The organism is Limnobacter litoralis (genome assembly GCF_030160455.1).
Taxonomy (GTDB): domain Bacteria; phylum Pseudomonadota; class Gammaproteobacteria; order Burkholderiales; family Burkholderiaceae_B; genus Limnobacter; species Limnobacter litoralis.
In genome coordinates, this window is record NZ_BSOJ01000009.1 from 114522 (window position 1) to 172192 (window position 57671).

The following is a 57671-nucleotide window of genomic DNA, read 5'->3' on the forward strand; positions in this document are numbered from 1 at the left end:
TGTTTGGCTCAGTGGGCGATTTTTCACTGGATACACTGCCCAGGCATTTGCGGCCCGAGCAGGCCATTCTTGGTATTCGCAAAGCGTTGAACCTGTTCGCAAACTTCCGCCCAGCTGTGGTTTATCCAGAGTTGGCCGATGCTTCTTCCATGCGACCAGAAGTGGTTGCCGGCATGGATATTCTGATTGTTCGCGAGCTTACCGGCGACATTTATTTTGGTCAGCCCAGGGGTGTGCGTGAATGTCCGGATGGCCCTTTTAAAGGTCAGCGCGAAGGCTTCGACACCATGCGCTATGCCGAGGGTGAAGTGCGTCGCATTGCCCATGTCGCTTTTCAGGCCGCTCAAAAACGGGGTAAAAAATTGTGCTCCGTGGACAAGGCCAACGTGCTCGAAACCACGCAGTTCTGGCGAGACGTGGTGACGGATGTGGCCAAAGAATATCCGGAGGTCGCATTAAGCCACATGTATGTGGACAACTGTGCCATGCAGCTTCTGAAAGATCCGAAGCAGTTTGACGTCATCGTGACGGGCAACCTGTTTGGCGATATTCTTTCGGATGAGGCATCCATGTTGACGGGTTCAATCGGAATGTTGCCTTCTGCGTCTTTGAACGAGAGCAACTTCGGCTTGTACGAGCCCATTCATGGCTCGGCGCCTGACATCGCCGGCAAAGATCTTGCGAACCCCATGGCCACGGTGCTGTCCGCAGCCATGATGCTGCGTTACACCTTTGGACTTGAAGAGTACGCGGCGCGCATTGAGCGTGCGGTGCAGGCGGTGTTGGCCAATGGCCCTAGAACAGGTGACATTTGGCGTGAAGGAAAAGAGCGGACCGGCACCTCTGGAATGGGTGGTGCCTTGTTGAAGGCGCTGGCGGCGCAGTAAGCGCAGGCGCTGGTAACGAATTTTTAAATCGGGAACAATGGAGTAAACATGTTGAAAGTTGGCTTGGTAGGCTGGCGTGGAATGGTTGGTTCCGTGCTGATGCAGAGAATGCGCGAGGAAGGTGATTTCGGGCACTTTGAGCCGATTTTCTTCTCCACGTCCAACGCCGGTGGCGCGGCGCCCTCGTTTGTTCCGGGGGCTGGGGCACTTCAGGATGCAAACAACATTGATGCCCTGCAAAAAATGGATGTGATCCTGACCTGTCAGGGCGGCGATTACACCAATGAGGTGTTTCCAAAGCTTCGTTCTGCTGGCTGGAATGGCTACTGGATCGATGCGGCTTCAAGTCTGCGCATGAAAGACGACGCCATCATTATTCTCGATCCGGTTAACCAAAACGTGATCGACAAAGGTTTGTCGAGCGGCGTCAAAAATTACATTGGTGGCAATTGCACGGTTTCTTTGATGCTGATGGGCTTGGGTGGTTTGTTCCAGAACAATCTGGTTGAGTGGGCCACTTCCATGACCTATCAGGCAGCTTCAGGCGCTGGCGCACAAAACATGCGTGAACTGATTGCTCAGATGGGGTCCATCCATGCAGAGGTCAAGGGCCTTCTGGCAGACCCAGCCTCTGCCATTCTGGAAATTGATCGCAAGGTGGCTGATCATTTGAATTCGGCCGAGTACCCCAAAGATCATTTTGGGGTACCACTGGGCGGCAGTCTGATCCCCTGGATCGACAAAGACCTGGGCAACGGTCAGTCCAAAGAAGAATGGAAGGGCGGCGCTGAGACCAACAAAATTTTGGGCAAGCCCGCCATGGGCGAGGCTGGCAGTGTGTTGATCGATGGTTTGTGTGTGCGGATCGGGGCCATGCGTTGTCATTCTCAGGCCTTGACCATCAAGCTGACCAAAGACATTCCACTGGATGAAATTTCCGACCTGCTCGCGAAGGCCAATCCTTGGGCCAGAGTGGTGCCCAACGAACGCGAGGCCTCAATGAGAGACCTGACCCCTGCTGCCGTGACTGGCCGCATGCACGTGCCTGTTGGTCGACTGCGCAAGATGGCCATGGGTGGGCAGTATTTGAGCGCATTCACGGTCGGTGACCAATTGCTATGGGGCGCGGCAGAGCCTCTGCGTCGTATGTTGAGAATCTTGATCGAACGTTGAATCAGACAACCTTGCCACCCAAAGAAAACCTGAAGGAATAATCGGGTATCTTTGAGTGGTGAATCCACTTTTCAGGAGCGAACGGGTGACTCGAATTCAAAAGAATTCCCTCAGTATTGCTGTAGCTTCCCTCTTTTTTTCCTGTTCGCTGAGCGCCCAAGCAGCCCAGCTTGGCAAATTGACGGTGTTGTCGTCTGAAAACCAGCCTTTCCGGGCTGAAATACAGATTGATGCCGTGCAAGCAGGTGAACGTGCCACTCTGAAAGCCGGGCTCGCCCCTGAAGACGCATTCAAGGCTGCGCGTCTGCAGCTGGATCCAAAACTCAAGGATTTGACTTTTGCGGTGGTGGACGGCCCAAAACCCAACACGGTCATCGTCAAGGTGTCGTCCGAGAAGCCTTTCCCCGCCGGGTTTACCGATGCGCTGGTTCAGCTGGTTTGGGCCGGGGGTAAGGTGTCTCGCGAGTACACGCTGGATGTCCCGACGGGCCAAAGCAAGCCGGGCCCAAGCCTGCCGGATATTCGTCCTCCGATGACCCTGCCTGCGCCAACTGGGCAGGCAAAACCTGCACCTGCACCTGCAGTTGCGCCTCCAGCTGAGGCTGCCGACAAGCCGCAAACCCCTGAAAAGCCCCAGGCAAAGGAGGAGAGTAAAGCCGCTTCCGAGCCTGCGCGTGCTGACGCCATGGCTTCGACCGAGCGAGTCAGAAAGGGGCAGACCTTGTGGGGAATTGCCAGCAAGCTGGCGGGCAATGGTGTAACAGTCAATCAGGCGATGGCTGCTGTGTATGAAGCCAATCAGGGTGCGTTTATTGGTGGCAGTGTGCACTTAATCCGAGAGGGTGTCCAAATTCGGATTCCTGAACGCAGTGCAATGGTGTCCAGAAGTGGCAATGAAGCGCTGTTGGTGCTTGCACAACACGATGATCGCAATGTGTATTCCAGCTACGCAAAACAGCTTGGATTGTTGAAGGTTAGTCCGCAAAAGGGTGGCAATGAATCGGGTCAGGTGACTCAGGGCAAACTGGAAAGCAATTCGGACAGCGCCTCCGGTGCAACGGCTGAAGTCGATCGCTTGAAAATTTCTCCCGGGGCTGCCCAGGTGGGTGCCGGTGAGGCCAAGGCTGACGCCAGCGCCGAAGAACTGATCGCCAAGACGAAGGCTTTGCAAGAAGCGAACGAGCGAATTGCTCTGCTTGAAAAAAATGTAAATGATTTGCAGAAGCTGCTTGAACTGCAAAAGGACCAGGCTGCACCGGCCATTGCGCCTGGTTCCAAGGCCACCGAAGAAGCCGCTGCGCCGCAGTCTAGCCCTGCCGCAACTGCGCCGGCCGAGCAAGCCAAGGCCCCGGAGGTTGAAGCCAAGCCCGCCGAGAAGACGCCCCCAGTGGAGGCTGACAAGCTTGAAAAGGCTCAAAAGCTGGCTGAGACGAAGCCAGTGCCCTGGTACAGCTCACTCTGGTTCCTGGGTTCCATGGGCGGGTTCGGTGTGGTTTTGCTGGGCGCTTTGCTTCTATTGCTGAAAAAGAAGCGCGAAAGCGGATTGGCTCAAGACCTTGAAGAGGTCGACGAGCCCAGTTCCGAGCGATTTGATGAGGTGCTGGCTTGGGCCAGTGCGCCGGCGCAGCAAACTGAAGAACCCACCGAAGCCCCGGCGAAGTCAGTCAATGCGGTTGAGTCTGAAGAGTTTGATCTGGATGAAGTGCTGTCTGAACCAACTCCTGCACCGACTCCAGCGCCCACTCCTGCACCCACTCCTGCACCCACTGAGCCCGCGCCGGTTGAAGAGAGTGCAACCATTCCTGATCTGGGCCAGGCTTCTGAGGACGCTGGCCAGCAATCCGGTTCTCTGAATAACGACGTTGAGCTGGATTTTCCCGAAGAGGAAAGCAAGGCCCCTGAGTCATCCATTCTGGATGATTTGGATTCTCTGGAGAAGGGGGCTGCGGCTGCGCAAAGCGAACTGGATGAATTGCGCAAGAATGCGCCGGTTGAAGCTGAGTCGTCTGCTGAAAATGATCCTGACATTGAGGAGGAATCGGAAGTGGTGTTGGCCTCTGATGCCGAAGTTTCAAGTGACGCATTTGACAAGGCGGTAGAGAACATTGATCTTGACATTGATGTCCCCAAGCCACCGGTTGACGAAGCAACCTGGCAAGAGGTGGAAACCAAGCTCGACTTGGCGGGTGCCTACGTTGAAATCGGCGATGCCGACGGCGCAAAAGAGTTGCTCAATGAGGTTATACAGCGTGGTGATGCAGAACAAGTACAGAAGGCAAAGAGCTTGCTGGCAGGCCTTTAAGTTGCATTTGAACTGAAAAGGGAAGTGATGCCACGATTCGCCATGGGCCTTCGGTACGATGGGTCTGCATTTGAAGGATGGCAGACCCAACCCCATCGCAACACTGTACAAGACACCGTGCAGGCGGCCATTGCAAAAATTGCTGGTCACAATGTGACGGTGTATTGCGCCGGCCGAACAGACACAGGCGTGCACGCCCGCCAACAGCTGGTGCATTTTGACACCGAGGCCGTCCGGCCCGTGTCGGCCTGGGTCCGGGGCGTCAACAATTTCTTGCCCAGCAGCGTGGCAGTCACCGGGGTGAAGCCGATTGATCCAGCGTTTCACGCCCGCTTTTCCGCGTTTGCCAGAACCTACCGGTACTATTTTTATTCATCGCCTGTCGAGGATCCGTTTCGTCCATTTATGACCTGGGTACATTACCCTTTGAATCTGGAAGCCATGCGGAAGGCGAGCCAATGCTTGATCGGCACCCACGATTTCAGTGCATTTCGGGCTTCTCAATGTCAGGCCAAATCCCCTGTTAAAACACTCGATCGTGTTGAGCTGGTTGATCTTGGGGAAAGCTGCTACCTTGAAGTCCATGGGAACGCGTTTCTCCATCACATGGTGCGAAACATGGTGGGTGCCCTGATGGAAGTGGGTCTTGGACGTGAGAGCGAGGATTGGGTGCAAGAAGTGCTGGCATCCCGAGACCGCTCAAAGGCCGCCAAAACCTGGCCTGCGCGTGGATTGACCCTCTGGGAAGTGCATTACCCGTCGCATTTTGAGGTGTCTGAATTATTTGATGTACGTTTTGTGGAAGCGTGAGGCCCATTCATGCAGAAAACCATGGCGAGAACCCGAATCAAGATCTGTGGCCTGAAAACGGCGCAGGCTGTGTCAGCTTGTGTGGCCGCTGGCGCAGATGCGGTCGGGTTTGTATTTTATCCACCTTCACCCAGAGCTGTGGTGCCAGACCTGGCGGCCGACCTGGCTTCGGGTTTGGGCGCTTGGCAAACCCCGGTGGCTTTGTTTGTGAATCCGGAACCCACTTTGGTCAACGAAGTCATTCGGAAAATACCGCAAGTGCTATTGCAGTTTCACGGCGATGAATCTCCGGATTTTTGTGAGTCGTTTGGACGGCCCTATCTGAAGGCTGTCCGTATGAAGGATGGCGTGGATGTCATCAAGGAAAGTCGTCGATATGGGCGTGCGCAGGCGCTGTTGCTGGATTCCTGGAGTGATCAATATGGTGGAAGTGGGCACGCTTTCGACTGGACTTTGTTACCTCGACAAAGCGAAATGTCTCAGCCTTTGGTATTATCCGGGGGGTTGAGCGCAAATAACGTGGAGATGGCAATTTCGCAGGTTGCACCCTATGGGGTCGATGTGTCCAGCGGGGTTGAAAGCGCACGGGGCGTTAAAAGTGAATCCTTGATTGAGTCTTTTTGTCGGGCTGTCCAGCTTGCGGATTTCAATCAGGTGGCCAATCGCATGTAAAGAGTAGTAGCAATGAACAAACCCTATGATTTTCCAGATGCATCTGGTCATTTCGGACCTTATGGCGGAACTTTTGTCTCAGAGACGCTGGTTCACGCCTTGGAAGATCTGAAAGAAAAATACGCGTTTTATCAACACGATGAAGCGTTTTTGGCCGAATTTCGTGACGAACTGAAGCATTTCGTGGGTCGTCCCAGCCCCGTTTACCATGCCAAACGCTGGTCCAGCATGCTGGGCGGTGCCCAGATTTATTTCAAGCGTGAAGACCTGAACCACACGGGTGCCCACAAGATCAACAATTGCATCGGGCAGGCCCTGTTGGCCAAGCGTCTCGGAAAGCCAAGGGTTATTGCCGAAACCGGTGCCGGGCAACACGGTGTAGCCACCGCCACCATTGCTGCGCGGTACGGTTTGAAATGCGTGGTGTACATGGGCCAGGAGGATGTGGCCAGGCAAGCGCAGAACGTGTTCAGGATGAAGCTGCTGGGTGCAGAGGTGGTTCCGGTGACTTCTGGATCCAAAACCCTGAAAGACGCCCTGAACGAGGCCATGCGCGATTGGGTCACCAACGTCGAGGACACGTTTTACATCATCGGCACTGTGGCCGGGCCACACCCTTACCCAATGATGGTTCGCGATTTCCAAAGCGTGATCGGGCATGAGTGCATTGAGCAGATGCAAGAACAGGTTGGTCGCCAGCCCGATTACGTGTTGGCATGTGTGGGCGGCGGCTCCAATGCCATGGGCATTTTTTACCCTTATTTGAATGTCGAGGGCGTTCGTTTGGTCGGCGTAGAGGCTGGTGGGGATGGCATTGAGACTGGGCGTCATGCGGCGTCCCTGTCTGCAGGTTCCCCCGGCGTGCTTCACGGCAACCGCACCTATTTGCTGCAAAGCGACGACGGCCAGATTATTGAGACGCACTCTGTGTCCGCGGGTCTTGATTATCCAGGTGTTGGCCCTGAGCACGCCTGGCTCAAAGACACCCACCAGGCAGAGTACGTCAGCATTACAGACAAAGAAGCCTTGCAGGCGTTTCACGATTGCTGCCGCATTGAGGGCATCATTCCTGCGCTGGAAAGCAGCCATGCGCTGGCCCAGGCTGCGAAAATGGCTGCCGGTCTCGACAAAGACCAGATCATTCTCGTCAATTTGTCGGGACGTGGTGACAAAGACATGCACACAGTCGCCCGCATGAGCGGAGCCGAGTTTTACTGTCATCCAGACTGCAAGACCGGTCAGGCACGGTCATGCGGCCAATAATTATTTCAGGCAATTGACATGTCAAGAATCAAGCAGACCTTTGAAAGGTTGGCCAAACAGGGGCGAAAGGGTTTGATCCCGTTTGTCACGGGTGGCGACCCGGAGCCAACACACACAGTGGAGGTGCTACTGGCACTGGCCAAAGCCGGTGCCGATGTCATCGAGTTGGGTGTTCCGTTCAGTGACCCCATGGCCGACGGCCCTGTGATTCAGCGATCCAGTGAGCGAGCGCTGTCCAAGGGCATTTCCACCAAAGCCATCCTCGACTATGTGCGCGAGTTTCGCAAGTCGAATCAAGACACACCGATCGTGCTGATGGGATATGCCAATCCCATTGAACGCATGGGTGAGGGCGCGTTTGTTGCCGCCGCACATGACGCTGGGGTAGATGGCGTTCTGGTGGTGGATTACCCGCCCGAGGAGTCCTTGAGCTTTGCAGACCTCCTGAGAAAATCCGGAATGGACCCGATTTTTCTGCTGGCCCCGACCTCGTCTGACGAGCGGATCAAGAAAGTGGCCCAAACAGCCAGCGGTTATGTGTATTACGTTTCCTTGAAAGGTGTAACTGGTGCACAGCACTTGAACACCACGGAAGTCAGTTCCAAACTGCCAGTGATCAGGCAGCACACCCAGGTACCAGTCGGGGTTGGCTTTGGCATTCGCGACGCAGAATCCGCTTGTCGGGTGGCTTCTTCAGCCGATGCTGTGGTCATTGGTTCAGCCCTGATTCAGGCGCTTGAAGCACGCGGTGAACAATCTCCTGCCGACACCGCATACGCATTTCTACACCCCATCAGATTGGCGCTGGACGACGCATACAGTGCCTGAGGGATACAAAAATCATAAGGATGTGACCCAATGAGTTGGTTAGACAAGATCATTCCGCCGCGCATTTCATCGCGCGCACCCGGTGAGGCCGCAAAAAAGAGCGTGCCCGAGGGGCTGTGGGTGAAATGCAAGAGTTGTGACGCAGTGCTTTATCACAACGAGCTTGCCGCAAATGCCATGGTGTGCCCAACCTGCAATTACCACATGCGGATTGGTGCCCGTGCGCGTCTTGACCTGCTGTTTGACGATGACAAGCGTGAAGAAATCGGCCAGGAAGTGGTGCCGATGGACAGCCTCAAGTTCAAGGACAGCAAACCTTACCCCAGTCGCCTGAATGAGGCCAAGCTGGCCACCGACGAGACCGATGCATTGGTTGTGCAGGCGGGCAACATGGGTGGCGAGAAGGTCGTGATTGCCTGTTTCGAATTTGAATTCATGGGCGGCTCGATGGGTTCTGTGGTGGGCGAACGTTTCTGCCGTGGAGTGCAGCGTGCCATTGAATTGAAAGTGCCGTTCATCAGTATCACGGCTTCGGGTGGCGCACGCATGCAGGAGGGCTTGGGGTCGTTGATGCAAATGGCCAAGACCTCCGCCATGCTGGCCAAGCTGGGTCAAGAGGCCTTGCCCTACATTTCCATATTGACCGACCCCACCATGGGGGGCGTGTCAGCAAGCTTTGCATTTTTGGGCGATGTCGTAATTGCCGAGCCCAAAGCCTTGATTGGCTTTGCCGGCCCACGCGTGATTGAGCAGACGGTTCGCCAAACCCTGCCGGAGGGTTTTCAGCGCGCCGAGTTTTTGCTGGAAAAGGGCGCTGTTGACAGCATTGTGGACCGTCGCAACATGAAGCAGACCCTGATTGACCTTTTGGCCATGTTGACCCGAAAGCCAGTCGATTCACCGCATTGATTCAAACAGGAAGGTAGTACCACGTGCATTCAATCCCGACCGAAAATTCATCTTTGGGTGAGTGGCTGTCCTATCTGGAGGCCATTCACAGCAAACCGATTGACATGGGCCTGGAGCGGGTTCACGAAGTTCGGCAGCGCTTGAATTTGAATCCGTCCTGTCTGGTGTTTACCGTGGCTGGAACCAATGGCAAGGGTTCAACCTGTGCCATGCTTGAGAGCATTTTGGTGCAGGCTGGTTACAAAGTGGGTTTGTACACCTCGCCGCATTTGCTGCGCTTTACCGAGCGTGCCCGCATCAATGGTCAGGAAATTGCCGAGGCAGACCTGGTGAAGGCCTTTGCGCGTGTTGAACAGGCCCGCAATGCAGCACCCTCTGTCATTTCACTGACCTATTTTGAGTTCACAACCCTGGCGATCGTGTTGCACTTTGCGGGGCTTGAGCTAGACGCCATGGTGCTTGAGATCGGTCTTGGTGGCCGATTGGATGCGGTTAACGTGTTTGATCCTGACTGTGCGATTTGCACCAGTGTAGACCTGGATCATCAGGCCTTTTTGGGCAACGACCGGGAAAGCATTGGTCGGGAAAAGGCCGGTGTATTCAGACCCGGAAAGCCCGCGGTTGTCAGCGACCCCAGCCCGCCTGCCAGCGTGATCAAACATGCCAACGACATTGGCGCGGATCTGTGGTTGTTCGGTCGTGATTTCAACTACAGCGGTGACAAGCAACAATGGGCCTACGGTGGCCGCGGAATGCGCAGGGCTGCGCTGGCTTATCCCGCCCTGCGGGGTGCGAACCAGTTGCTGAATGCATCAGCCGCCATTGCCGCGCTGGAAACCGTACGCGACCGCTTGCCTGTGCCAGCGCAAGCCATTCGGCAAGGCCTCTTGCTGGTTGAATGGCCGGGGCGCTTTCAGGTGTTGGCTGGTCAGCCAACCATCGTGCTGGATGTGGGCCACAATCCACACGCCGCAGCCCACCTTCGTGAAAGCCTAGACAACATGGGGTTTTTCCCCTTCACGCACTGCATTTTCGGCATGTTGGCCGACAAGGACGCCGTGGGCGTGGTACGGGCTTTGAAGGACCGCATTGACCACTGGCACTTGGTGCCGACCGAGGGAGATCGCGGTCGCAGTGCAGACCAGTTGAGGTCGGTGGTTGAGCAGGAAGTGGGCAGTGCGGAGGCATTCGACTGGGAAGCCAATGCCCAGGCGCTTAAAAAAGGCGGAATTGCTCGCCAAGCGCCAGAAAAATCTGTTCAGACATACGCCAGTGTGGATGAAGCTTACCGTACGGTCACTCAGGCCGCGGCGGCGAGTGATAGAATTCTGGTTTTCGGATCTTTTGTGATCGTCGGGCAGGCCTTGCTCGTGCGTGAAGCGCTGAAAAAATCAAACCATTGATTAATAACCTGAGGTGTCCGTGAGTTCCAATCCACGTACTGGCAGCAAAAACAAAGTCAATAACGATCCCGTTGATGAGTTGAAGCGCCGTTCGAGACGTCGATTGGTTGGGTCAATCGCGCTGTTTCTTTTTGCGATTATCGTGGTGCCTGCGCTGGTCGAGAAAGAACCCGCCAAAAAGGACGCTCCCGTTGAACTGGTGGTGCCCTCACGTCCGAATTCGGACCCCAAGGCTGATTTTGCAAACAACGAGGGTGTGGCAGACACAAAAGCGGCGAAGCCGACCCTTGATGAACCCGCTTCCAATTCTGTAGCGCCTGATTCGAAACCCACTGCTGCAAGCGAAAAGCCATCCGCCCCAGAGGCACCAAAAGTGGCGACAGCACCAAAAGCGGAGCCAGCGCCAAAAGCGGAGCCCGTACCCAAGCCCGCACCCGAAGTGAAGTTTGATGCCAAGCCGCTCGCCAAGACTGAGGCCCCCAAAGAAACAAAGCCAGTACCCAAGGCTGAACCCAAAGTGGAACCCAAGGTTGAACCTGCCAAGCCCACTGAGGACCCGATTGCCAAGTTTGCACAAGGTGAAGTGTTGTGGGTGCAGGTGACTGCCCTGAAAGACGGCGCTCATGCCGAACAGATTCGAAGTGAATTGGTCAGCAAAGGGTTTCCAGCGAAAGTGGAGTCCGTGAGTGCGGGCGCAAGCAAGGTGTACCGGGTCAGGGTCGGACCTCTGGCAGGTCAGGACAAAGCCAATCAGACCAAGGCGGCCTTGGCCAAGCAGGGTTACAACGGCAGGGTGGTTCAGTGACGGTCTTTGATTACATTGCCATTGCGATTGTCGGTTTGTCGGTGGTGTTGGGTCTGTTCCGTGGCATGGTCAAAGAGGTTTTGAGCCTGGCAAATTGGATTTTGGCCTTTTGGCTGGCGAATCATTATGGCGATCGTCTGGTTGTTTACCTGGATTGGGCAGAAGGTTTGAGCCCTGCCATGAAGGCGCTGGTGGGTTGTGCGGGCACTTTCTTTGCCGCGATGATCGTTGGTGCCATACTGATCGGGCTATTGGGAAGAATTGTGTCTGCGGCCGGACTGGGTTTCGCAGACAGGGGTTTGGGCGGCATGTTTGGTGCTGCCCGGGGTTGTTTTATTGTATTGGTGCTTGTGACAGCGGCGGGTTTCACTTCACTTCCGAAAATGCCATTCTGGACGCAGGCCAAGTTGTCTCCTGTGGCGGTGGATGTCATCAAGGAAGTCAAGCCGCATTTGCCGGAAACAGTGGCCAAGTGGGTTCGCTATTAGGAGAGTTCAATGTGCGGGATAGTCGGTGTATCCGGTTTTTCTCCAGTTAATCAAATGCTTTACGACAGCCTGTTGCTGTTGCAGCACCGCGGCCAGGATGCCGCTGGTATTGCAACGGGGCATGGCAATGCGTTCAGCATGTTCAAGGGCAACGGCCTGGTTCGGGATGTGTTTCGCACCCGCAATATGCGCTCTTTGTTGGGTAACTATGGCATCGGTCATGTTCGGTATCCAACCGCTGGTTCTGCGTCCAGTTCTGAAGAAGCGCAGCCTTTCTACGTCAATGCGCCCTATGGTTTGGTGTTGGCTCACAACGGTAACCTGACCAACAGTGAGCGCTTGAAAGCAGAATTGTTCAAAAATGATCGGCGCCACATCAACACCAACTCCGATTCCGAAGTGTTGTTGAACGTACTGGCGCACGAGCTTCAATCCAATGCGTCTGGTTATTCTCTGGACCCAGCCACCATTTTCAGGGCTGTTGCCGGCGTGCATGAACGTGCGCGCGGTGCTTACGCCTGTGTGGTTCAAATTGCGGGCTATGGCATTCTGGCGTTTCGGGATCCGCACGGCATCCGGCCTTTGGTGTACGGCAAGCTGGAAACGGAGCAGGGCACCGAGTACATGTTTGCGTCTGAGTCTGTGGCGCTTGCGGGCATGGGCTATGAATTCGTGAGAGATGTTTTGCCTGGAGAGGCCGTCTTTGTGGATGTTGAAGGCAACATTTTCGAGCAGCAATGCGCGAAGAAGTTTTCTTTGAACCCGTGTATTTTTGAGTATGTGTACCTGGCGCGCCCTGACTCCATTATGGATGGCGTCTCTGTGTACGAGGCCCGTGTGAAAATGGGTGAATATCTCGCCGAGCGTGTTCGTGCCGGTGTGCCATCGGGCGAAATTGACGTGGTCATGCCGATTCCTGATTCCAGCCGCCCGGCTGCGCTTGAACTGGCCAACCGCCTGGGTGTGCCTTATCGAGAGGGCTTCATCAAGAACCGTTACATCGGCCGTACCTTCATCATGCCGGGTCAGGCCATTCGCAAGAAGAGTGTGCGTCAGAAGCTGAGTGCCATTGAGTGTGAATTCAAGGGCAAGACGGTGTTGTTGGTGGACGATTCGATTGTGCGTGGAACAACCAGCCGTGAAATCGTGCAGATGGCGCGTGAATCTGGCGCCAAGCGGGTCATTTTTGCGTCGGCAGCGCCCCCCGTGCGCTTTCCGAACGTGTACGGCATTGACATGCCCACGCGCGATGAACTGATTGCATCGGGTCGCACTGACGACGAAATTTGCGCTGAAATTGGCGCAGATGCCCTGTTTTATCAGGACATTGAAGAGATGAAGAAGGCGGTTGCCGATCTGAACCCGACCCTGAAGGTTTTTGACGCGTCTTGCTTTGACGGCACCTACATCACCGGTGACGTGACAACCGAATACCTGGATCGTCTTGAGTACATGCGCAAGCATCCCGAAGTGGTTGAGTCGGGTGGTTTGCAGATGAATCTGGGGTATGCAGCCAACCCTTAACCCTGCCTGATTCCAACTGTTGGATTTGTACAAACCAGTGTGTTTGCTACCTCACATCAGTTAAACTAGGCAACCTGTTGAAATAAAAGCGCGAAATGGTTCGCGCTTTTTATTTGTAGAGAAAATTCATGTCGCTGATCGTACACAAGTACGGTGGAACCTCGATGGGCTCTACCGAACGCATTAAAAACGTGGCCAAGCGAGTGGCCAAATGGCACAGGGCCGGTCATCAAATGGTGGTGGTGCCTTCTGCCATGTCGGGTGAAACGAACCGTCTGATCGGTTTGGCCAAGGAAATTCAAAGCGAGCCAGATCCGCGTGAGCTGGACATGCTGTGCTGCACGGGTGAGCAGGCTTCTGTGGCCCTGCTGGCCATGGCTTTGAAAGCAGAGGGCTTGGATGCCATCAGCTTTTCTGGCTGGCAAGTGCCCATCAAAACCGACAGTGCCCACACCAAAGCCCGCATCGAATCGATTGATGACAAGCGTGTAAGAGAGCACCTGGCCCAGAAGAAAGTGGTCATCATTACCGGCTTTCAAGGCATTGACGAGCAGGGCAACCAGACCACACTGGGTCGGGGTGGCTCTGATACCTCTGCTGTGGCTGTTGCTGCCGCTATGAACGCGGCAGAATGCCTGATTTACACAGACGTAGACGGTGTGTACACCACAGACCCTCGGGTTGTGCCCGAAGCGCGCCGCATGCGTGTGGTGTCATTTGAAGAAATGCTGGAAATGGCCTCGTTGGGGTCCAAAGTGCTGCAAATTCGCTCGGTCGAGTTTGCAGGCAAATACCGCGTGCCCACACGCGTGTTGTCCAGCTTGACTGATCCGATGTGCGACCTGGCCGAAGAGAAGGTGTCTGGCACTTTGATTACTTTTGAGGAAGATGAAAACATGGAACAGGCCGTTGTTTCAGGAATTGCGTTTAACCGCGACGAAGCCAAGGTAACCATTCGTGGCGTGCCCGACAAACCCGGTGTGGCGTACCAGATTCTGGGTCAGGTGGCAGATGCCAACATTGACGTGGACATGATCATCCAGAACCAGGGCACGGACGGCACAACAGATTTCACGTTTACGGTGCATCGCAATGAGTTCAACAAGACCATGGATCTTTTGAAGAACAAGATTCAGGCCAGCGTGCAGGCCCGCGAAATTGCTGGCGACACGGACGTTTGCAAGGTGTCTATTGTGGGTATCGGTATGCGCTCGCATGTGGGTGTGGCCAGCTTGATGTTCAAAACCTTGTCCGAGGAAGGCATCAACATCCAGATGATTTCAACCTCTGAAATCAAGGTTTCTGTGCTGATCAGCGACAAATACATGGAATTGGCAGTGCGCGCATTGCACAAAGCGTTTGGTCTGGAAAAAGAGGCTGCATAAAAGCGCATTCGGTGCTACAAATGGATTGATTCGTTGGTATCCGCACCGAAAACCTGTATAATCCAGACCTTCTGGAGACGTGGCCGAGTGGTCGAAGGCACTCCCCTGCTAAGGGAGCATACCCCATAAGGGTATCGGAAGTTCGAATCTTCTCGTCTCCGCCAAACAAAAAAGCCCACCGCATGCGGTGGGCTTTTTTCATGGGACGTCGGTTCTATTGCAGCTACTTGGCGATGGCCGCAGCCAAATGTGCCAACGCTTCCTGAACCTGGTCAATCAGGATCAGGGTAAGCGAACCGTCCGTCACGTCTTTCAAGGCCAAATCGATGGCCTTGAATTCCCCGCGAATTTCACGAATGGTTTGACCACTGGGTCTGCTTGAAGACTGTGCAATGCCTTGTTGCAGCAGCGCCAGCGTTTCGCCGTCGGGCCGTCCCCGTTGGCAGGCGTCCTCATACAGAATGATGTCATCAAAAAATTCACCAATTCGTCGGCCCTGGTCGATGATGTCGATGTCGCGTCGGTCGCCAGCCGCACTGATGACGATTTGGCGTTTGCTGCTTTTCATGTGCTGCAAGGAGTCGATCAGTGCACCGATGGCATCGGGGTTGTGGCCATAGTCGGCGATGATGGTGCCGTTGTTGTGGTAGAACACGTTCAAGCGACCGGGCACCGTGTTGGGGTCTGAATTGAATGTGGCAAGTGCGCGTTTGACCGTGTCCATGGGCAATTTCAGGCCTGCAGCAGCGGCGATTGCACACATCACGTTCTGGATCTGAAACAGGAAAAGACCGTTGTGGGTTAACGGAATTTCAGACAGGGGAAACTCAGCTTCCTCACCGTCGTGAGACAGGCAAATGCGATCACCTTGCAGCATCAGCACAGATTGGCCTTGTGCCTTGTGCACATTCACGATGGGGTTGTCGGTGCGTGTGGTGAAGAACAGGACGCGCCCCGGGCTGCGCTTGGCCATTTCCACGGTGTGTCGGTCATCCGCGTTTAATACGGCAAGGCCGTTTGGAGATACGTTCTGGATCAGCACGCTTTTCAGCAAGGCCAGGTCTTCAACGCTGTCGATGAAGTTCAGCCCGAGGTGGTCGCCTTCGCCAATGTTGGTCGCGATGCCCACGTCACACATGTCGAATCCCAAACCTTCCCGAAGCATGCCGCCACGGGCGCATTCAAGCACTGCTGCGTCCGCTTCGGGGTGCATGAGTACGCGGTGGGCGCTGCGCGGACCACTGCAATCACCCGTGTCAACCAGGTGGCCGTTGACATAAACGCCTTCGGTCCCGGTGAAGCCAACGCGCATGCCATGGGTGCGTAAAATGTGCTCGATCAGTCGCACTGTGGTGGTTTTGCCATTGGTGCCGGTCACCGCCACCAGTGGAATTCGGGCAGTTTCGTGTGGGGCAAACATGGCAGAGATGACTGCACTGCCCACGTCTCGGGGTTTGCCGAACGAGGGGGCCAAGTGCATGCGCAAGCCGGGTGCAGCGTTGATTTCGATGATGGTGCCACCCTGTTCTTCAAGCGAGCAATTGACCCGTTCGCACACCACGTCTACACCGCAAATGTCGATACCGATCAACTGGGCGGCTTCAACCACGGTGTTGGCCAGTGCAGGGTGTACGTCGTCCGTGACGTCGGTGGCCACACCGCCCGTGCTGAGGTTGGCGTTGTTGCGCAATACCACCCGAACCCCTTTGGGAGGCACGGAATCGGCTTCGAACCCTTGTTTTTGAATGCGGGCAATGGCAATCGCATCGAGCTTGATTTTGCTGAGTGCGCTGCCATGGCCTTCACCGCGCAGCGGATTTTTATTTTCCGTGGCGACCAATTCTGCAATGGTGTGCACGCCATCACCAACCACGGAAGGTGGTTCACGTCGCGCAGCGGCGACCAATTGATTGCCAACCACCAGGAAGCGGTAGTCGTGGCCCGGCACAAAGCGCTCAACAATGGGCACGCCACTGCCAAATTCAACTGCGGTGTCGAAGGCCACCTTCAGGTGATTCTTGTCACGAATGTTGACAGTGACGCCTTTGCCTTGATTGCCGTCATAGGGTTTGATGACCACGGCGCAACCCAATTCATCGAACGCTTCACAGGCCTCTTCATAGGTGTGGACGATGCGGCCTTCAGGCACTGGCAAACCAGCCGCGTGCAGCAGGGTTTTGGTCAGGTCTTTGTCTTGCGCGATGGATTCGGCAATGGCGGAGGTGGCGTCAATTTCAGCAGCCTGAATGCGACGCTGTTTTGAACCCCAGCCCAGCTGGACCAGACTGCCCTTGGTCAATCGTCGAAAGGGGATGCCTTGTGCCACTGCGGCGCGCACAATTGAACCTGTGCTGGGCCCCATTTTGATGTCTTCGTACAGTTCTTTCAGTTCCGCCAATGCGGCTTCAGTGTCGTAGGGTGCGTTGTTCAGTGCGGCATTTAAAATGGCTTCTGCTTTCTTGAGTGCAAGGCGGGCCAGTTCTTCTTCTTCATACTGAACAACGACTCTGAAGGTGCCAGAATTGACGCTGTCGACCACGCGGGTGAACGCAACCGGTGAACCCGCTTCTATTTGCAGGCTCAGTGTCAGCTTGGCCAGAAAGTGAGCCAATGTGACATTGTGCTCAAGGCCTGTGGCCCGAATGGACCCGATGTTCGGCAGCAGGCTGCGGATTCGGGTTTCCAGGGCGTCGTGCCGGTCGTAAATCTGTTCGCTTTCTTCGCAAACCACCAACATTTCGAGGCTGGTGTTTTTGCTCCACAGGTTGGGCCCGCGCAGGGCTCTTGTCCGTTCAATGTGCATGGTGTTCTTCTTCAAGCCACTTGGGGTGTGTTGATCAATGCCATTTGCATGCTGCTTTCAATCAGGTCTTTGGGCAGGTTCAATGACCACGCGCTGGCGGTCAAGGCCATCCACAGCAAGGCCTCTTCTTCGGGGAAGCGCACTGGCACCTCAATCAAGGAGTTGTTGACGTTGCAGTTTTCGAGGCATTCAATCATGCCGCGGTGAATGACCACAGCGCGTCCGCCTTCTTTCAGGTGTGCCTGTATGACCGGGTTGTCTTTGTGACGTGAAATCCAGATGATTTGTCCGTCACACAGATCACGCAGGGGCAGCAGGCCTACTTCATCGGCATTCAGGATGGCATGGCCTTCGGTGAGCACGAGGTCAACGGCGGTGCGTGCTGAGTTAAACAACTGCTCAGATGTCTGAATGTCCCAGGGTTCAAGTCCGTCTGTGCTTCCCAGGCTGGTGACCACGGACACATGACAGCGGTCGTAGGGAATGCCGTGCTCAAGCAGGGTTTGCATGTTGAGTTTGGCAATGGCCGTGTTTACGCGCTTGCTGATCAACATGCGTCTGCCCGATTCAAAATCTGTGGCGTCCTCGGTTTTAAGATGCCGGTCTCCGATCCACAAGCCTTGATCACAGGCCAGCCCGACGACACGACCTTGGGTCGTCAAAATTTGATGAAGCAGGGTGCCGAAGTGCTTGAGTTCGTCGCCGCCCAGATAGTTGACGATTGGAATACGGCCATTTTCAGGTTCCGGAAACAGCGATTCGATGATTTTTTCGCCGATGTTGCGGCCTGGCCCATTGCTGGGTTTGATGTGCATCAACAAGCCAGGCCCGGCGTTGACCTCAATCACGGCAATGCTTTGCCCTTCAGGCGGCTGGTCAATGTGCTCACAGACCAGGTCGATGCCGGCGATGTCAAGGTGAACAACCTTGGCTGCCAAGGCCGCCAGGCGAGCGATGTCTGGGTGAATGCTGTCCGTGACGTCCAGGGTGGCGTTGCTGTTTCGTTCAATGATGACCTGCTGGCCTTCTGGCACCACGCTGTCAGGCTGATAGCCTTGACGCTGGATCTCCAGCAGGATGGCCAGGTTTTTGGTTAAATCCACCGGGGTGAGGGTGTATTCCTCCTCTTCACCGCGCCGGGGGTCTGTGTTGATCTGGCTTTCGATCAGCTCGGTTACCGTGGATTTTCCGTCGCCGGTGATCTGAAAAATTTCACCGCGCGCGACGGCGGCCACTTCGCCGTTGATGACCAGAACACGGTGCTCGTTACCGCGTATAAACTGTTCAACCAGCACGTCGCTGCCTTCTTTGGCGGCAATGTGCCAAGCTGCTTCGATGTCTTCCTGACGGCTCAGTTCCAGGCTGACTCCGCGTCCGTGATTGGCATCCGAAGGTTTGACCACCACGGGCAGACCAATGTCTTGCGCAATTTCCCAGGCTTTTTCAGGGGATTCGGCCATTTCACCTTCGGGGATGGGAACGCCACACAGAGAAATCAATTCTTTGCACAGGTGCTTGTCGCTGGCGATGCCCTCTGCGATGGCCGAGGTCTTGGTGGATTCGGCGGTCCAGATGCGTTGTTGCCGTTCTCCGTAGCCAAGCTGAACCAGATTGCCTTCGGTCAGACGAATGAAGGGAATTCGACGCTCGTAGGCTGCGTCCAGAATGTGTTGGGTGCTTGGGCCGAATGCGTATTTGTCGACCACCGCTTTCAGCGCCTTGATTTCTGAAGGCATGTCAAATGGCGCTTGGTCGATGGCGGCTTGCAGCAGGCGCATACCGGTGTGCAGGCAGGCCATGCCCACTCGTCGCTCGGTGGTGCGAAACACCATTTTGTAAATGCCGGTTTTCGACGTCATTCGGGCTTTGCCAAACCCCACAGGCTGACCGATCATTTCGTGCAGTTCGATCACAACATGTTCCAGAATGTGTGCCGCGTACGTGCCGTCGCGCAGGCGCTCCAGAAAACCGCCTTTTTCCCCGATACCGCAGCGGTGTTCAGCCAGGTTCGGTAGCCAGGTCGTCAAGGATTCGTAAAGGCCGGGGATCAGATTCGAAGGGGCCTGTTCAAGGTCATGAATGTTGATCAGGGCCTCAATGCAGGGGCGATACGTCCAGATGTTGGGACCGTTGAGCCAGGAGGTCTTGATTATCTCCAATTTGCGCTGCGTCATGTCTTTTTTTATTTCCTGCAATATGGGTACAGAGGATTTTGTGAAATAGTAACGTCTAATTTCCCGGAATAGTGGTGTAGCATTAGCCCGTTTATTAACACTGGGGTTTTTCGCTTGAAAACCGTTGGATTTGCGCTGAATCAGCAAGACAAAAATGCACTTGAAAAGCAGTTGCACAAGTTGGGGTGCGAGTTTGCTTTTTGCAGTGACATGTCGCCTGATTTGACGATGCAGCCATCCATCCTGTGCTTCAACGAGTCAACCGTGTTTGTGTTGACAGGGCCGGGGTTTACACCCGTTTTCCAGGCGCTTTGTGACGAAGTGGTTCATTTCGATCTCAGCGACCATGCTGGTCTTTGTACCTTGTTGATTCGACAGGAAAATGGCCTGTTCCGCTTTTTCAGCAGTTTCTCCCTGCACCGTGTACTTGAGGAGTTTGTCGGTCTGTTGCAATCGGACGAGCCAGCGCCCGAGGAAGTAGAAGCCGTAGCTGAGGAACTGGATCCAGACGACGAGCCGGTGTCCACCCGTGCGCTTTTTCGTTTGGTGCGTTTTGCAAAGCCCTATCGCTGGAAGCTGTTTCTTGGTTTCATGTTGACCTTGGGGTCCACGGCCGCAACGCTGGTGCCGCCTTATCTCACCATGCCGCTGTTTGACGATGTTTTGATTCCGTTTCAGGCTGGGCAACCGCTCAAGGGTGATCTGGCCCTGTTTTATCTTTTGGGTTTGTTTGGCTCTGCGATTCTGGCGGCGTTGTTGGCTTGGGCAAGAACCTATGTGTTGGCGCTGGTGTCGGAAAGGATTGGTTCAGACCTTCGCACCAGCACCTTTAAACACCTTTTGAACCTGTCGCTTGATTATTTCAGTGCCAAGCGCACAGGGGACCTGATTTCCCGGGTCAGCTCAGAGACGGATCGCATCAACCTGTTTTTATCCTTGCACGCGCTGGATTTTTTGACTGATGTGATCATGATTGTCATGACAGCGGCCATTTTGATGACGATCAACGTCAAGCTGGCTTTGCTGACCTTGCTGCCCTTGCCCGTGATTGCCTGGTTGATTCATCTGGTTCGCGAACGCTTGCGGGCCGGTTTTGAAAAGGGCGACCGTGTGTGGGGCGAGATCACCAACATTTTGACCGACACCATTCCGGGTATTCGGGTGGTCAAGGCCTTTACTCAGGAAGAGCGTGAAAGCGATCGCTTTTCCGACACCAATGCACACAACCTGCGAGTCAATGACAAGATCAACCGGACCTGGTCGTTGTTTGGCCCGGCGGTGTCTTTCCTGACGGAGCTGGGCATACTTGTAATCTGGGCGGCGGGCATCTGGATGATCACTGAAAGTGAAATCACCGTGGGTGTGTTGTCGGCTTTTTTGGGTTACATCAGCCGTTTTTATTCCCGACTGGATTCCATGAGCCGCATTGTGTCAGTGACTCAGCGTGCGGCGGCGGGCGCAAAGCGCATTTTCGACATTCTGGACTATCGGTCTTCAGTGCCTGAGGCTGAGAATCCGCTGCCAATGCCTTCCGTGCGTGGGCAGATCAGTTTGCGCAATGTGTCTTTCAGATACGGCAGTCGTCAAGTCTTGAAGGATGTCAATCTGGAGGTCAACGCCGGTGAGATGATCGGCCTGGTTGGCCACAGCGGCTCCGGCAAAAGCACCTTGGTCAATTTGTTGTGCCGGTTTTACGATGTGGGTGAGGGCGCTGTGTTGCTCGATGGCGTGGACATTCGTCAAATCTCGTTGCTGCGTTACCGCGAATGCATTGGCCTGGTGCTTCAGGAGCCATTTCTCTTTTTTGGCTCCATTGCGGAAAACATTGCCTACGGGAAACCCAATGCCACTCGGGAAGAAATCATTCGCGCTGCCAGGCTTGCACATGCCCACGAGTTTATTTTGCGTTTGCCGCACGGCTACGACTCGCTGGTGGGTGAACGTGGGCAGAGCTTGTCGGGCGGCGAGCGACAACGAATTTCCATTGCGCGTGCCTTGCTGATTGACCCACGGATCCTGATTCTGGATGAAGCCACCAGCTCTGTGGATTCTCAAACCGAAAAGGAAATTCAGAAGGCATTGGACAACCTCGTGAAAGGCCGAACAACGATTGCCATTGCACACCGCTTGTCGACACTGGACAAAGCCGATCGCATTGTGGTGATGGACCGCGGCAAAGTGGTCGAAGAAGGACCGCCAAAGGTTCTTTTGGCGGCCAAGTCCCATTACTGGCAATTGCACCAGGCCCAAGAGAAACTGATGCGGGAACAGGCTCATCATGAGTAAATTCACTTTGCAGGAAAATTCGCTCGGTCTGCTGATGATTGTTCGGCCGGATGGTCAGCAAACGGGGCCAGTGCATCCGGTTCTTGCCTTTCCCTTGACCGCCCCTGAATTGGGGTTGGGCTTGGTTGATGAACATGGGAAGGAGGTGATGTGGCTGCCCGATTTGACCAAATTGGACCCGGCGTCATCAACCCTACTAAAAGCGCACCTGGCGAGGCGTGAATACAGACCGCAGATCAAGGCAATACTGCGCGTGTCCACTTTTTCGACCCCCAGTGTGTGGCAGGTTAAAACCGAAACGGGCGTCTGCGAGTTTTTGTTGCAGTCCGAGGAAAGCATTCGCAACCTGGGCGCCGGTCGTCTGTTGTTGACCCACGGCAATGGGATGCAGTTTGTGATTGAGGATCAAGCTGCGCTGGACAACAGAAGCAAGCAGTTGTTGGCGCGTTTCATGGCTTGATGATCCTTTTGAATGAGGATCAGGTTTGCTCGGCGCCCAGAATGTCGACCACGTCGATGATCAGTTTGTTGCTGATCGCAACGCGGGCAATTTTGTCATCTATCCGAATAACCTCTGTGCCTTTGATGGCCCGCAGTTTTCGTCGAATTGAGTAGGGCAGGCGATTTCGGTGCTTCCACAGCGCGGTATCGATCACCTCGCCGCGCGTGAACTTTCTCTCCCAACCGGTTGGCAACTTGCCACCCCGCGCCAGCTTTCGGGCCAGGCCCGGCGGCAGGCTTTTTGGTCGGTCGTCGCCCACCTTCGGGCCATAGTACTTGTCGTAATCGCGACCCAGCATGCCTTTCAAAATGGTCTGCTTTTCAGCGTCAGTGAACAGCCCGTCACTGAATAATTTTGCAGATTGGTCGTCTTTGGTGATGCTCAGTGCCACACCGCGGGTGGCTTCGTAAAAATCGCGTACAGGGTCGCTGCCGTCGGCACGCGCAAGATTGCCCACGGCAAGCGCTGCACCGGCAGTCAGAAAGACTGCAATCGCGAAGCTGATCATTCGTTGAGTCATGGGCCAGGTCTTTTCAGGTAAGGTCTTGCAACACGCAATGCTCGTGTAGTCTAACGTGCCTGAAGGGACTCGGGTTGACTTTTGCCTCCAGATCAGGCCTCCAGCAAAGCCTCTTCATTGAAGAAGCGTGTAGCGCTGTCCTGCTTGGTTTTTCCTGCCCGTGAAGGCATGTTGCACAATCCGCATTCGTAGTGGTCGACGAGGTCGTAGGTGTGAACGACAAATCGACCTGCACAGGTGGTGCACTTGGCCAGGGTCAGCATGCCGGCGTCAAAAAACTTGACGAGACGCCATGCGCGGGTCATGGACAGCACTTCGGGCAGGCCCAAAGTCTGAATCTGTTCGCGATACAACTCGTAGGCTTTCACCAAGGCCAATGATTCATCGATGTCACTGGCTTTAATCAGGCTTTCATAGTAGTTGGCGAACAGCGAGGAATGAATGCTGGGCTGCCAGGTCATGAACCAGTCTGTAGAAAACGGCAGCATGCCTTTGGGTGGCGATTTGTGCTTGATCTCTTTGTACAGGCGAATCAAACGCTCACGTGACAGAGTGGTTTCACTTTCAAGAACCTGAAGGCGAGCATCCAGCCCGATCAATTGGATGGCGAGTTGAATCTGGTTGGCTTCAGAGAGAATGGATTTGATTTTGGCCATGACAGTGGACTCCGTGCGTTTGTGGGGTTTCAGGCTGCGACTTCGTTCAGGTTGCCTGCCATCAGGATGGCGGCGTGGATGCCCGTGATGGAGCGGTCTTTGCTGTGGTTGCTCAGCAAGCCCCACAATTTGTCGCCTTCGAAACGCATGTTGCACATGAGTACATTGCTGCCCGCGATACGGAGCACCTGTGAGGTGGTCAGTTGGTCCAGCAATTCTGCCGTGTTTTCATCAATGCCCAAGCGAACGAGTGCTTCGGCTTTGTCTTCCCGGATCAGTTGTTGAGCCAGCAGAATGTAAGATAGGTTTGTTTCGCGAATTTGCTCAAGAAGTTGAGTTGATTTCATTTTGAATTTCCTCCCAGTGAATTCAAATTGTTCTGGCATTGTTGTGTTGTGCTGCCATGAGTGAATTCTGCGCGCTGCTATCAAATAATTAAGTCGGGCAAAATCTGAAAAGAAGGTCGTTTGTTAGCCGAATGACTCGTCAGAAAATGCCCTACACACATGGAGAATGAGACGTGAACTGGTTTGAAAAAATATTGATGCGTGTCTATGGTTGGGTGACACGGCGCTTGATTTCTGCGCGTTACAAGCAGCTGGGCTTGAAAGAGTTGCGCTTGCAAAGACCCGAGGGCGGTTGGTCCTATGTCACGGGTGGACAAGGACCTGCTTTGATATTGGTACATGGTTTCGGTGCCAACAAGGAAAATTGGCTTGCTGTTGCGCCGAGGTTGATGAAAACCCACACGGTTTACATTCCTGACCTTATCGGGTTTGGTGAATCTGACAAGCCAACCCAGGTGTCATACACGGTGTCGGCTCAGTCTGAAAGGTTGATTGGCTTTGCCGATGCGCTGGGCATCTCCCAATTTCATGTGGGGGGCAACTCGATGGGCGGCTATATTTCGGGCGTTTTGGCGGGTCTGTACCCCGAGCGCGTGTTAAGCGCCTGGATGTTAAATCCAGCTGGCGTGCAGGGGGCCGAGCCCTCCGAGGTGGCCAAGGCGTTTCTTGAACAGGGGCGCCTTGTCTTGGTGCCTGAAAACTATGGGCAGTATCAAAACATCGTGCAGATGTGTTTTTCGGGCGAGCCCCCTGCAATGCCCGGGTTCATGCGCAAGTATTTTGGTTGGGTCAATGTCATGAATCGCGATCTGCTGAAGCAGGTTTTCTATGATTTCACAAACCCGGAGGCAAACCCCACTTTGAACGACATGGTGACCAAGGCGCGCGCCAGGATGCTGCTTGTTTGGGGGGATCAGGATCGCTTGGTGGATGTCTCCGGGCTTCAGGTCTTGAAGCAGGTGAACCCTGCCATTCAGACCCAACTGCTGGAAAACACGGGGCATTGCCCGATGGTGGACCGCCCCAAGCAAGTGCTTGAGGCGTACCTGGCCTTTCAGGCTGCAGCCTGACGAAGCACGGGTAGGGACTGGAACGGGTACGCCTGTTCCAGCTCAATGGCCAGTTCAATGAGCGTGGCTTCGTAACCCAACGGCCCTGAGAAATGCACGCCAATCGGTAGACCTTCTGCCGATTGATGCATTGGAAGGCTGATCCCCGGTGCGCCTGCCACATTCTGCGCGGCGGTGTAGGCCGCAAAACCAATCAGCTTTTCCCGCACTTCCTCGAATTCGATTCGGGGGTTCAATTCGCCCAACAGGGTCGGTGGCATTCCGAGAGTCGGGCTGAGCAAAACGTCGTAATCAGAGAAAACATTTTTGTAGTCGAGCGTGAAGCGTTTGAGTCGGTTCAACGCAAATGGAAAACGCAGCAGATTTTTTCGGAAGTGCCTGGCCAGGCCATAGGTCAACGGTTCAAGTCGGCTGCTGTCGAATTGACGGTCTACCGCCAGCTTTCCGAAATGGACAAGCGACGCCGCCAGCATGCCCCAATACAGCAGAAAATCATCTGCAAACTGCGATTGGATCGGAATGGCCATGGGTTCAACGTGGTGTCCAAGTGCCTCGCATTTCTTGGCGGTCAGTTCAACCGCATCTACGCAGTCGGGATGGGCCGAACCACCGGTGACCTTGCTTGTGAAATAGCCAATTTTCAAGCGCTTGGCGGGTGGGTTTTGCAACCAGCCCAAAGGTGGAAGACTTGGGTTTTTGTATTGCCTTTCCAAAAAGGCCATGGTGGCTGCCGTGTCACGCACTGTTCTCGTCACAACGCCATCAGACACGATGTTGATGGGCAGCTTTTGAGCCATTTCATTGAGGGCTGTACGGCCTCGTGAGGGCTTCAAGCCCACCAGTCCGCAGCAAGACGCCGGTATCCGAATGGACCCACCCCCATCGTTTGCGTGGGCGATGGGCACAACACCTGCTGCCACCATAGCTGCTGACCCGCCTGAAGAACCCCCGGTTGTGTGCTGTGTACTCCAGGGGTTGCGGGTGGGTTGATCGCGCGAGAATTCAGTGGTGGCGGTCAATCCAAACTCGGGCAGACGTGTTTTGCCAAGAAAGACCAAACCTGTGCCAGCGAGTTGTTCAGTAAAGGCACTGGATTGGTCTTTGATGATTTGAGAAGTGCCGCTGGAGCCATGGCGTGTCGGCAGACCTTGGAGGTCGAGATTGTCCTTCAAAAATGAGGGTATGCCAGCAAATTGCGTCAGTTCGGCCCGGCGTGCTTCCAACTGAAGGGCCTGGTCCAGTGCCCGCTCAAGCTGAAGGCATGCTGTGGCATTCAGTGTGGGGTTTGCGAGTTCAAGTCGTTCGATGGCTGCGAGTGTCAATTCACGTGCCGACACTTTGCCGCGTTGCAATTTGGTGCTAAGTTCCACCGCATCGTCATTTCCGAGTGCGTCGTCCCGAAAGGTACTGATCGTCGTCATTTCTCTGTCTCGATGTTATTTTGTTTGTTTTGAAGTGTATCTCATTGGCCACTGTTCAAGATGTCAAATTCTCGTAAAGCACAAAATTTAACAAATATGGTCTGTCCATGCGGTGCAGGCCTTTTCTCGGGCTGTTGCAAGCCTTTTTTGGAGGGTCAGGCGACACCGCCGCACGCTGAGCTACTTATGCGTTCGAGATACAGTGCTTACGTTCTTGGGCTTGAGCCCTATCTGTTGGCAAGCTGGCACAGCAGCACTCGGCCGGAATCGCTCGATCTCGATTTACAGGGGCCGACCACCTGGCTTGGTCTGGAAGTCAAGCGGAGCGTCACTCAGGGTAATCAGGCTGAAGTGGAGTTTGTGGCGCGATATCGGCACAAGGGTGGGCCTGCTCACCGCATGCACGAGCTTAGCCGGTTTGTGTTTGAAGAAGGTCGTTGGTTCTATGTGGATGGGGACTTGAAAAGTCAATGAGTGACCCTAACTTGGAAGTGTGAAGGGTGTCTCAAAGAGAGCCCTGAACCATTTAATGTCAACACAAATTGCTTCCAAGGAGAATGAGTATGGCTACTATCGACTTTACCCCACTGTACCGCAGCACTGTTGGTTTTGACCGCATGGCCACCTTGCTGGATGCCGCTTTGCGCACCGACAATTCTGCAGGCTACCCCCCCTACAACATTGAGGTGGTTGAGGACAACAAATATCAGATCAGCATCGCCGTGGCCGGATTTGAAGAAGACGAAATCGAAATCGAGGTTGAGCGTGGCGTGTTGTCCGTGCGTGGCAAAAAATCAGTGGAAGATGAGAAAGAATACCTGTACAAAGGCATCGCATTCCGGTCATTTGAGCGCAAGTTCAACCTGGCTGAGCATGTCGAGGTGAAGGGGGCAAGCCTGAAAAATGGTTTGTTGAATATCGACCTCTTGAAGGTCATTCCCGAGCAGATGAAAGCCCGAAGAATTCCAATCGGGGGTACCACATTGAAGGCGGTGGAGCAGGGCGACGCTTCTGCTTCAACCGATCAGGCAGCCTGATCTTTATCCACTGACAGGCTTGATCGCCAGAATCTCAAGAGGGGCCAAAGCCGGTGTACACTGGCGTTTTGGTCCTTCTGTCGTTGATCTTGCCCAACTTGCCTCAGTCGCCTCTGTTGATTCGACCACTCAGTGAAATCGCGATTCTGGTCACCCCCAGGCTCTCGGTTGATCCTTTTGTCTGGCCCTCCCTGTTGAATCGGCTTCGTCAGAGTCATGACTTGCTTGCCAGCCTTCTAGACGAATCCAGCTTTGAATGGGTTTTGGCCGATCAAAGCCTGACCCTGCTGTTTCCTCCACATCTTGCATTTCCTTTTGCTCAACTGAACGCACTTTCCGATTTTCTGAATGATCATTTTCAAGCGGTGCTTGCTGATGAAGCCACACCCAAGGCGGAAGGTGTCGTGCATCTGATCGAGGTCAGTTATGGGGGCGAGGCCGGCGAAGATTTGCCAGAGGTTGCCAAACAATTGGGTTTGTCCGAGCGTGAGGTGGTGCAAATACACACTGAGCCACTCTACAGGGTTGAGTTTATTGGATTCTTGCCAGGCTTTGCCTATTTGGGTGGTTTGCCACCTTCGCTTCATTTGCCGCGTCGTGCCGAGCCTCGTGATCGGGTACCTGCCGGTGCTTTGGCCGTGGCAAGTCGCTACACGGCCATTTACCCCATGGTCAGCCCGGGTGGTTGGCATTTGTTAGGGCAATCCGAGTTCAATTTGTTTTCCACAGACCAGTGGCCGCCCAACAGGCTGCAGGCTGGCGACAGCGTGCGGTTTGTGGAGGTGTAAATGCTAAAGGTCACTTCTGCAAAGGGTTTGGGACTGGTCAGCGACCTTGGCCGTTTTGGCATGGCTGGTAGTGGGGTCGCCTGGACAGGGGCGCTGGATTTGCACAGTCTTCAACTCGCCAACGTGTATCTCGGAAACCACGAACATGCGGCCTGTCTTGAGTTCATGGGTCGTTTTTCACTGCAATGCGTCAAGTCTTGTGTCTTGATGCTTTCTTCCGCTTTGGGTCTTGCAAAGTTGAACGATCTGACCGTTGAGCCAGGCCGAACTCTGCACCTCACAGCCGGAGACGAACTGGAAATTTTCCCACCCCAACGTGGTGTTTGGACGCAGCTGGCGGTGCAGGGCGGCGTGCAGGTGCCATCTGTTCTGGGTTCGCGTTCAACGCATTTGCAGGCGGGCTTCGGCGGGCTTGAGGGGCGAACGCTTCGGGTGGGAGACCATATTCCCACCTTGCATTTGTCGGCTGACCTGAATTGCCCCGGGGAACGCGTTCATCGACGCTTGGCTTTGCCGGTCGCTACCTGGAACACGGCTGAGCCTTTGGTGGTCCGTTTTGTAGAGGGCCCCGAGATGAGCTGTTTGCCCAAGAAAGAGCAAGCCCGGTTCTGCGAACAGTCGTGGAGTTTGGGGCTGAGTAGCTCAAGAATGGGGTTTCGATTTGAAGGCCGGGCCTTGAAAACCGACAAGTTGCCTGACATGCGATCGCACGCAGTTCATCCCGGTGTCATTCAGTTGCCTCCGGCAGGGCGCCCTTTGGTGCTGATGGCGGATGCACAGGTGACGGGGGGATATCCGCGCTTGGGCAGCGTGATCCAGGCAGACTTGTGGAAGTTAACCCAGCTTTCACCGGGGCAGTCAGTGATATTCAAGCCCGTTGAACTGAGTGACGCTGTGCGGGCTCAGAAAAGGCTGCGTGGCGAAGTCAACCGCTTGCGTATGGAGCTTTTTGGCGCATGACCAAGTTCGAAGAGTCATCGGTGTTGCTGAATGCGGATTTGGGTGAAGGAGCCACTTCCGATTCAGAACTGTTCAAATTGGTGGATTTGGCCAACATTGCCTGTGGAGGCCACGCCGGAGATGAGCACAGCATGCGGCTTTGCTGTGAGTTGGCCCTTGAACAGGGTGTGAGTGTAGGCCCACATCCCAGTTATCCGGATCGAGAAGGTTTTGGTCGCCGAAGGCCGGATGGCCCGGTGCACAATTTGTATGGTGAGCTGATGCGCCAGGTGGATTCATTTCTGGAAATTGCGGCTTTGTCCAATTGCCCGGTTACGCATTTGAAAGCCCACGGGCAGCTGTACAACGATGCCGCTTTTGATCCAGTTTTGGGCGAGCTTATGCTCAAGCTAAGCCTGCACTACGGAAACCTGAAACTGCTGGTGCTTGCGAACAGTCCACTGGAAATTCAAGCCTTGAATGCAGGTGTCAACATTCTGCGAGAAGGGTTTCCCGACCGAGCCTACTGGGGCGATGGCGCCCTGGTGGAACGCAGCATGCCCGGTGCGGTGCTGCATGACAGTTTTCAAGTGGCCTCTCAGGCCAAGGCAATGGCCCTTGGGGAACCCATTTCAAGTCTGGACGGTGAATGGCTTGCATTCACTGTCGATACGCTGTGCCTGCATGGTGACAATCCACAGGCGCTGGCCAATGCCCGCGCTGTGCGCGCGATGGTGCCAAGGGCGGGAAATCCTGAACGGTAACTTAAACTGCAGGCACGAAACGCACATCCAGCGGTGGCAGCCCGTGCTTGGCGCGGGCCTGGTTGCAACGCGGGTTCAAACTGCCATCGGGCATGAACACCTCGTACTCACGACAGGGGCTGGGCCGGTTTTCATAAATGCTGCAGCTGACAGATTCACCCAGTGTTCCCGTCAATGCGGAACATTTTGGGTTGGTCTGTGAGGTGCCTTTCATGCAGGCGCGATAGAGGTTCATTTGCTCGGTCATTTCAACCGGCACATACCCACCCTCTGCCGCAGTGGTTTCTGCCCAGTAGAAGCTGATTCTGAACGTGGAGCAGCACACGCCGCAGCTTTGGCACAGCGCTTCGACGCCAGCGGTGTCGATACAAATCGTGGTGGGTTTTGACTGCATTTTGACCTCAAAAAAACAGCCTGGGGGAGGGGATGCGCAAATATAGGATTGCGGCAGGCCGAAATCAAGCGGAATTTGAAGCCAGTCGCCAGAAACAGACACTTGTTTGAGCCTGTTATGATGAGGCCATTAACGCCACATAGAAAGTCCCGGAGAAGGCATTGAGCAAGAACCCCAAGCAAGCCGACAAAGGTCAGTTAAGTCCCTCTGGTCACATGCTGGATTACGTCAGGCAACGCCTGCAAAAACACGCGCCTTTTAGTGAAATTCCGGCTCACCAACTAAATGTGTTGCTTCAAGGATGTGCCGAAACCTATTTTTCACCCAATGAGCTGATCATTCAGCCAGAGGATGGTGCTCCGGAGTTTCTGTATTACGTGGAAAAAGGCGCAGTGGTTGGGCGCAAGGGGCTGGCCGATTTATCGACCACGGGCTTTCAGTACGAGGTCGGTGAAATGTTTCCCGTGAATGCGTTTTTGGCAGGGCGACCGGTAACGGCCACCTACAGCGCACGTGAGGACACGTTTTGTCTCATGTTCACACAGGAGGCCGTGCGTGCGCTGGCCGAGCAAAGCCCCGTCTTTTCTGATTATCTGACCCGTCGAACACTGCAGTTTCTTGACCTTTCCCGCAGGGCCATTCAAGTGGCGTATTCGTCACAGACCATGGCGGAGCAATCCCTTGAAAAGCCATTGCGCGATCTTCACCGCGGCATGGCCTTTTCGTGTTTGCCAGAGACCCCACTCAGGCAGGTGCTGGAGGTGATGCAGGAACAACGGGTGGGGTCTATGGTGGTGGTTAACGCTGACAAGCGGGTGCTGGGCATTCTGACTCGGCAAGATGTACTGGCCAAGGTGGCCTTGGGTCAAAAGCCGCTGGATACGCCTGTGTCTGAGGTCATGAATCAACCCGTTCACACGCTGGAGGAGCACAACACCGCCCAAGAGGCGGTTCTCCTGATGTCCAGGTTCGGCATTCGGCACATTCCGGTGACGCGATCGGGCGTGCTGCAGGGCATGGTGTCTGAAAGGGACATTTTTGCCATGCAGCGCCTTTCATTGAAACAGATCAGCTCAACCCTGAAAGCCGCGCCAGACATTGCCATGCTCAAGGCTGGCGCACAAGACATACGCAGTTTTGCGAAAAACCTGATGGCGCAGGGCATTGCGGCCAAGCAACTCACCGAACTGATCAGCCATCTGAACGATGTGCTGACTGAGCGCATTCTTGAACTGGTTGCCAATCGGCACGGCATCGACATGCGCAGTTTTTGCTGGTTAAGCTTTGGTTCCGAAGGCCGTTCAGAACAAACCATCGCGACAGATCAAGACAATGGACTGCTTTTCGTGAGTGATCAGCCTGATGCGGATCTGGCCAAGTGGACTGCATTTGGCAAGGAAGTAAACCAGATTCTGGATCAGTGTGGATACCCACTGTGCAAAGGCAATGTCATGGCGGGCAATCCAGAATGCTGTAAAACCCAGGATCAGTGGATTGAACGTTTTGACATGTGGTTGCGTGTGCCCACACCCGAAAACCTGCTGAGAGCCAATGTGTTTTTCGACATGAGGCCACTGGCCGGCAATCTTGAGCTGGCTGCGCCTCTGAGGCGCTTCATTACCCAGAATGCGTCAAAGTCTCAGCATTTCCTGCGAATGCTGGCAGAAAACATCATGCGGTTCCGACCACCGTTGAACTGGCACGGCAGTGTAGACACGCTGGAAATTGACGAGGTTCGTACGCTTGACCTGAAAAAGCATGGCACCGCTGTCTACGTGGATGCGGCCCGTTTTTTGGCACTGGTTTACGGGGTGGACGAGGTCAACACGCGCAGGCGTTTTGAGGCGGTTGCGGGCCATCTTCATGTAGAGGCACAACGCCGAGACGCATGGGTCAGTGGTTTTGAATTTCTGCAAATGATGAGGTTGCGTATTCAGGTTGAGGAAAGCATGACCGTGCCCGGGTTGCATGATCAACCCAACGTGATCAATTACGATCAGCTTGACCAAATTGACCGGCGCATTCTCAAGGAGTGTTTCAGGGTGGGGCGCCGTTTGCAGCAGCGCATAGAGTCGGAGTACCTGCGTTGAAGGGGCCAGCAAAAGCGCTGATGAGCCGCTTGTCCAATTGGTTGTTTGGGCTTGATTACGACCGATGGATTATCGTGGATGTGGAATCGTCCGGTTTGAACGCCCGAAAGGACCGGCTCATCTCGATTGCGGCCACCGCCATCGTGTTTGATGGCAGGGGGCACCCTCGAATTGCACTCTCCGATTCTTTTGAAGTCATTCTGAAACAGCCTCCACATGTGTTCGCCGCCTTGGACAAAAGCAATATCCTGATTCATGGCATCGGGCAGGGGGCGCAAGAAAAGGGGGTTGAAGCCCGCGTCGCACTGCATGCCTTTCTGGACTATGTCGGCGATTCTCCGTTGATTGCTTTCCACAGCTGGTTTGATGAAACCTTGATTAACCGGGCCCTGAAAAAGGTACTGGGCAAACGGACCCACCGCCGTTGGGTTGATCTCGAACATGTGGCTGCCGTGCTGCACCGGGAAGATCACCGGTTGGCACTGGATGTCTGGTTGCAACGCTATTCAATTGTGTGTGATCAGCGGCACCAGGCGGCGTCAGATGTGATGGCCACTGCCGAGTTGTTCATGCGGCTTTGGCCCATGATTGAAAAACGGAAAGCAGGCACTTGGCCAGGCATTCAGAAAATTGCCGGTGGCTTGAAAACCCTGCCGGGAAGAGGCGCTTTTTAGGCAGGCAGCAATTTCTCAAGTGCCACCCGCAAATGCGCAGGTATGGCCACTGGCCGCCCCGTGGCCTTGTTCACAAACACATGCACAAAATAGCCATTGGCGCACAAATCACCTTTTGCATTGAACAGGGCGATTTCATAGCGCACCGAGCTGTTGCCGATTTTGCCCGCACGCAGGCCAGCCGTGATCTGTTCCGGAAAACCGATTGGTGCCAGGTATTTGCACTGGCTTTCAACCACAAAACCGACCACTTCGCCCTGGTGAATATCCAGCGAGCCGTGTTCAATCAGATAGCGGTTGACCACCGTGTCGAAATAGCTGTAGTACACCACGTTGTTCACATGGCCGTAGATGTCGTTGTCGTGCCAGCGGGTGCTTACAGTTTGGTGAATCGGGTATTGCTGCAGTGTTTCCATGGAGGTTTGCGTTTAAAAGCTGGCCTGATAAATGGCCCGTGCGTCTTCAAGATTGATTTCACGCGGGTTGTTTGACAAAAGCCGGGTTTGCAGCATGGCCGATTCAGCCAACCTGTCAAGGTCGGTTTCGGCAATGCCGACCTCACGAAGCCGGCTGGGCAGGCCCGTGCTGACGGCCTGGGTGGCGCACCAGTCGATAAAGGCGTGCGCGCGTTCCTCTTCGAGCACGTGCCCTGGCGCCAGTGACAGTACATCACAGAGTTCCGCATACAAGGCCAATGCAGCGGGTGCATTGAATTTCAGCACTTCTGGCAACACCAGGGAATTGCTCAAGCCGTGCGACACATGAAAAATGCCACCAATGGGATAAGCCAAAGCATGCACGCCGCCCACCGGGGCGTTGGCAAATGCCTGCCCGGCCAGGCAAGCGCCAAACATCATGGCTTGACGCGCTTCGCGGTTGTGGGGGTCAAAACACACCGTTTTCAGGTTGTTTGCCAGCAGTTTCAAGGCCTGACAGGCCAACATGTCGGAATAGGGGTTTTTCAGGCGTTTGGATGTAAACGCTTCAATGGCGTGCACCATGGCGTCAATGCCGGTGGCCGCCGTAATGTGCTGGGGCAGGCTGAGTGTCCAATCGGCATCCAACACCGCAATGTCGGCATACAGCTGGGGTGAAACAACGCCCATTTTGACGTCTTTGCCGGTGGTCACAATTGAAATGGGAGTCACTTCACTGCCTGTGCCTGCCGTGGTGGGCACCAGCACCATCGGCAAACGCGCACTGCGCACGTTGCTTACGCCGTACATGCTTTTGAGGTCTTGCTGACCCTTGGCAAGCACTGCGACCAGCTTGGCGATGTCCAGGGTGGAGCCGCCACCAATGGCCAGCACCAGGTCGGCATGGCTGTCAACCGCCTGTGCTGTTACCCGCAGCACCTGCGCCTCGGGAGGATCAGGCTCCACATCCGTACACACCGTCAGCTTGAAGTCTGCCTGAAGCAGCGCCGTGCGCACCTCCGTAAAGTGGGGCGTGGTTTCAATGTAAGGGTCAACCAGCGCAAACACCTTGCAGTCGGGCTGTAAACCATGTTGCTCTAGCAAGGGGGACATCCATTCCGGCAAGCGCTGCGTGGCGCCTGCCTGGCTGACCAAGCGATTCACTGATCTGAATTCAAATGGACTCATGCTTACATCCCCCTTTCATCTTTCAACTTCTTTTCGGTGTCCAGGCCCACACAGCCCTGACAAATATCGGCTCTTTGTTTTCAGCGTCGGTGATGGTCACCGCCACATCCACTTCGCCGCGCTCTTCGGTCTGCATCATTGTAATCTGCTCTGGGGTCAACATCGCCTCAGCGCGCATGTCTCCGCTGGCGCGCTTGCGGTAATCCACTTCCATGCGTTTAATGACTGGCACCGCATTTCCGGGCACATTCAAGCCCACCAATGCGCCCGTGGCGGATTCGGCAATCATGATCATCGCGACGGCGTGCACTGTGCCAATGTGGTTTTGAACGTATTTGCGGTTTTTGATGACCACGATGGAGTGGTTCGGCTCTATCCATTCAAATCGAAGACCAGAAGTCCGAAAGTATTTCACTGCGCGACCAAAAATCACCGTGAATGCTTTGGCCTTCAGCGCAGCTGGCAGTTTGTCAACCTGCGCGTAAACCTTTTGCAGCATGGATTTGTTGTTTGACATGGTGTCTTTTCCTTAGAGAGTCACGGCCAGACGAGTGGCCTGATTAATGGCGCGCTTGGCGTCCAGTTCTGCTGCAACAAAGGCGCCCCCTACCACATGCACGGTCATGCCCTTGGCTTGAATGGGTTCAGCCAATTCGCGCAGGGGCTCTTGGCCAGCGCACAAAATGACATTGTCCACTTTCAGGATTTCAGGCCCATGAGGGGTCAACAAATGCAGGCCCAGGTCATCAATTTTTAGGTAATCCACGCCTTGCATGAAATGAACCCTGCGGCTCTTCAGGCTGGCTTTGTGCACCCAACCGGAGGTTTTGCCAAGCCGCTTGCCAAGAGGTTCGTCTTTGCGCTGGCACAGCCAGATCTCGCGGGCAGGCGCAGGGGGTTGCGGTTCAACGCGATCGATGCCGCCTGCGTTATTCGGATCAAAAGTAATGCCCCATTCCTTTTTCCACGCCTCCAGGTCCAGCGTGGGTGACTTGTGGGCGGGGTCATGCGCAAGAAACTCTGACACATCAAATCCGATGCCCCCTGCGCCAATGACCGCCACTTTTTTACCCACCTCGGCCTTGTGTAAAAGGACGTCAATGTAGGAAAGCACCTTGGGGTGGGTCACGCCTTCGATGGCCGGGGTGCGCGGTTTGATTCCTGTCGCGAGAATAACCTCTTCAAAGCCTTCACTGGCCAAAAGGTCGGCATCCACGCGTTGCCCAAGTCGTTGTTTGACCCCTTGAATTTCAAGCTGCTTGCCGAAATAACGAAGGGTCTCGTAGAACTCCTCCTTGCCGGGTATCAGCTTGGCCATGTTGAACTGGCCGCCAATTTGGCTGGCCTGATCAAACAGCGTGACATCGTGGCCCCGTCGTGCCAGCTCTGTTGCGCTGGCCAGTCCTGCAGGGCCCGCTCCAACCACTGCCATTTTTTTACGTCGAGTAACTGGCTTGTCGACAATTTCGGTTTCGTGACAGGCCCTTGGGTTGACCAGGCAGGATGCCTTTTTCAAGGTGAAAGTGTGATCCAGACAGGCCTGGTTACAGGCGATGCAAGTGTTGATTTCATCGGCTCGACCTTCTCGTGCCTTGTTGGCAAATTCGGGGTCTGCAAGCAGAGGCCGCGCCATGGAAACCATGTCGCAGGCGCCTGAAGCAATCAGGTCTTCTGCAACTTCTGGCGTGTTGATGCGGTTGGATGCAATGACCGGAATCGACAGTACCTTTTTCAGGCGGGCGGTCTGCTCGGCAAATGCAGCGCGCGGCACCGAGGTTACGATGGTAGGCACGCGTGCCTCATGCCAACCAATGCCCGTGTTCAGCAGGGTTGCACCCGCCTCTTCGATCATTTTCGCAATGGTTTCTACTTCATCCCAGGTGTTGCCGCCTTCCACCAGATCAAGCAGGGAATGGCGATAAATGATGATGAAATTCGGGCCCACGGTCTCGCGAATTCGGCGGACGATTTCGGTGGACAGGCGTGCCCTGTTTTCGACTGGGCCACCCCAACGATCCGTGCGTTGGTTGGTGCGCTTGCAAATGAACTGATTCAGAAAGTAGCCTTCAGAACCCATGACTTCAACACCGTCGTAGCCAGCCTCTTGCGCCAGTTTGGCGGCTTTGGCAAAGCTGGCAATCGTTCTCCGAATGCCAAAATCGCCCAGCTCACGGGGTTTGAATGGATTAATCGGTGATTTGATGTTGGACGCAGATACACTCAGCGGATGGTAAGCATACCGCCCCGCATGCAACAACTGCATCACGATCTTGCCGTCGTGCTTGTGAACCGCCTCTGTAATTTTCAGGTGGTGCTTGACGGCACTTCGACTGGACATCTTGGAGGCAAATGGATACAGCCAGCCTTCCAGATTGGGGGAAAAACCACCCGTGACAATCAGCGCAGTGCCACCCTTGGCTCGTGCTTCAAAGTAGGCCGCGAACTGATCATATTCTTTGTATTTGTCTTCCAGCCCCGTGTGCATGGAACCCATCATGATCCGGTTTTTGAGTGTGGTGAAACCCAGATCCAGCGGCGCATTCAGGTGAGGGTAGGGTGTCGACATGTAACTGTCTCCTGAAAATAATGTATTAATTTGTAATGTTACTAGACGGTAAATCACTGTAGGCTCAAAAATAGCACGACCGGTCAATTTATTCCCAGGGCTTTTTTGGAAAATCCACTCGAGCTGTTCAGCAGACCCGTAAAACCCCATGGTTTGTCATACACTTGGGTTTGATTTTTGTAGTGACTCTCATTGCTTATGCACGCCTTGAAATACTGGGTTCAACAAAGCCGTCGGCCTGCTTTTCGGTTGCTGTTGTTGGCTTTGGTTTTAGCCATCGCTGCCATTTCATCAGTGGGTGTTTTTTCCGCACGCTTGCAAGCCGCCTTGCAACGCGACGCCACGCACATGCTGGGTGGTGGTCTGGTCATCGAGTCCAAAATGGATCCCGCTCGCCTGGCCTGGTTTTCCAGTCTGGGTCAGGCTGCACTGCAAGGCCTGCGCACAGCGCAAAGTGTTGTGTTCCCCAGTGTCGTGGTGTCTCGCAATGCCGATTTACTGGTTTCGCTGAAGGCGGTGTCCAATGAATACCCCTTAAGCGGGCAGTTGACCATTCGTTCTGCGCAGGGCGAGGCCGAGAAGGTTTCTCACGGTCCGCCCAGTGGCGAGGTTTGGGTGGATGAAGGCGTCCCAGGTTCACTCGGCATTCAAATCGGTGACCAGATCAAGCTTGGTGAGGTGTCTTTTCGGGTCAGTCGGCTGATTCTGGTTGAACCCGATCGTGGTGCCGGCTTTGCGAGCTTTGCCCCCAGGGTCATGATGAACAAATCAGATTTGGCCGCCACTGGTTTGCTTGGCCCGGGTTCGAGGGCAACTTGGCGGGTGTATCTGGCAGGGTCATCCAAGGCCGTTCAGGCCTATCAGCAATTGATCGAACCCAAACTGACCGCCAGTGATCACCTTGAAACAGTCGAGGGTGGGCGGCCAGAAATCAGTGGCACGCTTAACCGGGCCAATGACTTTCTGTCCATGGCGGCGCTCATTGGTGCATTGGTGGCCTGTGTGGGCATGTCGCTGGTTGCCCATCAGTTCGGCCGCGAGCAGGCGCGTGAAATGGCCATTCTCAAGAGTCTTGGATACACACCCCGACATTTGCTCAAACTCAATTTGACGGGTCTGATGCTGCTCACCGTGCTGGCAGGCGCGCTTGGCGTACTGCTTGGATGGGCCGCCCACTGGGTGCTGCTGCAACTCCTGCAGTCTTTGGTTGGCGCCACCCTACCGATGGCCGGTCTTTCCTATCTGCCTTTCGGCGTTGTACTGGCTGGCGTATTGCTGCTTGGATTTGCCGCTGCACCTGTGGCTTATGCCTTGCGAGCCCCTACCGTTGCGGTATTGCGCCAACAAGCAACTGGCTCGAAGTGGGTCAGGGGCCTCTACACGGTGGTCATGGGCGTTGCTGCCGCGGCTGCCGTGTCTGCGCTTGTGGTGTCGAATGTCAAACTGGCCATGTTGTTACTGGCTGCTTTTGTGACCACTTGCGGTGTCTTTGCAGCGGTCTTTTACGGTTTGATTCGCTGGATGAGGGCTTGGTCAGCTCGCAAGAGCTCTGGCGGGGGGCAGATTGAGGTTTTGCAAAGCATGAGTCGCCGAATGCCCCTACTGGTGGTGCAGGGCGTAAGCCTCGCCCTGGGGCTTTCAGCATTGCTGATTCTTGCTGTGGTGCAGGGCGACTTGATTTCAAGATGGCAGGCGGTCATCCCGCCCGACGCCCCCAACCGGTTTGCATTCAATATACAACCCGATCAGGCCAAAGACTTTCAGAAGCAACTGCAGACCGAGCTGCACGGTCAGGTTCGAATGTACCCTATGGTGCGTGGCCGCCTGATCCAAATTAACAAGCAGTTGATCAGGGCTGACTCTTTCAGCGATGCCCGGGCACAAGCCATGGTCGATCGTGAGTTCAATTTGAGTTATCAGGACACACTTCCGCCCAAGAACAAAGTCATTGCAGGCCAGTGGTTTGATCAAAATCCCTTTGAACCCGAAGTCTCGATTGAGCAAAGTGTAGCCAAGCGCTTGAATTTGAAGCTGGGCGATGAGTTGACTTTCGAAGTGGCAGGAGTGCCTGTCAAAGCGAAGGTCAGCAACATACGAAGTCTTCGCTGGGACTCAATGGAAGTGAACTTTTATGTCATTTTCCCGAGTGCGGTTCTGAAAGACTTTCCACAAACCTGGATTACTGCGTTCTACAGTGGTCAAGCGCAGGCTGATCAGTTAACCCGCAAGTTGGTTGGCGCATTTCCAAACGTGACCATCATCAACACAGCACTCATCATCAATCAGATTCAAAACATACTGGCCCAGGTTAGCCGGGCCGTGCAGTTTGTGTTTCTGTTCACTGTGGCGGCAGGGGGCTTGGTGGTGGCAGCCTGTATTTTGTCGGGCGCGCGAAGCCGCACCCGTGAGGCGGCGATCTACAGGGCCATGGGGGCATCGACAGCACAGCTTCAGCGAGCCGCTCTGTTTGAGCTGGTGTTGCTTGGCGCAGTGGCCGGTTTTGTGGCAGCCCTTGCCGCTGAAGTGACGGGATGGGCTGTTGCCCGTTTCGTCTTTGAGTTTGATTACAACGGCTCATGGCTGGTCTTGCTAATTGGCATCTTGGTGGGTGTTGTGGCGTCTTTGGTGTTTGGTGGCTGGTCGGTCCGCAAGGTTTGTCAGGCCCCCGTCATGGCAACACTCAGAGAGGTTGGCAACTAGGCTTACAATTGTGTTTTTGCCTTACGCCTTACTCAGTATGACCGAACAAAACGGCAGTCAGCCCATCTCACCATTCCAGTTTTTCGGCGATGACGACTTGGAGCGTCAACACGGTGTTCAGCGCCTGGTGGATCTTTTCTACGATGAGATGGACTCCAATCCTGCGTATGCACGCATTCGTCACTTGCATCCTGCCGACCTGTCGCATTCACGTGAAAAGCTCACTTTGTTTTTGTCCGGTTGGTTGGGTGGGCCCGACATTTACAGTCCGCAATTCGGCCACCCCAGGTTGCGTGCCCGCCATCTGCCTTTTCCGATTGCCAGTGAAGACCGAGATCAGTGGCTTTCTTGCATGTTGCATGCCCTTGAGGCCATGAAATTTGACCAGCGATTGATTGAAACGCTGATGGTGTCTTTCTACAGAACTGCTGACTGGATGAGAAACCAGCCAGACCCAGCCGGTTCCGCAAAATCCATCCACGTGGGTATTCGAGGTGTTCAAGGTGATGAATGACATGGGTATGTGGCCGCTGCTGCTGACTGTTTTGAACCTGATTGTGCTGTTGGTGCTGTTCGTCTGGCTTGGCCGCAAGTTGACTGCACCACAAGACACGCTCTGGAAACTGTCACTGGAGCAAACCTTGGAGGGCCTGTCCAAAACAGTGGCCCAGCAATCCTTCGCGCTGGACGAAACCCAAAAGCAAATTCGTTTGTTGGGCAACGACATCGAGCAACGCCAGGCGGGTCAGGTCCAAAGCATTCAAACCCAATTTGCACAGGCCAGAGCCGAGGGCCAGCAAACCCAGGCGCATTTTCAGCAGCAGGTGTTGGGGCAGTTGACCCAGTTCTCAGACACACTGCATCGCACCAACACCTTGATTCAAGAACAGCTTCGCGAGATTCGCACTTCCGTGGAAAAGAAGCTGACGGAACTACAGGCTGACAACGCAGGCAAGCTTGAAGAGATGCGAAAAACCGTGGATGAAAAGCTGCACGCCACGCTGGAGCAGCGTTTGGGCGAATCATTCAAGCAGGTCAGTGACCGCCTTGAAGCGGTTTACAAGGGGCTTGGTGAAATGCAAACACTGGCCGCCGGCGTGGGCGATTTAAAGCGGGTGTTGACCAATGTCAAAACACGTGGCACTTGGGGCGAAGTGCAGCTTCAGGCCTTGTTGGAACAGATGTTGACCCCCTCGCAGTACGGTCAAAACGTGAAAACCGTACCCGGTAGCAATGCCATTGTTGAATTTGCAGTGCGCCTGCCAGGGCGAACCGACGGAGATGCGCCAGTCTGGTTGCCAATCGATTCAAAATTTCCCAAAGAACAATATGAACGCTTGATGGAGGCGTTTGATCGCGCCGACCCTGAGGCGGTCACAGTGGAGTCCAAGGCGCTGGAGATGGCGGTGCGAAACGAAGCCAAAACCATTTCAGACAAATACCTGGCACCGCCCCACACCACCGACTTCGGAATCATGTTTCTACCGACCGAGGGCCTGTATGCCGAGGTCGTCAAGCGACCTGGCCTGGTCGATGATCTGCAACGATTGCACAGAGTGACCGTTGCGGGCCCCAGTACCTTGACGACCTTGCTCAATGCCTTGCAACTTGGATTCAAGACACTTGCCCTTGAAAAGCGGTCGAGTGAGGTGTGGACGATTTTGAGCGCGGTAAAGACCGAGTTTGGAAAGTTTGGCGATGTCCTCGCAAAAACAAAAGAGACGCTTGAACGCGCGGCCAAAAACATTGAATCCGCAGAGACTCGTTCCCGTGTAATGCAGCGAAAGCTCAAGGGGATGGATGAGTTGCCCGCCGCGCAGGCGCTGGATTTATTGGGGCTGCAGTCAGATGAAGGTTCCGGAGGGGATCTTGACGAGTAGTGCCGACAACAACGTACCCACAGTGTGCCTTGTCAACACTGGCGGCACCATTGCCGGATTGTCTAGCGGCCTGTCTGCAGCGTCAGGTCAGGTCACTTACCGATCTGCCCAACTTGAAGCCACTGATTTGATTCAGGATTTGCCAGATCTGAAAGCCACATTCAACTGGCGATTTGAAAGCCCTTATCAAATTGGGAGTCAAAATCTCGAATGGCGGCACATGCTGATGATGCATCAGTTGTTGATTCGTCTGCTTGAGGACACCTCGGTCGATGCCATTGTGGTGACCCATGGCACAGATTGCCTTGAAGACATGCTGTTTTTTCTGCATTTGTGTCTGCCAGCCAAGCTTCAACAATCGAAACCTCTTCTCTTTGTGGCTGCCATGCTGCCTGCTGATCATCCCCAAGCGGATGGCCCAGTCAACTTGTCGAATGCCTTGAATTTGGCCGACGATTTGATTGGCCAGAAAAAATCATTTTTCGGAGCCGTTTTGCATGGCTTGCGCACACCAGCCGAGCATGTTCGAAAAATGCACACCACCGACATTTCAGCTTTTGACAGTCAATGGGGTGTTTCTGTTAAAGCGCCACTGACCCAAGCCCAGCCCTTCAAGCACAACAGCCCCACAGCCGGCCTTTTTTCGGCCGTTCTGGCTGCGCAATTGCACAGCCTGGGGCTTGAGAAAACAGAGCTGCGCTTGTTGTCGGCCGATGTGTGTGTTGCGTACTGCGCACCGGGTCTTCCCACACCGCTGCTGCGTGCAGGTCAGGGTGACGATGCAGGTCATTTGCCAATGGCTTTTGTGATTGCTGCGCCTGGCCATGGAAGTATTCCAGATGCCTGGTCAGATTTTATCAACGAGGCCTTGCAGCAGGGCAACTTGCTGATCAGGTCAAGTCGAGTGGGCGAAGGCGGGGTGTCAGAAGGGGGCGAGTATCAAATTCCCGCACAATTTGAACGTCATTTTGACGAACGGGTTGTGGCAGGTCGAGAAGGTCTAGTTGACCGGTTTGCCGTTGCAAACAAATGGACAGGCATGTGGAATGCACACTTTATGTCGATTCCACAATGCCTGGTGTTTGCAAGGCTGGCTCTATTTGAAATGACCGTCCTTCAATAGTTTAAAGATCGGCCGAGGCCAAGTGCCTTTTTTCCTTCTCAACGTGAGCTGTCACTGGCAAATTCTGCTCTCGAATGATTTGCCAGCTGTTGTTGACTTTTTTCCAGGTCAACACTTTTCTTGATTTTTCCTTGTAATTGGCGGATTTGTAGTCCTGAAGAAAGCTGATGTCATACACATCCGGATCGTCAAAGCTTGGAATGACCTGAAAATCGCTGACATGAATCTGTATGTCCTTGCTTGTTTTAAGTCGAGAGGTTCGATTGGCGACCCAGCTTGAGTGCGTGCCTTCTTCGGGTTTGAATGCGGACGCATAGAAATCAAGGTACTGTGTGACATCACCGGCCTGCCATGCAGCCACCCAGGCATTTGTTTTTTCGATGAGTTTGCTGGATACAAAAGTAGGGTCAGAAAGAGAGGCTTGCTGACCACCTGTGTCTGCCGCTGCAACCAACACAGGCTGATCAGAAAGGCCGTTGTTCACTGTTTTGAGTGCGTCGTCGAAGCCCAGGTTTGGCAGTTTAAAGTCATCCAGATTGATCAAACTGGCGGGGCAGGGTTCGTCAGCCGATTGATCCGTTTGTTCTTTGTAAAAAAGCACGTTTTTACGGGTGGGCTCATTGATTTGAAGGTAATTTTCAACACCAAACAACTGAATCAGCTGCCCAGTTGTGGCCAAAAGTTTCAGCTTGCTGACACTAAGGTCCGCTTCAATGTTGATCAATGCACGCTGGGCCTGATGGAACTCATCCTCTGCGCTTAACAAGTCCAGCAGGCTGCGACGTCCAATCGAAAATTGTTGTTCATAGGCGGTTCGGGCGTTGGTAATTGATTCAGCCTGTGCCTTGAAATAATTCATTTTGCGCTGAGAGCTGACCACATCATAAAGTGACGTTTGCGCAATTTGACGAATTAGCCTGCAAGTGGCCAGTTTGTCGTCCTGAGAGCGCATTTTGCGGTTGACTGCAGCGGATCTTGCCGCTTTGTCTGCCCCTCCTCTGAACAAGTTCATGCTGGCCAGTACATCCACTGAGGAGATTTGCCGTTCGTCGAAAGTGGACAGGTAATTGCTGTACACATCTGTTTTGGCGCGTACATCGATTCGGGGATAAAAGCCCTCAGAAGCCGCTGTGACCGCATAGTTCGCTGCGCGAATATTGGCATTGGCCGCTTTAATCAGCGGATGGTGATTTAGTGCAAAAACCAGCCGCTCAGGATTGTCCACTTCAAAGTTGGCCTTGACGATGTATTCACCCATGTCGTTGATTGGCCAGACAGCGTCGACTTCACGTTGATAAGTCGCCATGGCTGAAAATGTATTTGCCTTTTCGGTGGCAAGGTTGCTAAGTGCCAGTGTGTATCTGCTTTTGGCCTGTTCAAGATCGGATTGTCGGGCTACACCGCTTTTTACTTTGTCTTCGATTTTGTCTTTGAGGTCTTTGAGGTAATTCAGGTTTTCCTCAGCCAGCTTGGTGAGTGCCTGATAACGCGACACATTGACGTGTGCTGTGGCTGAATCAAAGGCAATCTGGTTGGCCTGATCGAGCACCTGAAAATATTTCTGCATGGCTGCCGAATAGGCACCCAAATAGCGTGCCTGAGATGCAAAGCCGTTGAAGACATTTTCACGCGCTTCGATGCCGTAGGAGTGATTGTTGTAGGTGTTGGTGTCACCGTTGTTGACGTTGCTTCTCTCTCGACCTGTTTGCCCGCGCAAATCGACAGTTGGAAGCATGGCGCCAAAGTTGCCGTTGGCCTCGTCCATGATTGCCTCGAGTCCATGGGTTGAGGCAGCCAGTTTTGGACTTTTTTCCAATCCCAAGATCACTGAATGTTGCAGTGGGTTGGCCTTGGCTGGTTCAGTGGTTGAAGCTTGGGTGCCCCGTGCTTCAGCCGCATTGGGTGTTTCAGGTGCAGCGCTTTCCTGAGCCTGGACATTTGCAACGCCAAAAGTACACAGCGCTGAAATGACTGCGCACCAAATTGTGTTGCGAATAAAAATCGGATTGTTTGTTGTCATGGTGTTTGGATCTGTAGTGGTCACGCGGCGTGCATTTCTTCAACTTGAGGGGTACCGATATCGATATGTCCCATTGAAGCGTGAAAACTCGAGCTGCTCTGGCTGGCAGCTGCATGAGCCTGCGTTGCGCCAGATTGCTCGAAGATCACCCCTGAGTTCGAGGCGTGTGGGAATAAAATTTCACTGGAACCATTGAACGCCTCGGAATCCCATTGTTGGGTGTGCATGGTGGATGAGTCACCCGCGTGTGAGGATTCGTTGGTCGACGAGGGATTCAACTGATTTCGGACTTCATCAGCAATGCTGTCTCCCAGGGGGTTGCTGTTACTCTGAGCGCCGTTGTAATTTGAAGCCGAAACAATATTCACCAGTACCCCCGCGGAATCCGTTTGACCCGTGGAATTCGAGATGGTGTAGATAATGTGGTCTGTGCCTGTGTAGTCGCTGTGCGGCGTGTATTGTAGTTTTCCATCTGAAATGACTACGCTTCCATGGTCTGCAAACGCATTGGTGATTGTAAATGGCCCACCGTGATCATTGTTTAATACATCAATCGTGATGCTCTGATTCTCATGTGTGGCCGCGCAGTCGTCGTTGGCCTGAACGGGGTCATGATGCTGGGAGTCGCTGGGTATATGTGTAGGTTCTGACGTGTGCGTAGGTTCAGGCGTGTGCGTCGGTTCAGGCGTGTGCGTCGGTTCAGGCGTGTGCGTCGGTTCAGGCGTGTGCGTCGGTTCAGGCGTGTGCGTAGGATCAGGCGTATGCGTAGGATCAGGCGTTGGCGTGGGTGTGGGCTCCGAAGGCGTAATTGTGGGGTTATCGCTGGGGTTTACCGGCGTCTTCGGCATGTCCTGGCAAGTCACTGTCTGGTAGTAGTTTTCTACATAAGTGATTTGTTGCTGACCGTTTTCATGAACGCCCGGATCGTAAACAGGCAATTCATTGGAAATGTGGTGCTCAACCACATAGCCTGTGTGTGTCAGCGGAAGGTCGCGAGGCGCGTTGTTGTCTTGCGCTTCAACGTTAATGTATTTGCGAATGACGTTCTTGGCGGCAGGTTCATCATTGAAAGGCACAATTTCGCCGGTGTTGGGGCGCACCAACCAGCCAGTCGGACCATCAAGGGGATGGACATCGTTGGGTTCCGTGATTTGCCCGTGCGTAAACGGGCCAAGCTGAACGACAACTTCTGTTTCAGGTTTACGTTTCAGGCCCTTTCGAGGGCGCCTGGGCACCGCTAGGTTTTCGCCTGGGCCGCACTGAGTGGATGGAGTCGCTGGTGTTTGGCTCATTTTGATCCTTGTCGCTAATGGTCATAGCCTGAGTGATCAAATGTTCAGCCTGGTTCCTTTTTTTGGGTTTGCTATCCCGTTCTGGTGGTTTTATCGGTTGGTCTAACGTTCGGTAAATATTTTTGGTGACGCTCTGAGAATAGGCTTGGTCAGATATGACAACACAGACCGTTCCTGAGTCTCGATGCTGACATTGGCCACCATGCCCGGAATCAGCTTGATCTGAGGATTCGTGCCCACACGTGGAGCCGTTACTTTGACGGCGTAATAGGGTTTGCCATAATCATCTGTAAGGCTGTCAGCCGAAATATTGGACACTTCACCATGGATTGCACCAAAAATTGAGGAATCGTAGGCGCTCACCCTAATGGTTGCTTTCTGGCCTGGCCGAATAAACGCGATGTCTTTGGGGCTTATGCGCGTTTCAAAGACCAGTTGCTCATCAATAGGCACAATTTCAACAACCTCTTTCCCGGCAGGCACCACTGCACCTTTGGTGTTGTACAGGATTCTCTGGATCAGGCCATCGACGGGGGCTTTCAGAGTAGCGTGCTTGACCCTGTCGCTCAATTCGATCTGGTTTTGTGCAAGGCTTTCTAGCTTGCCCTTGGTGTCCGCCAATTCTGACCGAGCCTGATTTTCCAGTTTCAATCGCGTTTCCTTGATTTTTTCACGTGCCTCAGAAATTGCGGACTTCAATCTGGCGCTTTGTGCACTGGCCGCTTGATAATCGCCCTTGGCACTCGCAACGTCTTTCTCAATCCTGAGTACTTCCACTGGCGAAACGGCACCGCTCTTCAGAAGTGGTCGCATGCTTGCCAGTTCCTGTTCTGCAAGGCTTTGCGCGCTTGCAGCAGCTCGGGCTCTACTTTCAGCCTCAGCCAGTTCCTGTTGCTTTTGTGTAAGCAGTTGTTCGTTGATTTCGGTCATTGAATTCCATTCTTGCAACTTGGAATTCAGGAGTTTGGTTTCTTGTGCGTAGAGATCAGGGTACTTGGACTTCATGTCCTCTGGCACTTTCATTTCAGAGTGATTCAGCAGGGCCATCAGTTGCGCTTCACGCATTGTGAGGCTCGCCTCAATGGCTTCTTTTTCATGAACGTTTGAGCTGAAACGCGTTGTGTCGATCTGTATCAGGGTTTGGCTCGCCTTGACCAGTTGTCCTTCATGCACCTCAATGTCAGTAATGACACCGCCATCCACAGCCTGAACAATTTGAAGCTTCTGTGAAGGAATGACCTTTGATTCTCCAATGGCCGATTGAGGCACCTGGGCCAAGGCAGCCCAAACCAGCAAAACCAGAAAGGCCAATAAAGTCAGCTTAACAAGTCGATCGGCTCTTCCTTGTGAGGAGTGCAATTCCCTGATCTGTGAAATGGACAAATGGCTGGAACCAGCGATCAGCACTGGCTCGGGATACAAAAATTGGTGAAGTTTTCGGGACAACACTCGGTGAATCTTCAAGACGCGTTCAAGCATGAACTCGCTCCTGTAATGCCTGAGCTTCTTTTAACACAGTCGCTTTTTCTCCCTGGGCGATTGCAGTGCCATTGTTCATGAGTACCAGCCTGGATGCACAGGCAAGCAAATTGAGTTTGTGTGTGGTGAAAAGCAAAGTGGTGGACGAAGGAAGTGACCTCAGCGCTGAAATCAAATAGTTTTCTGATTGTTGATCGAGGCAAACAGTTGGCTCATCCAGCAGTAGAAGAGACGGGCTTCCAGCCATGGCTCTGGCCAATGAAACCATCTGTCTCTGACCTGAGGACAGGTTGCTCCCCGCATTTTCAATTTGCAGGCTTAGTCCCTGAGCCTGACGCCTGACCCAATCGGCCAGTCCCACTGTCTCCAGCGCAGCCCAGCACTCTTTTTCCGTGATCCAGGGGCGCTTCAAAGTCAGGTTCTCGAATAGGGTCGCCTTCAACAAGAGGGGAGGTTGTTGCGCAAACCCGATTTGACGACCCAATTCAAGTCCATCAAAGAATTTGGCTTCCATGTCATTGAGCATGTACTGGCCGGTCCAGAGTGGATGAAGACCAGCGATCATTTTCAGCAGCGATGTCTTGCCTGATCCTGCTGGCCCAATAATGCCGATCCGATCACCACCTTGCCATCGCATGTCAACGTGATGAAGCAGAAAATCGGCTTCCAGAGGATGGGGTTTTTCAATACCGGGTTTAAGAACGCACGCTTGCCTGATTTCAAACCTTGCAAGATTGCCAGATGCGCTTTGACCTGACGGCCTTGTTGTGGAGGACAAAAAACGATCAAGGTCCTCAAAGCCTGCCTGCGCTGCATGCGTTTGTATGAGTTGACCCTGAAGACGCGAAATCGGAGCAAAGCAACGCATGGTCAACATGGACACAGCGATCAATCCACCCACAGTCAACATCTGGTTGACGATCAAAAAGACACCAAGACATATCGTGCTGACCCAACTAATCTGCTGCAAGAGGTAAATCAGTTGGCCCGATGCGAACACCACTTCTCGCATGTTGTTGCTGCTGATTCTGCTCAGCAATTGACCCTTGTTCAGGACTTCGGCATACGGGTTTTGAATGCCGTGTAGCTGAATGCCTTCCAGGTTTTGGATGACGTCCAGCCATTTGGATTGGTTTTCCCGGAATTCCTGAATGTGTTGCTGACCATGAGTCGCAATTTTGCGGTGTGTGTAAGCCACCAACAGACTGGTGATGGCTGCCACACTGAGTGAAATCAACAAAAACAAAGGGTGAATGATTGCGATGATGGCCATAAAAAGCACCAGAAACGGCAAATCAATCAAAGTGACCAGAAACATGCCCGTGATGATGTCTCGAATGCTCTCGAACGAGCGCAAATGTTGCAGCAGATGCGCCGGGTCTGCCTGCGCCGAAGTGCTTGCAAGCAAGCGCCTGGAGATTAATTCCGTGCATTGAGCATCACTCACTGTGGCCGCGTATTCGGTCAGTCGATGCCTTGCGTGCTTCAGAAGATGATCAAAAACCAGACAGACAATGACACCCGCCAAGAGGGCAAACAACGAGGCATACGCCTCATTCGGGATGACTCGGTCATACACCTGAATGGAAAAAAACGGCGGAGCCAGTGCCAGCAGGTTGATCAATATCGAGGCCCAGATGACCGGCTTCAAAGTTGGAACACTCGCCTTTAAGGCTTGCATCAACCAATCGCAATTGGCCAGTTTTTTCCAGAACTCCACAAGGCCCATGACATTCGGGCTTTTGGGGTGCACCCAGTCGCTTCGCTCACGCAAAATCAATACACGTGGCAATGTAAAGTCGTCCGGCAATTGCAGCGTGGAAAGGCTACCTGCTTGGGTGAAACTACCTTCGGGCAACTCAACCAAGGCGTGTTCAGGCAGGTTGCCACTTTCTCCTCGCCTGACATTCAGATGGATTTCAAAGGGGATGTTGCAGCTGGATAGATAGGATTGAGCGCACTTGAGAGGATCGCCATTTTGCTGGCAGGCAAGCTCCCAATGACTTTTCAGGAAAGCGTAACCATTGTTGTTCAACGCCTGTTCAAAGGCAGAGACAAATTCAGTGGCGGGAATACGCAGGTCTTGAAGCATGAAAGGAGGGCACACATCGACGATTGAACACGTCGTATGGTATGCCCTGCATCAAGGCTTGCAAATCACTCGGTTGGTTCACCCCGAGTGGTTAGACTAGTCCCTCAAACGGCACAAACAGTGCAGAGTCACCCGCTGACAGGCTGCCTTGATCATGGGTCAAAAGCAATAGACCATCGCAATCCGACATGCTGCGCAAGATGCCCGAGCCTTGGGAGCCGGTGAGGTTGGCATAGGCCTGTCCGTCCCTCCATTCGATTCGTGCCCGCTGGTATTCCGTTCGACCTGGCTTCTTTCGCACATCATGGGCCAATTTCACGTTCTGTACAGGCAATTCGCCCTGAATGGAACCTGCCAATTTGTACAGCGCCTCGCGCACAAATGCATAGAAAGTCACCATGACTGCAACCGGATTGCCCGGCAAACCGAACAGCACCGCTTGCCCGCCACGCTGTGTGCGGTTGACCAAACCAAAGGCCATGGGGCGCCCCGGTCGCATGGCAATTTTCCAGAAGTTGACGCTGCCCAGCTTTTCCACCACGTCTTTGGTGAAATCAGCCTCTCCCACAGAGACGCCCCCGGAGGTCAGGATGACATCGGCGTGGTCGGCTGCGCGCTGCATGGCGGCCTCCAGCGCTTCCGGGCTGTCTTGCACCACGCCAAGGTCAATCAGCTCGATGAATCGCAGCCGCATCAGCATGCCGAATAGGGTGTATCGGTTGCTGTCATAAATGCAGCCGGCGTCCAGCACTTGCCCCAAAGAGCGAAGTTCATCGCCTGTGGAAAAAAAAGCCACGCGCAACTTGCTGTACACCGGCACCTCCGCAATGCCGATGGAGGCCAGCAAACCCAGGTCTGCAGGGCGCAGCACCTTGCCTGCGACAAGCGCAGGTTTGCCCCGTGTTAAATCTTCTCCACGCAGTCGGCGGTTGTCGCCTGGTCGCACTGCCTGGCTGTCAAATGAAACACAGGTGCGTTCAGCGTCGGTTGTCGTCAGCTCTTGCATGATCACGGTGTCGCAATTAGCTGGCATGGGCGCCCCTGTCATGATGCGCACGCATTCGCCGCGTGCAACGCTGCCTTCATAGGCCTGACCCGCCAGCACAGTGCCGGCAATTTTAAGCCGTGTTTGGGGAAGTTCCGGTTGCAACGATTGCCCCGAAAAGGCATAACCATCCATGGCGGAGTTGTCATGCGGCGGCACATCAATCGGCGAAAGAATGTCCTCTGCCAGTATCTGATCAAGCGCGTCGCGCAGGGCAACACGACGCATTGTCGTGACCCGGTTTAACAGGGCATTGATGGCTGCTTTGGCCTCATCAACGCGAAGGGTTTTGTTGGAATCTGTCATGGCTTGCTATTGTTGGGTGTGTCAGGACTGCTTTTCCAATTCAGCGAGTTCTTGCAGTGTGTTCACGTTGTGAAATGCAGCCGGATCGTCAAATTCCACCAAGGCATGGCGGTGGTTGGCGTACCATTTGTCGATCTTTCGCTCGCCGCGCTTCAAAAAGTCTTCAATGCTCATCAAAAGATGACTTTTCGCCATCATAAACACCGGTTGTGACTTCCCTTGAGAGGATGCGATTGTCAGTTCAAGTTGTGGGTCATCTTCAAACGGTGCGTAGAGTTTTTCAGCCAGATTCAGGGGGAAAAAGGGCACGTCGCAAGGCACGCTCAGGATGAATGGGGCTGATGATTCGCTCATCGCTGCATGAATACCGGCTAGCGGACCTTGGTAGTCGGTCAGACGATCGCACACCACGGGCAGACCAAAACCCTCATACGCTCCCAGGTTGCGGTTTGCATTGATGCAAATGTAGTCCAGTTGTTGCTGCAGTCTCAAGAGCGCGTGCAAGGCCAGAGGCGCATTTTTGAAGGTTTGCAAACCTTTGTCTACACCACCCATTCGGCGGCCCATGCCGCCGGCCAGAATAACAGCCTCTATTTGTTCTTTGTCGATCATGATCTACTACGCGTAAATTCCAGTTTGTGGTTCTTGTACAAAGCGGCTCTCGCCGGTGTAGAGCAGATAGTGTTTGCCCTGACAGCGGCCCAACATCGTGATGCCCAGCTTGCGCGCAATGTCATATCCCATCTGGGTCAGCCCAGACCTGGAGACCAGAACGGGAATTCCCATCTGCGCACATTTAATGACCATTTCGGAGGTCAGCCTGCCTGTGGTGTAGAATACCTTGTCCTCGGCAGTGATGCCTTTCATCCACATCAAGCCGGCAATGGCGTCCACTGCATTGTGCCTTCCCACGTCCTCGACGAACAGCAGGATTTCCCCTCGGTTTTCTCCGCTGTTGGAACACAGGGCACAGCCGTGAACGGCGCCTGCCGTTTTGTAGACGGACTCGTGCTTTCGAACCTTGTCCATGATGGTGTACAGCACACTTTCATTCAAAGGAAAGGTGGTCGGCAGATGGATGGACTCAAGGTCTTGCATCATGTCGCCAAACACAGTGCCTTGCCCGCAACCCGTCGTGGTGGTCTTTTTGTCCAGCAGGCCGGTGTGTTCTGGCAGCTCCCAATAGCTTTGCCCGGTTTGCTTGAAGCGGCTTGTGGTGATCGCAACCGACTCGGTCTCCCAATCAACCTGTATCGAATCGATTTCTGAAATGTGTTTTATAAACCTTTGATTAATAAGCCATCCCAATGCAAGCGCTTCGGGTTGCGCGCCCAAGGTCATCAGTGTCAGAAGTTCCTTCTTGTCCAGATAAAGTGTTAAGGGGTGTTCACCCGAGATTTGCACCGACACACGTTCGCCACGTTCATTGGTGGCCTGTATTTCGATGGTGCTGGCAATCGCTGCCTGCGTGATCTTCAGCGTCATTGCGCGTTTACCCTCCGATGTACGACATTTCGATTTTGGGCAATTTGGGAATGGTGTTGTTGAAGCGGATTTCGCTGTAATTGTCGCGGCGTGCCGTCCACAGGTTGCGAATCGCATATTCCATTTTGATCAGACGGTCTTCTGAGGACAATTCGGTGTTGCGAATCAGTGGCTTGATGTCGTGTCCTTGATTGGCAAACAGGCAGGTGTACAGCTTGCCTTCGGTTGACAATCGAATCCGTGAGCAATCTTTGCAAAAGGCTTGGGTGACTGAAGAGATCACGCCAATTTCTCCCTGACCGTCGCTGTAGGCCCACCGCTCAGCCACTTCGCCGGTGTAGTTCGCATCAAGAGGACGCAGTGGGCCGACCTCGCGGGCGATGAGATTCAGAACTTCCCGAGATGGCAGCACTTCATCCAGTTTCCAGTCGTTGCTGCTGCCCACGTCCATGTATTCGATAAATCGAAGAATATGCGGTGTTTGTTTGAAATAGCGTGCCATCGGCACAATTTCATGGTCGTTCATGCCCTTTTTGACCACCATATTGACCTTGATTGGCCCCAGCCCAGCCTCATGGGCGGCCTGAATGCCTTCCAGTGCCTGTTCAACACTGAAGTCCACGTCATTCATGGCCTTGAAGGTCGCATTGCTCAGGGCGTCCAGGCTGACTGTGATTCGGTTTAAGCCCGCTTCTTTCAGTGCCTTGGCTTTTTTAGGCAAGAGGGTGCCGTTGGTGGTCAAGGTCAGTTCAACCGGTTTGCCCAGTGGAGTGCGCAATGCCGCCAGCTCCTCCACGAGAATTTCCAGGTTTTTTCGCAGCAGGGGTTCACCACCAGTCAGTCTTATTTTCTCAACACCGAGTTTGACGAATGATTGGGCGACGTCGCGAATCTCCTCGAAGGTCAACAAAGACTGGTGCGGAAGAAAGGTGTAGTTTTTGTCGAAAATCGATTTCGGCATGCAGTACACGCAACGGAAATTGCAGCGATCTGTCACTGATATGCGCAGATCATGCAGTCTTCTGTTGCGTTTGTCTGTGGGCAATGTGTTGTTCTGTGGTGCTGCAAAATCGAGAGGTATGTTACTCGCACTTTCAGGAACCAATTGAATCACTCGTTCTGTCATGTTCCTTTATCCCTGACCCTGTTAGGGGCAAACTCTAATTGTGATACTGGGGTATCTTTCTATGTAATAAGGGCGATTGTGCCTTTACTTAAAAGGCGAGGCAACACAGCGAGGCGTAATTGGATACAAATTTTCTGGCTTTGGCAGAAGTCGAATTGAGAGTCAAGCTGGCTTTGGTCAAACAAAATTCTGTTTGGCAGCCAGTGCGCTGGAATGTCATGGAATTGTTGCCAGCAGAGGCGGTGGTCACGGATCTAGAGAAGGAGTCTGGCGTTTTTCAGAATCTGGTTTTGCGCGTGTATCAAGATGAACTGCAAGGCTACTTTCTCAATCTTGATGCCGAGAATCCGTGCCTTTCTTTTCTGGTTCGTCATCCAGATGAGGACGTGAGCAAATTACCCACCGTTGTGGATGTGACGGCAAGTTATGACGTTGCTGCACGTTGGATGGACTCCAATGAAAACGTGCAAACGCTGCCCATGCCGGGGGTTATGGCGGCCTGGCTTGCAGAGTTGGTTCAAGCCCGTTATCAGCCGGAACCCAAGCGCAGACGTCGCCCCCAATCATTTGTCTCACCCGGCGAGCGGTACAACCATGAGTGATCGATTTTTAAGCCGTTGGTCCCGTTTAAAACGTGAAAACGACAAAAGATCGGAATCGAGCGATGGGATACGTCAAAATGGCACACCGTCAGAAATCCCGGAATCTGCTCCTCAGGCCGATTCTATACCTGCTATTTCCGACCCTCCGAAGCAATCTTTACTCGATCAGGTTGTTGATTCTGAGCCACTTGACGATGCGCTTCCGACGGAAGCCAATCTCAACGACGTGTTCAACAATGGTGGTATTCAAAAGTTCCTGAATCCAAAGGTCGATCCACATCTTAGAAACAAGGCGTTTAAAACCTTGTTTCAGTTGCCCGAATTAGGCGTGATCGACTATTTGGACGTTTATATGGAAGATTTCAACGTCTATGACAAGTTGGATGACGTCGAAATCAACAAAATGGAATCGGCGAAAGCACTGTTGTCCAGGGTTGATTTGCTAAGCGATCCGAGTTTACCCCAGGGCGATCAGCCAGTTGCCGACGAAGTGCCTGAGATTTCGCCTTCAGTGGGCCACACCCAGACATCAAGCCCCACGACCGAAGAGTCGGATTCCACGCAAAAGCCCGACTCAGAGTAGGGTCATTTTGTCCTTGATGGTCACAATGCATCAGACAAAATGTGCCATGCTGCTCTGCAGCAGAAAATAGGTCTGAGTCAAGTGACTGTTTCTTTTCAATTTTTTACTTTGAAAGAATTGGCATGAAGATTGCTAAACAAATCTATAGCAGTCAATAACTACAAACACACAATGAGCAAATTAGACGTCTGGGTTTGTGAATGTCGCGGCAGTCAAAATGGCACGGCCGACGATTTTGCATCAGTGTTGCAGGCAGAGGGCTTGCACACTGCCCAGCAGGCTTGTCGCGGAGGCATGTCTGGTCTTCAGGCGTCTATTGCCAATGCAGGCGCCAGCACCGCCTTGGTGGGATGCACCCAAGAGCGTGCCGTGTTTGAGGCTTTGCTCGACGTTGATCAGGCCTTTCAACCCATTCGTTTTGTGAATTTGCGCGGAGCCATGCGTGCTCAGCCCAATGTGAAGGGTGTTTCCGCTGCAGTCACAGCCGCATTGGCCTCCTACCATCAGAATTTCACGGCAGATGCAGTGCCGCCCGTGTTGTTTCAAACCTCCGGGAGGGTTGCGGTGTTGGGTGACAACGCAGACATGCTCGAATACTCGGCCATGCTTGCGCAAAACCTGTCTGTTGATTTTTTCATCGCAGATGCAGGCGGCACGCGCTTGCCTGCTGACCGTGCGCTGAACGTAATTTACGGGCGAGTTGAGAGCGCCACCGGCTACCTTGGCAAATTTGAGCTGGAGGTGGTGGCAACCAATCCGATCGACGCCGAACTTTGCACACGTTGCGGTGCTTGTGTCGAGGCTTGCCCGACCAGCAGCATAGACGCCGATGGCCTGTTTATTGACCTGGATCGCTGCGACAGAAGTGGCGCCTGCGTCAAGGCTTGCGGTGATTTCAAGGCCATTCGTTTCGGCGCCCTGAAAGAGGTTCAAAAGCGCGAATACGACATGGTGATTGACTGCACTGCGTCAGGACTTTTTCTGGACAGGCAGCCACCTCTTGGTTACTGGAAGGTGGAGGGCGGGCCGACTCAGATGACCCAGGTCATGCTGGAAGCGATTCAGACCGTGGGGGATTTTGAAAAGCCCAAGTTTTTCGAATACAGGCCCAATCTTTGCGCGCACGATCGTTCAGGTCAATCCGGATGTTCTGCTTGTATTGACACTTGCAGCACCAAGGCCATTCGCTCCATTGGCGAGAAAATTGCTGTAACCCCTCATCTGTGCCTGGGTTGCGGCGCATGTGCAACAGTCTGTCCGACGGGTGCTCTTCAATATGCCTACACGCCCGCGGTCGCCATGGGTGAAGCATTGCGACGGGCGCTTGAAACCTATCGCCAGCATGCTGACTTGCCAGTGGATCTTGTGTTTCATGCGTCGTCCTTGACGCATGACTGGCTGGAGAAAGTGAAAGCCAGTGATGATTTGGCGCAAAGCTGCCAGCATGCGGTGCTCCCTCTGGATGTGCATCACACGGCCAGCATCGGTCCTGACCTCTGGCTGACCGCTTTTGCCTTTGGCGCATCGCGCGTTACGCTCGTGATGACTCCCGAAGAGCATGGGTTCTACGGCGAGGCATTGAATAATCAAGTTCAGTGGGTTAATTCCGTGATGGTTGCCCTTGGCTATGAGGCCAGGGTGAGAGTGCTTGCACAAGCCGATGCGGCCGACATATACAGGCAGAAGCTTGGCGGATTCAAGAAGACTTGGCAGGCCGCAGCGTTTGAAATGTCAGGCACCAAACGCGGCCGAATGGAATTCGCCTTGGATCACCTTGCCGATCAATCCGGTACGGATGTGTCCTCCCCGATTCCCCTGGCTGCGCCTTCGCCTTTCGGCAAGGTGCTTGTAGACACGTCGAAGTGTACTTTGTGCATGTCATGCACCAGCGCATGCCCGGCCTCGGCTCTGATTGACAATCCTGAAACGCCCCAGCTTCGATTCATTGAACGCAACTGCGTGCAGTGCGGCCTTTGTGTAAACACATGCCCGGAAGATGCATTGACCCTGGTGCCCCAGTTACAGCTGGGTGCGGCTGCGCGCAGTCGTCAGGTATTGAATGAAAGTCAGCCTTATCACTGCACCTCTTGTGGCAAGCCCTTTGGCACCCGCCACATGATCGAAACCATGTTGACCAAGTTGTCTGCTCACAGCATGTTTGCGCAAAATGCCAAGCGACTCACCATGTGCGGGGACTGTCGGGTCAATGACATGTTCAGGGCAGAAGATGAAATGAAAATTGTGGAGAAAAAGTAATGACCTCCGTTCATCCCCGAGACAACAGCATCGCAGGTGAAGACTGGGCCAGGGCGGATTTCTACAGCCTTCTGGCGCAACTTTTTGCCGGACGTGTAGACGACAGTTTTCTGGCGCGTTTTCGTGAAATTGATCCTTCAAGCGTAGACCTTGCCAGCCCTTTGGGCTTTGAGTTTTCCGAATTGCTTCGTGCGGTCAAGCATGTTGATTCAGCGGCAATCAAGTCCGAATACGACGACAGTTTTATTGGCGTGGGCAGGCCCGAAATTTTTCTGTTTGGTTCTTACTACCAAACCGGTTTCCTCAATGAGAAGCCGTTGATCAAATTGCGCAACGACTTGGCCGCTTTGGGCTTGGAGCGCGATGAATCCATGGTTGAAACGGAAGACCATTTGGCCTTTCTTTGTGAAGTGATGCGGTATTTGATACTTGCCGACGATCCCCCGGTTGCCTTTTCTGTGCAGAGGGCGTTTTTTCACAACCACATTGCGGGTTGGTACGAAGAGGCCATGCAGGCCATAGAGCATGGCGGAAAAACAGATTTTTACAAGGTTGTTGGCCGTTTGGCCAAAGTGTTTTTTGATGTGGAAACTCAGTC

50 protein-coding genes and 1 tRNA gene (2 of these 51 cut by a window edge) are annotated in these 57671 nt (G+C 53.9%); 32 read left to right on the forward strand and 19 right to left on the reverse strand.

The genetic code is table 11. The annotated features are described in order from the left end of the window. From leuB to QQJ87_RS04775, 14 genes are all read left to right on the forward strand, one after another. Positions 1 to 887, forward strand: the 3' portion of a protein-coding gene (leuB, locus tag QQJ87_RS04710) for a 3-isopropylmalate dehydrogenase (protein ID WP_284280273.1). Its footprint begins 205 nt before the window's first position; only the last 887 of its 1092 coding nucleotides appear in the window; its start codon lies off the left edge, out of view; it ends in the stop codon at positions 885 to 887. Positions 888 to 938: 51 nt separating this feature from the next. Continuing rightward, positions 939 to 2060, forward strand: coding sequence for an aspartate-semialdehyde dehydrogenase (gene asd / locus QQJ87_RS04715; protein WP_284280393.1), 1122 nt, complete (start codon positions 939 to 941; stop codon positions 2058 to 2060). An 85-nt stretch (positions 2061 to 2145) separates the two neighbouring features. Continuing rightward, positions 2146 to 4362 carry a motility hub landmark protein FimV gene (locus tag QQJ87_RS04720; protein ID WP_284280274.1) on the forward strand — a complete coding sequence of 739 codons (2217 nt, stop codon included), beginning with the start codon at positions 2146 to 2148 and terminating at the stop codon, positions 4360 to 4362. Positions 4363 to 4389: 27 nt separating this feature from the next. Beyond that, a complete protein-coding gene (gene truA, locus QQJ87_RS04725; RefSeq protein ID WP_284280275.1) occupies positions 4390 to 5172 on the forward strand; it encodes a tRNA pseudouridine(38-40) synthase TruA in 783 nt (260 codons plus the stop codon). Positions 5173 to 5181: 9 nt separating this feature from the next. Then, positions 5182 to 5844: a phosphoribosylanthranilate isomerase gene (locus tag QQJ87_RS04730; protein ID WP_284280276.1), complete on the forward strand. Its 663-nt coding sequence runs from the start codon at positions 5182 to 5184 to the stop codon at positions 5842 to 5844. A gap of 12 nt (positions 5845 to 5856) precedes the next feature. Further along, positions 5857 to 7107, forward strand: coding sequence for a tryptophan synthase subunit beta (gene trpB / locus QQJ87_RS04735; RefSeq protein WP_284280277.1), 1251 nt, complete (start codon positions 5857 to 5859; stop codon positions 7105 to 7107). An 18-nt stretch (positions 7108 to 7125) separates the two neighbouring features. Continuing rightward, positions 7126 to 7935 (forward strand): tryptophan synthase subunit alpha, encoded by an 810-nt coding sequence (trpA, locus tag QQJ87_RS04740; RefSeq protein WP_284280278.1) that lies wholly within the window; start codon positions 7126 to 7128, stop codon positions 7933 to 7935. A 30-nt stretch (positions 7936 to 7965) separates the two neighbouring features. Further along, positions 7966 to 8844 (forward strand): acetyl-CoA carboxylase, carboxyltransferase subunit beta, encoded by an 879-nt coding sequence (accD, locus tag QQJ87_RS04745; RefSeq protein ID WP_284280279.1) that lies wholly within the window; start codon positions 7966 to 7968, stop codon positions 8842 to 8844. Positions 8845 to 8867: 23 nt separating this feature from the next. Continuing rightward, positions 8868 to 10247, forward strand: coding sequence for a bifunctional tetrahydrofolate synthase/dihydrofolate synthase (folC, locus tag QQJ87_RS04750; protein ID WP_284280280.1), 1380 nt, complete (start codon positions 8868 to 8870; stop codon positions 10245 to 10247). A 19-nt stretch (positions 10248 to 10266) separates the two neighbouring features. Continuing rightward, complete coding sequence (locus QQJ87_RS04755; RefSeq protein ID WP_284280281.1) at positions 10267 to 11052, forward strand: SPOR domain-containing protein; 786 nt, start codon at positions 10267 to 10269, stop codon at positions 11050 to 11052. After that, positions 11049 to 11540, forward strand: a complete 492-nt coding sequence (locus QQJ87_RS04760) for a CvpA family protein (protein WP_284280282.1) — start codon at positions 11049 to 11051, stop codon at positions 11538 to 11540. The genes QQJ87_RS04755 and QQJ87_RS04760 overlap by 4 nt, the downstream gene beginning before the upstream one ends. Positions 11541 to 11549: 9 nt before the next feature. Continuing rightward, positions 11550 to 13064: an amidophosphoribosyltransferase gene (gene purF, locus QQJ87_RS04765; protein ID WP_284280283.1), complete on the forward strand. Its 1515-nt coding sequence runs from the start codon at positions 11550 to 11552 to the stop codon at positions 13062 to 13064. Between the two features lie 128 nt (positions 13065 to 13192). Then, positions 13193 to 14449, forward strand: a complete 1257-nt coding sequence (locus QQJ87_RS04770; protein WP_284280284.1) for an aspartate kinase — start codon at positions 13193 to 13195, stop codon at positions 14447 to 14449. Between the two features lie 73 nt (positions 14450 to 14522). Further along, positions 14523 to 14613 (forward strand) — tRNA-Ser (locus QQJ87_RS04775). A 59-nt stretch (positions 14614 to 14672) separates the two neighbouring features. On the opposite strand, the gene cphA is transcribed toward QQJ87_RS04775, so the two are convergent. Next, positions 14673 to 17252, reverse strand: a complete 2580-nt coding sequence (gene cphA, locus QQJ87_RS04780; RefSeq protein ID WP_284280285.1) for a cyanophycin synthetase — start codon at positions 17250 to 17252, stop codon at positions 14673 to 14675. 11 nt (positions 17253 to 17263) lie between these two features. Then, positions 17264 to 19426 (reverse strand): cyanophycin synthetase family protein, encoded by a 2163-nt coding sequence (locus tag QQJ87_RS04785; RefSeq protein WP_284280286.1) that lies wholly within the window; start codon positions 19424 to 19426, stop codon positions 17264 to 17266. Positions 19427 to 19636: 210 nt separating this feature from the next. On the opposite strand from QQJ87_RS04785, the gene QQJ87_RS04790 reads away from it, so the two are divergent. Beyond that, positions 19637 to 21712 (forward strand): cyanophycin metabolism-associated ABC transporter, encoded by a 2076-nt coding sequence (locus QQJ87_RS04790; protein ID WP_431310079.1) that lies wholly within the window; start codon positions 19637 to 19639, stop codon positions 21710 to 21712. Continuing rightward, the gene (locus QQJ87_RS04795; protein ID WP_284280288.1) at positions 21705 to 22172 is read left to right on the forward strand and encodes a cyanophycin metabolism-associated DUF1854 family protein; all 468 of its coding nucleotides are present in this window, start codon (positions 21705 to 21707) and stop codon (positions 22170 to 22172) included. Before QQJ87_RS04790 ends, QQJ87_RS04795 begins: the two co-directional genes overlap by 8 nt. A 19-nt stretch (positions 22173 to 22191) precedes the next feature. Here the strand turns inward: QQJ87_RS04795 and QQJ87_RS04800 are convergent, their stop codons facing one another. The 3 genes from QQJ87_RS04800 to flhD all read right to left on the reverse strand — a co-directional run bounded on the left by QQJ87_RS04800 (position 22192) and on the right by flhD (position 23737). After that, on the reverse strand, positions 22192 to 22734 hold the full coding sequence (locus tag QQJ87_RS04800; protein WP_284280289.1) for a hypothetical protein: 543 nt from the start codon (positions 22732 to 22734) through the stop codon (positions 22192 to 22194). A gap of 92 nt (positions 22735 to 22826) precedes the next feature. Continuing rightward, a complete protein-coding gene (flhC, locus tag QQJ87_RS04805) occupies positions 22827 to 23390 on the reverse strand; it encodes a flagellar transcriptional regulator FlhC (protein WP_284280290.1) in 564 nt (187 codons plus the stop codon). Between the two features lie 29 nt (positions 23391 to 23419). Next, a complete protein-coding gene (gene flhD, locus QQJ87_RS04810; protein ID WP_284280291.1) occupies positions 23420 to 23737 on the reverse strand; it encodes a flagellar transcriptional regulator FlhD in 318 nt (105 codons plus the stop codon). A 173-nt stretch (positions 23738 to 23910) separates the two neighbouring features. On the opposite strand from flhD, the gene QQJ87_RS04815 reads away from it, so the two are divergent. Further along, entirely contained in the window at positions 23911 to 24807 is an 897-nt protein-coding gene (locus QQJ87_RS04815; RefSeq protein WP_284280292.1) for an alpha/beta fold hydrolase, read from the forward strand. On the opposite strand, the gene QQJ87_RS04820 is transcribed toward QQJ87_RS04815, so the two are convergent. Then, positions 24792 to 26228, reverse strand: coding sequence for an amidase (locus QQJ87_RS04820; protein ID WP_284280293.1), 1437 nt, complete (start codon positions 26226 to 26228; stop codon positions 24792 to 24794). The two genes, QQJ87_RS04815 and QQJ87_RS04820, sit on opposite strands and share 16 nt — an antisense overlap. A 60-nt stretch (positions 26229 to 26288) precedes the next feature. Between QQJ87_RS04820 and QQJ87_RS04825 the strand changes: the two genes are divergently transcribed. The 5 genes from QQJ87_RS04825 to QQJ87_RS04845 all read left to right on the forward strand — a co-directional run bounded on the left by QQJ87_RS04825 (position 26289) and on the right by QQJ87_RS04845 (position 29756). Then, complete coding sequence (locus QQJ87_RS04825; RefSeq protein WP_431310075.1) at positions 26289 to 26702, forward strand: YchJ family protein; 414 nt, start codon at positions 26289 to 26291, stop codon at positions 26700 to 26702. Between the two features lie 89 nt (positions 26703 to 26791). Continuing rightward, the gene (locus tag QQJ87_RS04830; RefSeq protein WP_284280295.1) at positions 26792 to 27265 is read left to right on the forward strand and encodes an Hsp20 family protein; all 474 of its coding nucleotides are present in this window, start codon (positions 26792 to 26794) and stop codon (positions 27263 to 27265) included. Positions 27266 to 27363: 98 nt separating this feature from the next. Next, positions 27364 to 28053, forward strand: coding sequence for a 5-oxoprolinase subunit PxpB (pxpB, locus tag QQJ87_RS04835; RefSeq protein ID WP_284280296.1), 690 nt, complete (start codon positions 27364 to 27366; stop codon positions 28051 to 28053). Next, positions 28054 to 29013 (forward strand): 5-oxoprolinase subunit C family protein, encoded by a 960-nt coding sequence (locus tag QQJ87_RS04840; protein WP_284280297.1) that lies wholly within the window; start codon positions 28054 to 28056, stop codon positions 29011 to 29013. Further along, positions 29010 to 29756, forward strand: a complete 747-nt coding sequence (locus QQJ87_RS04845; RefSeq protein ID WP_284280298.1) for a LamB/YcsF family protein — start codon at positions 29010 to 29012, stop codon at positions 29754 to 29756. The genes QQJ87_RS04840 and QQJ87_RS04845 overlap by 4 nt, the downstream gene beginning before the upstream one ends. 1 nt (position 29757) lies before the next feature. On the opposite strand, the gene QQJ87_RS04850 is transcribed toward QQJ87_RS04845, so the two are convergent. Continuing rightward, positions 29758 to 30150 carry a YkgJ family cysteine cluster protein gene (locus QQJ87_RS04850; protein ID WP_284280299.1) on the reverse strand — a complete coding sequence of 131 codons (393 nt, stop codon included), beginning with the start codon at positions 30148 to 30150 and terminating at the stop codon, positions 29758 to 29760. Positions 30151 to 30311: 161 nt separating this feature from the next. Between QQJ87_RS04850 and QQJ87_RS04855 the strand changes: the two genes are divergently transcribed. Continuing rightward, the gene (locus QQJ87_RS04855; RefSeq protein WP_284280300.1) at positions 30312 to 32240 is read left to right on the forward strand and encodes a DUF294 nucleotidyltransferase-like domain-containing protein; all 1929 of its coding nucleotides are present in this window, start codon (positions 30312 to 30314) and stop codon (positions 32238 to 32240) included. Beyond that, positions 32237 to 32914: a 3'-5' exonuclease gene (locus QQJ87_RS04860; protein WP_284280301.1), complete on the forward strand. Its 678-nt coding sequence runs from the start codon at positions 32237 to 32239 to the stop codon at positions 32912 to 32914. Before QQJ87_RS04855 ends, QQJ87_RS04860 begins: the two co-directional genes overlap by 4 nt. Here the strand turns inward: QQJ87_RS04860 and QQJ87_RS04865 are convergent. The 4 genes from QQJ87_RS04865 to QQJ87_RS04880 are packed head-to-tail and all read right to left on the reverse strand — an operon-like array spanning position 32911 to position 37084. Then, positions 32911 to 33330 (reverse strand): acyl-CoA thioesterase, encoded by a 420-nt coding sequence (locus tag QQJ87_RS04865; protein WP_284280302.1) that lies wholly within the window; start codon positions 33328 to 33330, stop codon positions 32911 to 32913. The two genes, QQJ87_RS04860 and QQJ87_RS04865, sit on opposite strands and share 4 nt — an antisense overlap. Positions 33331 to 33342: 12 nt before the next feature. Further along, complete coding sequence (locus QQJ87_RS04870; protein WP_284280303.1) at positions 33343 to 34518, reverse strand: iron-containing alcohol dehydrogenase; 1176 nt, start codon at positions 34516 to 34518, stop codon at positions 33343 to 33345. A gap of 22 nt (positions 34519 to 34540) precedes the next feature. Then, on the reverse strand, positions 34541 to 35035 hold the full coding sequence (locus tag QQJ87_RS04875) for a DUF4442 domain-containing protein (protein ID WP_284280304.1): 495 nt from the start codon (positions 35033 to 35035) through the stop codon (positions 34541 to 34543). Between the two features lie 12 nt (positions 35036 to 35047). After that, positions 35048 to 37084, reverse strand: a complete 2037-nt coding sequence (locus QQJ87_RS04880) for an NADPH-dependent 2,4-dienoyl-CoA reductase (RefSeq protein ID WP_284280305.1) — start codon at positions 37082 to 37084, stop codon at positions 35048 to 35050. 198 nt (positions 37085 to 37282) lie between these two features. On the opposite strand from QQJ87_RS04880, the gene QQJ87_RS04885 reads away from it, so the two are divergent. From QQJ87_RS04885 to QQJ87_RS04900, 4 genes are read left to right on the forward strand one after another with little or no spacing between them, the layout of a single operon-like run. Next, positions 37283 to 39784 (forward strand): ABC transporter permease, encoded by a 2502-nt coding sequence (locus QQJ87_RS04885; protein WP_284280306.1) that lies wholly within the window; start codon positions 37283 to 37285, stop codon positions 39782 to 39784. A 37-nt stretch (positions 39785 to 39821) separates the two neighbouring features. Then, positions 39822 to 40298: a group II truncated hemoglobin gene (locus QQJ87_RS04890; protein WP_414674827.1), complete on the forward strand. Its 477-nt coding sequence runs from the start codon at positions 39822 to 39824 to the stop codon at positions 40296 to 40298. Beyond that, positions 40291 to 41664, forward strand: coding sequence for a DNA recombination protein RmuC (locus QQJ87_RS04895; RefSeq protein WP_284280307.1), 1374 nt, complete (start codon positions 40291 to 40293; stop codon positions 41662 to 41664). Before QQJ87_RS04890 ends, QQJ87_RS04895 begins: the two co-directional genes overlap by 8 nt. Continuing rightward, positions 41654 to 42787 (forward strand): asparaginase domain-containing protein, encoded by a 1134-nt coding sequence (locus tag QQJ87_RS04900; RefSeq protein ID WP_284280309.1) that lies wholly within the window; start codon positions 41654 to 41656, stop codon positions 42785 to 42787. The genes QQJ87_RS04895 and QQJ87_RS04900 overlap by 11 nt, the downstream gene beginning before the upstream one ends. A 1-nt stretch (position 42788) precedes the next feature. On the opposite strand, the gene QQJ87_RS04905 is transcribed toward QQJ87_RS04900, so the two are convergent. The 8 genes from QQJ87_RS04905 to moaA all read right to left on the reverse strand — a co-directional run bounded on the left by QQJ87_RS04905 (position 42789) and on the right by moaA (position 53632). Further along, positions 42789 to 44807, reverse strand: a complete 2019-nt coding sequence (locus QQJ87_RS04905) for a TolC family protein (RefSeq protein ID WP_284280311.1) — start codon at positions 44805 to 44807, stop codon at positions 42789 to 42791. Positions 44808 to 44827: 20 nt separating this feature from the next. Next, on the reverse strand, positions 44828 to 46099 hold the full coding sequence (locus tag QQJ87_RS04910; RefSeq protein ID WP_284280312.1) for an Ig-like domain-containing protein: 1272 nt from the start codon (positions 46097 to 46099) through the stop codon (positions 44828 to 44830). 102 nt (positions 46100 to 46201) lie between these two features. Next, entirely contained in the window at positions 46202 to 47578 is a 1377-nt protein-coding gene (locus QQJ87_RS04915; RefSeq protein ID WP_284280313.1) for an HlyD family type I secretion periplasmic adaptor subunit, read from the reverse strand. Then, complete coding sequence (locus QQJ87_RS04920; protein WP_284280314.1) at positions 47571 to 49670, reverse strand: ATP-binding cassette domain-containing protein; 2100 nt, start codon at positions 49668 to 49670, stop codon at positions 47571 to 47573. The genes QQJ87_RS04915 and QQJ87_RS04920 overlap by 8 nt, the downstream gene beginning before the upstream one ends. Positions 49671 to 49761: 91 nt before the next feature. Further along, on the reverse strand, positions 49762 to 51021 hold the full coding sequence (gene moeA, locus QQJ87_RS04925; RefSeq protein WP_284280315.1) for a molybdopterin molybdotransferase MoeA: 1260 nt from the start codon (positions 51019 to 51021) through the stop codon (positions 49762 to 49764). Positions 51022 to 51042: 21 nt separating this feature from the next. Further along, positions 51043 to 51633, reverse strand: coding sequence for a molybdenum cofactor guanylyltransferase MobA (gene mobA / locus QQJ87_RS04930; protein ID WP_284280316.1), 591 nt, complete (start codon positions 51631 to 51633; stop codon positions 51043 to 51045). Between the two features lie 6 nt (positions 51634 to 51639). Further along, positions 51640 to 52506, reverse strand: a complete 867-nt coding sequence (locus QQJ87_RS04935; protein ID WP_284280317.1) for a formate dehydrogenase accessory sulfurtransferase FdhD — start codon at positions 52504 to 52506, stop codon at positions 51640 to 51642. A 7-nt stretch (positions 52507 to 52513) separates the two neighbouring features. Continuing rightward, a complete protein-coding gene (gene moaA / locus QQJ87_RS04940; RefSeq protein WP_284280318.1) occupies positions 52514 to 53632 on the reverse strand; it encodes a GTP 3',8-cyclase MoaA in 1119 nt (372 codons plus the stop codon). Positions 53633 to 53751: 119 nt separating this feature from the next. Between moaA and QQJ87_RS04945 the strand changes: the two genes are divergently transcribed. The 4 genes from QQJ87_RS04945 to QQJ87_RS04960 all read left to right on the forward strand — a co-directional run. Next, positions 53752 to 54234: a DUF3305 domain-containing protein gene (locus QQJ87_RS04945; RefSeq protein WP_284280319.1), complete on the forward strand. Its 483-nt coding sequence runs from the start codon at positions 53752 to 53754 to the stop codon at positions 54232 to 54234. Continuing rightward, positions 54227 to 54817, forward strand: coding sequence for a DUF3306 domain-containing protein (locus tag QQJ87_RS04950; protein ID WP_284280320.1), 591 nt, complete (start codon positions 54227 to 54229; stop codon positions 54815 to 54817). The genes QQJ87_RS04945 and QQJ87_RS04950 overlap by 8 nt, the downstream gene beginning before the upstream one ends. Positions 54818 to 54988: 171 nt before the next feature. After that, entirely contained in the window at positions 54989 to 57073 is a 2085-nt protein-coding gene (locus QQJ87_RS04955) for a 4Fe-4S binding protein (protein ID WP_284280321.1), read from the forward strand. After that, a protein-coding gene (locus QQJ87_RS04960) for a TorD/DmsD family molecular chaperone (RefSeq protein ID WP_284280322.1) crosses the window boundary here: on the forward strand, positions 57073 to 57671 show its 5' portion. The gene runs 25 nt beyond the window's last position; 599 of the gene's 624 nt are visible here — the first part of the coding sequence; its start codon is at positions 57073 to 57075; its stop codon lies off the right edge, out of view. Before QQJ87_RS04955 ends, QQJ87_RS04960 begins: the two co-directional genes overlap by 1 nt.

Bases quoted from the DNA above. Each gene is read 5' to 3' on its own strand.
- QQJ87_RS04820 (WP_284280293.1), bottom strand. From the start codon at position 26,228: ATGACGACGATCAGTACCTTTCGGGACGACGCACTCGGAAATGACGAT.
- QQJ87_RS04850 (WP_284280299.1), bottom strand. From the start codon at position 30,150: ATGCAGTCAAAACCCACCACGATTTGTATCGACACCGCTGGCGTCGAA.
- QQJ87_RS04790 (WP_431310079.1), top strand. From the start codon at position 19,637: ATGTCGCCTGATTTGACGATGCAGCCATCCATCCTGTGCTTCAACGAG.
- QQJ87_RS04935 (WP_284280317.1), bottom strand. From the start codon at position 52,506: ATGACGCTGAAGATCACGCAGGCAGCGATTGCCAGCACCATCGAAATA.
- trpA (WP_284280278.1), top strand. From the start codon at position 7,126: ATGTCAAGAATCAAGCAGACCTTTGAAAGGTTGGCCAAACAGGGGCGA.
- flhC (WP_284280290.1), bottom strand. From the start codon at position 23,390: ATGGCCAAAATCAAATCCATTCTCTCTGAAGCCAACCAGATTCAACTC.
- moaA (WP_284280318.1), bottom strand. From the start codon at position 53,632: ATGACAGAACGAGTGATTCAATTGGTTCCTGAAAGTGCGAGTAACATA.
- QQJ87_RS04865 (WP_284280302.1), bottom strand. From the start codon at position 33,330: ATGGAAACACTGCAGCAATACCCGATTCACCAAACTGTAAGCACCCGC.
- cphA (WP_284280285.1), bottom strand. From the start codon at position 17,252: ATGCACATTGAACGGACAAGAGCCCTGCGCGGGCCCAACCTGTGGAGC.
- purF (WP_284280283.1), top strand. From the start codon at position 11,550: ATGTGCGGGATAGTCGGTGTATCCGGTTTTTCTCCAGTTAATCAAATG.
- QQJ87_RS04910 (WP_284280312.1), bottom strand. From the start codon at position 46,099: ATGAGCCAAACACCAGCGACTCCATCCACTCAGTGCGGCCCAGGCGAA.
- QQJ87_RS04825 (WP_431310075.1), top strand. From the start codon at position 26,289: ATGTCAAATTCTCGTAAAGCACAAAATTTAACAAATATGGTCTGTCCA.
- QQJ87_RS04890 (WP_414674827.1), top strand. From the start codon at position 39,822: ATGACCGAACAAAACGGCAGTCAGCCCATCTCACCATTCCAGTTTTTC.
- flhD (WP_284280291.1), bottom strand. From the start codon at position 23,737: ATGAAATCAACTCAACTTCTTGAGCAAATTCGCGAAACAAACCTATCT.
- QQJ87_RS04895 (WP_284280307.1), top strand. From the start codon at position 40,291: ATGAATGACATGGGTATGTGGCCGCTGCTGCTGACTGTTTTGAACCTG.
- QQJ87_RS04955 (WP_284280321.1), top strand. From the start codon at position 54,989: ATGAGCAAATTAGACGTCTGGGTTTGTGAATGTCGCGGCAGTCAAAAT.
- QQJ87_RS04905 (WP_284280311.1), bottom strand. From the start codon at position 44,807: ATGACAACAAACAATCCGATTTTTATTCGCAACACAATTTGGTGCGCA.
- QQJ87_RS04770 (WP_284280284.1), top strand. From the start codon at position 13,193: ATGTCGCTGATCGTACACAAGTACGGTGGAACCTCGATGGGCTCTACC.
- truA (WP_284280275.1), top strand. From the start codon at position 4,390: ATGCCACGATTCGCCATGGGCCTTCGGTACGATGGGTCTGCATTTGAA.
- QQJ87_RS04885 (WP_284280306.1), top strand. From the start codon at position 37,283: ATGCACGCCTTGAAATACTGGGTTCAACAAAGCCGTCGGCCTGCTTTT.
- QQJ87_RS04880 (WP_284280305.1), bottom strand. From the start codon at position 37,084: ATGTCGACACCCTACCCTCACCTGAATGCGCCGCTGGATCTGGGTTTC.
- QQJ87_RS04915 (WP_284280313.1), bottom strand. From the start codon at position 47,578: ATGCTTGAACGCGTCTTGAAGATTCACCGAGTGTTGTCCCGAAAACTT.
- QQJ87_RS04950 (WP_284280320.1), top strand. From the start codon at position 54,227: ATGAGTGATCGATTTTTAAGCCGTTGGTCCCGTTTAAAACGTGAAAAC.
- trpB (WP_284280277.1), top strand. From the start codon at position 5,857: ATGAACAAACCCTATGATTTTCCAGATGCATCTGGTCATTTCGGACCT.
- moeA (WP_284280315.1), bottom strand. From the start codon at position 51,021: ATGACAGATTCCAACAAAACCCTTCGCGTTGATGAGGCCAAAGCAGCC.
- QQJ87_RS04845 (WP_284280298.1), top strand. From the start codon at position 29,010: ATGACCAAGTTCGAAGAGTCATCGGTGTTGCTGAATGCGGATTTGGGT.
- QQJ87_RS04730 (WP_284280276.1), top strand. From the start codon at position 5,182: ATGCAGAAAACCATGGCGAGAACCCGAATCAAGATCTGTGGCCTGAAA.
- mobA (WP_284280316.1), bottom strand. From the start codon at position 51,633: ATGATCGACAAAGAACAAATAGAGGCTGTTATTCTGGCCGGCGGCATG.
- QQJ87_RS04870 (WP_284280303.1), bottom strand. From the start codon at position 34,518: ATGAGTCCATTTGAATTCAGATCAGTGAATCGCTTGGTCAGCCAGGCA.
- QQJ87_RS04920 (WP_284280314.1), bottom strand. From the start codon at position 49,670: ATGCTTCAAGACCTGCGTATTCCCGCCACTGAATTTGTCTCTGCCTTT.
- QQJ87_RS04875 (WP_284280304.1), bottom strand. From the start codon at position 35,035: ATGTCAAACAACAAATCCATGCTGCAAAAGGTTTACGCGCAGGTTGAC.
- QQJ87_RS04800 (WP_284280289.1), bottom strand. From the start codon at position 22,734: ATGACTCAACGAATGATCAGCTTCGCGATTGCAGTCTTTCTGACTGCC.
- accD (WP_284280279.1), top strand. From the start codon at position 7,966: ATGAGTTGGTTAGACAAGATCATTCCGCCGCGCATTTCATCGCGCGCA.
- QQJ87_RS04840 (WP_284280297.1), top strand. From the start codon at position 28,054: ATGCTAAAGGTCACTTCTGCAAAGGGTTTGGGACTGGTCAGCGACCTT.
- QQJ87_RS04795 (WP_284280288.1), top strand. From the start codon at position 21,705: ATGAGTAAATTCACTTTGCAGGAAAATTCGCTCGGTCTGCTGATGATT.
- QQJ87_RS04785 (WP_284280286.1), bottom strand. From the start codon at position 19,426: ATGACGCAGCGCAAATTGGAGATAATCAAGACCTCCTGGCTCAACGGT.
- QQJ87_RS04830 (WP_284280295.1), top strand. From the start codon at position 26,792: ATGGCTACTATCGACTTTACCCCACTGTACCGCAGCACTGTTGGTTTT.